Consider the following 53,258-nt stretch of genomic DNA (forward strand, 5'->3'; position numbering starts at 1 on the left):
CAGATCCGACTGCAACCGGTGCAGCAGCCTGTCGGGGCCATCGTCGGTCAGCGGATCGGCGTAGACGTCGATCTCGGCGCGCGGATGCACCACTTCGTAATCGCCGAGCAGCGCCATGAAGTCGCGGCCAGCGGCGCCCCAGGCCTGCAGCAGCGGGTTTTCCTGCACGTCGTCGGCGAACAGCTCGGCCTCGCCTTCGCGACGGCGCTCGCGCAGCGTCTGCAGGTCGCCCCAGTAACCGCGTGCCGGCGTGGGCAGGTAGAAGTGCAGCGTGCCGACGCGTGCCTGCGTGGCCAGCACGCGCAGCACGTCGGGCGAGATGTTGAGCGTGGCGAACACCAACAGCCGTTTCGGCAGGCCCTGCGGCAGCGGGCCGTCATCGCGGCCGAAGCGCGCGAGATAGGCATCGATGCGCCGTGCGCGGTAGTCGCGGCCGGCGGCGACGGCGCGCCACAACCGCGCCTGCGGGTCGTCGCGGTCGGCGCCCGCTTCCCAGCGCAGCAGCCAGTCGCGCCGCCACGCCTGGTACTTCTCGTACACGCCGGCCAGCTCGCCGGCCAGCTGCCAGGGCTTCAGCGGATCGCCATCGGCCAGCCAGCCGTCGAGCGCGGCCAGCGCGGGATCACGGCGCACGGCGGGTTCGTCGAGCGCGGCATACAGGCGCCACTGCAGCGAGGCGGCATCGAGATCGTCGCCGCCGGCCGGCCCGAGGTTGGCAGCCAGCGCGCGGGCGACGAATTCGCCGGGGGTGAGGAATTCCAGGTTCGCGGCGATGCCGTATTCGGCCGCCAGCGTGGCCTGCAACCAGCGGCGCATGGCGACCTGCGGGATCAGCACTACATCGGGCGCCAGCGGCGATTGTCCCGGCACGGGCCGCTTCAACTCGTCGGCCAGCAAGGCCGCCAACAGCCCCAGCGCGTTGGACGGATAGAGGCGGAAGTCGGGCGTGGCGGGCTTCGTCATTGTCCAGGGCATTGTGCCGGATGACGGTCGCAGCATCGGAGACGGCGCCGTTTGGGCCACAGCATCCCACACGAATCCAGCACGCGAATCCGACATAGGCGCGACATGGGTGCCACAATAATCAAACTGCGCGGTACGGTTTATGTTCAGCCGCTGGCCGCGAAGCTACGCCGTTGTTTTTGTGTTAACCCGCCGTTCCCCGTTCCGCAGACCGTTCGCCGACGACGCCCATGACGCTTGCCGACGCTCCCGCCGTGCACCTGTCCGGTCTCCGCCTTGATCGCGGCGGCCGAACGATCCTGCGCGGCATCGACCTGACCGTGCCGCGCGGCAGCATCGCCGCGGTGCTCGGTCCGTCCGGTAGCGGCAAGTCGACGATGCTGGCCGCGCTGACCGGCGAACTGCCGCCCGCTGCGGGCACGGTCGAGGTGTTCGGCCAGCCCGTGCCGCACCGCAGCCGCGCGCTGCTGGAGATGCGCAAGGGCGTGGGCGTGCTGCTGCAGGGCAACGGCCTGCTGACCGACCTGACGGTGGCGGAAAACGTGGCGCTGCCGCTGCGCACGCACACGACGCTGGCGGATGCGCTGATCCGCCGGCTGGTCGAATTCAAGTTGAACGCGGTCGGCCTGCGCGCCGCCGCCGATGCGTATCCGCGCGAACTGTCCGGCGGCATGGCGCGCCGCGTGGCCCTGGCCCGCGCGCTGGCGCTGGATCCGCCGCTGATGATCTACGACGAGCCGCTGACCGGGCTGGACCCGATCGCCTCGGGCGTGATCATGAGCCTGATCCAGCGCCTCAATGACACGCTGGGGCTGACCAGCATCATCGTCACCCACCACGTGCACGAGACGCTCCCGATCGCCGACCAGGCGGTCGTGATCGCCAACGGCGGACTGGTGTTCTCCGGTACGCCGACGGAACTGGAAGCCTCCTCGGATCCGCTGGTGCAGCAGTTCCTGCGCGGCGAGCCGGACGGCCCGATCGCGTTCGACACGGTCAAGCGCGGGGAGGCGGCCTGATGCCCTTCGTCGCCGCCACCCGTTCGCTGGGCCGTGCCGGCCTGTTTTCGCTGTCGGTACTGCGCGCCTCGGCGCCGACCCGCGACTTCTTCGCCGAACTGACCCGCGAGATCTACAAGATCGGTGGGCGCTCGCTGCCGATCATCGCCGTGGGCGGCGCGTTCGTGGGCCTGGTGCTGACGCTGCAGGGCTACCGCACGCTGACCACGTTCGGCGCGGCGGACGCGCTGTCGACGCTGCTGGGCCTGTCGCTGTACCGCGAACTCGGCCCGGTGCTGACCGCACTGCTGTTCATCGGCCGCGCCGGCAGCTCGATCGCCGCCGAGCTGGGCCTGATGCGCGCCACCGACCAGATCAAGGCGCTCGAGCTGATGGCCATCGATCCGGTCGCGAAGGCCGTGGCGCCGCGCTTCTGGGCGGCGGTGCTGACGGTGCCGCTGCTGACCGGCTTCTTCTGCTCGCTGGCGATCAGCGCCAGCTACTTCGAAGCCGTGCACGTGCTCGGCCTCGACAACGGCACGTTCTGGTCGGCGCTGCAAAACAGCGTCGACTTCTGGGACGACTTCGGCGTGGCATTGCTGAAGTCGGCCGTCTTCGGCGGCACCAGCGCACTGGTCGCGGCCTACGTGGGCTTCCACGCCGAGCCGACCATCGAAGGCACGTCGGTGGCCACCACCCGCGCGGTGGTGAACGCCTCGCTGCTGGTGCTGATGTTCAATTTCGTCATGTCTGCATTGCTGTTCAGGAGCTGACCCATGTCCGTCCGTGGACCCCGTCTCGAATTCGCCGTCGGCGCCTTCCTGCTGCTGGCCCTGGCCTCGCTGCTGGTGCTCGCGCTGGCGTCCACCAACAAGCGTTTCGGCGTGGGCGGCGGCAGCTACGAGCTGACCGCGCGCTTCTCCAACCTCGGCCAGCTGCGCAAGCAGGCGCCGGTGAAGATCGGCGGCGTGGTGATCGGTCAGGTGTCCGACATCCGGCTGGACCCGGTGAAGTTCGACTCGCTGGTCACGCTGTCCATCGACAGCCAGTACAAGGACCTGCCGGCCGACACCGCGGCCGGCATCTTCACCAGCGGCCTGCTGGGCGAGAACTACATCGGGCTGTCGCCGGGCGGCGATCCCGAGGTGCTGAAGCCGGGCGAGGAGATCGCCTTCACCCAGCCGGCGGTGGACCTGCTGCAGCTGGCCGGCAAGTACATGTTCAGCGGCGGCGCCAACAATGCCGACGCAGGCTCCGGGGAGACCCCGGCCAGCGGCGAGACCGCCGCTCCCCCCGTTAAGGAAGAACCGACGCCGTGAAGACCCTCATCAAGCCCTCCCTGCTCTCCGTCGTGCTGTCGGCCGCGCTGCTGGCGTCCGCGCCGGTCGCCGTGTTCGCCCAGGCCGCGGCACCGGCTGCCGCCGCCAAGCAGAACAGCGCCAGCCAGGTCGTGCTGGCCAGCAGCACGCGCATCCTGACCACGCTCGACCAGCGCCGCGCCGAGTTCAAGTCGAACCCCGCCGCACTGCGCCAGTTCGTCACCGGCGAGTTCAACACGTTGTTCGACGGGGACTACGCCGCCCGCCTGGTGCTGGGCGTGCACGGCCGCGGCGCCGCCGATGCCGACGTGAAGCTGTTCGGCCAGGCGCTGACCGAACGGCTGCTGTCGGCCTACGGCGCGCGCCTGGCGGACTTCAACGCGCGCCTGAAGGTGCGGGTGAAGTCCGAAACCCCGCTGCCCGGCGGCCGTGGCGTGAAGGTCGATACCGAGTTCGTGCAGGCCGACCAGACCGTCACCCCGATCACCTTCTACGCGCGCAACGTGGGCGGTCAGTGGAAGGTGTTCGACGTGCTGCCGGAAGGCGTGTCGTTCGTGCAGACGTTCAAGACCCAGTTCGACACGCCGTTGCGGCAGAAGTCCATCGCCCAGGTGGCGGCGGACCTGAAGTCCGGCAAGCTGCAGGTCAACGGCAGTGGCAGCGGCAACTGACGCCGGCCTTCGCCGCGACGGCGACGCGCTCGTGTTCACGGGCGCGCTGGACCGTGCGGCCGCCGCAGCGTTGTGGCCGCCGGCGTCGGCGCAACTGGCCGGCGCGCAACGCATCGTGCTGACCAACGTCACTACCGTCGACAGTGCCGGGCTGGCACTGTTGGCCGAGCTGGCTGCGCGCCTGCGCGCCGGCGGTACCGCGCCCCGCTTCGAAGGACAGCCCGCGGGTCTCGCCGACCTGCAGGCCGCCTACCGTCTGACACCGGAACTGGATTTCCCGGCGTAACCCCCATCCCCCGCAGTAGTCCCCAGGAATCAGGATGAATCTGTTCCGTTTCAGCACCGTGGTCCTGCTGGCCGCCCTGGCGAGCGCATGCGCATCGGCACCCACGCCGTCGGCGACTGCGCCGGCCGACGCGGTGGTGGTCGACAGCACCGCCGCCACGCTACCGCCCGAACCCCCGATCGATCCCGCCACCATCGACGCCCCGTCGCCTGCCGACGCTGGCACGGTGTCGGCCGCGGAGGACGACTTCGCCGAGATCTACGGCAGTGGCGCCTACGACCCGGTCGCCGACCCGACCCTGCCAGCACCCGCGCAGGCGCCGGCGTCCTACGACCCGTGGGAGAAGTTCAACCGCAAGGTGCACACCTTCAACAACGCCGTGGACCGTGCCGTCGCGCGCCCGCTGGCGCGTGTCTACGTCGCGGCGATACCGCGGCCCGTGCGATTGGGCGTCGGCAACTTCTTCGACAACCTGCGCCAGCCGCTGACGATGGTGAACCAGCTGCTGCAGGGGCGTCCGCGCGATGCCACGCAGACGTTCGGCCGCTTCGTGCTGAATTCCACGGTGGGCATCGGCGGCATCTTCGATCCCGCCAGCGACCTGAAGATGAAGCGTCGCAGCGAGGATTTCGGACAGACGCTGGGCACGTGGGGCTGGAAGCGCTCGCGTTATGTCGAGTTGCCGTTCTTCGGCCCGCGCACGGTGCGTGACGTACTTGGCTTGGCAGGTGACATGCCACTGAGCCCGGTGCGGCAGATCGAGGACGACAAGCTGCGCATCTTCCTGCAGGGCCTGAACCTGGTGGACACGCGTGCCCAACTGCTGTCGCTGGACAGCCTGCGTGAGGGCGCGGTGGACGACTACGCGCTGGTCCGCGATTCGTGGCTGCAGCGCCGCAACTACCAGATCGAAAGCCACCGCACCCAGAAGCAGACCGAAGAGGAACTGCCGGAGTACCTGCAGGACGAGAACACGCCGACCGTGCCGGCCGATGCCATGCCGATGCCGGAGATCAGCGGCGGCGGTTGAGCCTGCACCGAGTTCGACAAGAAGAAACGGCGCCGCGAGGCGCCGTTTCTTTTTATGTCGTGGGAGCGACGTCAGTCGCGATCGCTCTACCAGGCCATCGCGACTGACGTCGCTCCCACAGCGAATAGCTCACTCCGCCTCGTCGCCACCCAGCAGCTTCGCGGAATCGCCACTGCTGGGCAGCGATTCGACCTCGCGCAGGCTACGCTCGATGGCACGCGTGCGCACGCCCGTCTGGTCGATCTGCTTGCTGGCCTGGTCGAGCTTGGTCTTCACCGAATCCATCACGTCGCCGAACTTGCCGAACTCGCGCTTGGCGTTCGCCAGGATGTTCCAGACCTCCGCCGACCGCTTCTCGATCGCCACGGTGCGGAACCCGACCTGCAGGCTGGTCAGCAGCGCCAGCAGCGTGGTCGGTCCGGCGATGGTGATGCGCTGGTCGCGCTGGATGGCCTCGAACAATCCGGGACGCCGCAACACTTCGGCATACAGGCCCTCGGTGGGCAGGAACATGATGGCGAATTCGGTGGTGTGCGGCACCGCAATGTACTTGCGGATCTCCTGCGCCTGCTTGCGCACGGCGCGTTCCAGTGCATCGCCGGCTTGCTTGACCGCATCGGCGTCCGCACGCTCCTGCGCATCGAGCAGGCGTTCGTAATCCTCGCGCGGAAACTTGGCGTCGATCGGGAGCCACACCACGGCATCGCCGGTGGAACCGGGAAAGCGCACGGCGAATTCGACGCGTTCACCGCTTCCCGGCACGGTGGCCACGTTGCCGGCGTACTGGTCAGGCGCGAATACCTGCTCCAGCAATCCCGCCAACTGCACTTCGCCGAACACGCCGCGACTCTTCACGTTGGTCAGCACGCGCTGCAATCCGCCAACGTCTGCCGCCAGCTTGTTCATGTCGCCCAGGCCCTGATGGACCTGCGCCAGCATGCGGGTGACGTTGCCGAAGCTTTCGGTCAGGCGCGTTTCCAGCGTGGCGTGCAGTTTCTCGTCGACCGTCGCGCGCATCTGCTCCAGCTTCTGCGCATTGTCGGCCTGCAGTTCCTTCAACCGGCCTTCCAGCGTGGTGCGCATCTCGCCGATGCGCTGTTCGTTGCGCTGGGTCAGTTCGTTGAGCCGCTGGCTGAGTGTGTCGGCGAAGCGCTGCTGCGACTCTGCGCCTTCCAGCCGCCCCTTGCGCGCGTCCTCGGTCAACGTGTCGCGCAACACGTCCAGACGCTGGTCGGTGCGCGTGCCGAGGTCGGCGAGATTGCGGGCGAAGCCGTCGATGCGTACTTCCTGCGCCCGCGACAGGCCTTCCAGCTGCTCGCGCAACTCACCGCGGCCTTCGCGCTGCTCGTCGCGCAGCGCGCGCTCGAGCAGGTCGCCGATGCGTGCCTCCGGCCGGCGCATTACCAGCACCGCCAGCAGCACCACGGCGATTGCCACGAGGATCAGGAGGAGGACGAGCAAGGTCTGGGAATCCATGCCGACAGTGTAGCCGCTGGCGTCTCACCGCCTGAGGCAGCGGAGGCCCTGGCGGCGCCCATCCGATCCACCTATCTTCATGCGTGTGCGCACGAACGCAACCTGCGCCGGTGTCTGCGTGGTGCGCCGCCGATTGCCAGCCCGTGCCCCGGCCGCTTAGGCTGCGGGCTGTCGCGGAGGACAGCACGTCCACGCCACCCCCCACTTATCGCCTGCGCTGGCGCACCGCCCGCGCGCTGTCCCGTTGACGCACCCCGAGGAGTTTCCATGACCTGGCTACGGCGCAAATCCATCGACCGGATCACCGAGCACGAAGAAGGCCGGCGACTGGTCCCCACGCTGAGCTGGCCGCACCTGGTGGCGCTGGGCATCGGCGCCATCGTCGGTACCGGCATCTACACGCTGATCGGCGTGGGCGCCGAAAAGGCCGGTCCTGCCGTGCTGATCTCCTTCGTGGTCGCCGGCGTGGTCTGTGCCTGCGCGGCGCTGGCGTATGCCGAACTGTCGACGATGATGCCGGCCGCCGGCAGCGCCTACACCTACAGCTATGGCGTGCTCGGCGAATCGATCGCCTGGATCGTCGGCTGGAGCCTGATCCTCGAGTACTCGCTGGTCGTCAGCACGGTGGCGGTTGGCTGGTCCGGCTACTTCGTCGGCTTCCTCGAATGGGTGCAGCTGACCTTCGGCTGGAACGTAACGCTACCCGCGGCGTTGTCGGCCGGGCCGCACGCCGGTGGCGTGCTGAACCTGCCGGCCATCGTCATCACCTTCCTGGTCGCCGGCATGCTGATCGCCGGTACCCGCGAGAGCGCCACGCTCAACGCGATCCTGGTGGTGTTCAAGCTGATCGCGCTGGCGGTGTTCATCGCAGTGGCGCTGCCCGCGTTCAATGCGGACAACCTGCAGCCGTTCATGCCGTACGGCTTCCCCAAGTCGATCGGACCCGACGGCGTCGAACGCGGCGTGATGGCGGCAGCGGCGATCATCTTCTTCGCGTTCTACGGCTTCGATGCGATCTCCACCGCCGCCGAGGAAACCAAGAATCCCGGCCGCGACCTGTCGATCGGCATCATCGGTTCCATGGTCGGCTGCACGCTGATCTACCTGGTGGTCGCGGTGGCTGCGGTCGGCGCACTGAGCTACACCATGTTCGGCCAGAGCGCCGAGCCGCTGGCGCTGATCATGCGCGAACTGGGACATGGCACCGCCGCGCTGGTGATCGGCATCGTGGCGATCGTCGCGCTGCCGACCGTGCTGCTGGCGTTCTTCTACGGCCAGAGCCGCATCTTCTTCGTGATGTCGCGCGACGGCCTGCTGCCGCGCAGCCTGTCGAAGGTCAACGCACGTACCGGCACGCCGGTGGCGATCACCGTGTTCACCGCGGTGCTGGTCGCGGCGCTGGCCGGCGTCGCGCGGCTGGACGAAATCGCGGCGCTCGCCAATGCCGGCACGCTGGCCGCCTTCGTCGCCGTCGGCGTCTGTCTGCTGGTGTTGCGCACGCGCGAACCCAACCGTCCGCGCGTGTTCCGCACGCCGCTGGCGTGGGTGGTCGGCCCGGTCGCGATCCTCGGCTGCCTGTACCTGTTCTGGAGCCTGCCGCATCGCACACAGCTGTGGTTCCTCATCTGGAACGTGGTCGGCATCGTCGTCTACCTGGCCTACAGCCGCCGCAACAGCATGCTGGCGAAGGGCGGCGACGCCTGATCGCATTACCCAGCGTGGTGACGAAGAAGCGGGCTTCGGCCCGCTTTTTCTTTGTCCGCGCATCGGGGATCCGCGCGCGCCATACGCATGCGTGTGCAGGCGTGGCGCTTCATTCCCAGCGCCCGCGGCACTAAGATGCCGCGCAGGCACACCATCCCCCGGGTTACGACGTTGATCATCCATCCCAAAGTCCGCGGCTTCATCTGCACCACCACCCATCCGCTCGGCTGCGAGCTCAACGTGCGCGACCAGATCGCCGCGACGCGCGCGCAGGGCGTGCGCAACGACGGGCCGAAGAAGGTGCTGGTGATCGGTGCGTCCAGCGGCTACGGCCTGGCGGCGCGCATCAGCGCGGCGTTCGGCTTCGGCGCGGACACGCTGGGCGTGTTCTTCGAGAAGCCGGGCAGCGAGAAGAAGGCCGGCACCGCCGGCTGGTACAACTCCGCCGCGTTCGACAAGGCGGCGAAGGACGCCGGCCTGTACAGCCGCTCGATCAACGGCGATGCGTTCTCCGACGAGGCGCGCGCCCAGGTCATCGACCTGATCAAGAACGAGATGGGCGGCCAGGTCGACCTGGTCATCTATTCGCTGGCCTCGCCGGTGCGCAAGCTGCCGACGACCGGTGAAGTGAAGCGCTCCGCGCTGAAGCCGATCGGCGCGCCGTACACCTCGACCGCCGTGGACACCAACAAGGACGTCATCACCCACGCGACCATCGAACCGGCCACCGAGCAGGAAATCGAGGACACGGTCACCGTGATGGGCGGCCAGGACTGGGAACTGTGGATCGATGCACTGGCCACCGCCGGCGTGCTGGCTGAGGGCGCACGCACGGTGGCTTTCAGCTACATCGGTACCGACATCACCTGGCCGATCTACTGGCACGGTGCGCTGGGCCGCGCGAAGGTCGACCTGGACCAGACCGCGCAGCGCCTGGACAAACGCCTGAAGAAGACCGGCGGCACCGCCAATGTCGCGGTGCTGAAGTCGGTGGTGACGCAAGCCAGCTCCGCGATCCCGGTGATGCCGCTGTACATCAGCATCGTGTTCAAGGTGATGAAGGAGTTGGGCCTGCACGAAGGCACGATCGAGCAGCTCGACCGTCTGTTCCGCGACCGCATGTACCGTACCGACGGTGCGCAAGCCGAGACCGACGACGAGAACCGCCTGCGCCTGGACGACTGGGAACTGAAGCCGGAAGTGCAGGACCAGGCCAAGGCGCTGTGGCCGCAGGTCACCAGCGAGAACCTGTTCGAGCTGACCGACTACGCCAACTACAAGCATGAGTTCCTGAAGCTGTTCGGTTTCGAACGCGGCGACGTGGACTACGACGCCGATGTGAACCCGGACGTGCAGTTCGACTGCATCGAGTTGTCGCCGGAAGGCTAAATCCTCCTACGGCGAGAAGAAAGGCGGGCCGAGGCCCGCCTTTTTTATTGGCTACCCATATGCTGTGGGAGCGACGTAAGTCGCGATGGCAGATCGCAGCACAATTTCATCGCGACTTACGTCGCTCCCACAGCGGACCCTACGGGCAATCCGGTCCCAGCGCGCGGATGCGCATGCCCCGGATATGCACCGCGTTGCCGTGGTCCTGCAACGCGAGATGGCCGCGGCGCGCCTTCGCGAACTCCGCCTGTCCGGCGAACTTGCTGGACGCTACGCGGCGCTGCCAGTCGGCGCTGTCCGCGTCGTACACCGCGACGCGTTCGCCATTGAGCCAATGCTCCACCCGCGGACCGCAAGCCACGACGCGCGCCTGGTTGTACCGGTCGATGGGGCGCAGCACCTCGCGCGCGGGCACGACCAGATCATAGACGGCGCCGGCGCGATGGCTGGGCACGATGCGGTCTTCCGCGTCGCGGTCGTCGAGCAACTGGTACTCCACCGCGCGCGCCCATACCGGCGATGCATCGACAGCGCGGTAGAACAGCCCGCTGTTGCCGCCGGTCGGCAGCCGCCACTCCAGTTCCAACTCGAAATCGCCATACGTGCCGACGCTGAGGATGTCGCCGCCACCGGCTTCGGTCAGCATGAGTTCGCCGTCGCGGACCCGCCAGCGCGGATCCAGCGTGGCGCCGCCGACACTGCGCCATTGCGATGCATCGACGAGCGATTGCCAGGGCGTGGCCGGCGTGGACGCGCAGCCGGCCAGCAACGCGGCAAGCAGGACCGGAACGATCCGCAGGCCGCGCGCGTCCTGCATGCTCAGTCGACCACGCGGCAGAACACCGCCTTCAGGTAGCGCGATTCCTGCACGTGCGCCATGAAGGGATGATCGGGGCCGGCGCCGGCGACCTTCAGTATCTGGATGGTGCGGCCGGAGAAGTAGGCCGCGCGGCGCAGCATGTCGAGGAACTGCTCCTCGCTGACCAGGCCGGTGCACGAGAACGTGGCGAACAGGCCACCCGGCTTCACCACGCCCAGCGCCAGCTTGTTCATGTCGAGGTACTTCTTCAGCGCGGCGATCACCTGCTCGCGGTCGCGGGTCATCTTGGCCGGATCGAGGATCACCACGTCGTACTGCTCACCGCGGTTCGCCGCGTCGCGCAGGTACGGGAAGATGTCGGCCTGCACGAACTTCGGACGCGTGTTGTTGAGCTTGGCGTTGCCCTTGGCGATCTGGATGACGTCCTGGTCGATGTCCACGCCGATGACCTCGGACGCGCCGCGCGCCGCGGCGTACACGGCGAAACCGCCGGTGTTGCAGCACAGGTCGAGCACGCTCTTGCCTTCGACCTGCTGGCTCAGCCATTCGCGGTTCTCGCGCTGGTCGGCGAAGAACCCGGTCTTGTGCGCGCCCGCGGGATCGGCGCGGAACTTGACCCCGTATTCGGTGATGACAGCGGCTTCGGTCGTCGTGTTGCCGTGGAACTCGAAGCTCTCCTGCTTCTGCACGTGCTCGTCGGCGAAGCTGTGGAAGCGGCAGCCGGGGAACTGCTCGCGCAGCGCCTCGTAGATCCATTCGCGGTGGCGGAACATGCCGGCGGCGAAGAACTCCACCACGATCAGGTCGCCGTAGCGGTCCACCACCAGGCCGGACAGGCCGTCGCCTTCGGCATGCACGACGCGCCAGGCGTCGGTGGTGGCGTCCAGCTTCAGCACGTCGCGGCGCAGCGAGACGGCCGCCGCGATCTTGCGCGAGAACCAGCCGGCATCCACCGGGATGTCGGGATGGGTCTCCAGGATGCGCACGGCGATGCGCGAATGGCCGTTGTAGAAGCCGCGGCCGATCCACTCGCCGTCCACGCCGACCACCTCCACGACCGTGCCGGGCTTGGGCTTGGCGGTCGGCTTCTCGACCAGTTTCTGGAAAATCCACGGGTGGCTGGAACGCCAGGCGTTCTTCAGGCGTACGGTCGGGTTGGGCGTGTTCATGAACGCATTTTACCCGCGTGGTTGACCGCACCGGGCGCCATCCGGACAATCCGCGGCAGAAGGGGAGTAGCTCCCAACGTGCCGGCCGTCATTTCGAGCAGCGATGCTCCGGTCCCACGGCAGCCCACCGGGCTGTGAGCGAGACCTTCGCCGCGATGGCGAAGGCATACCCTGGATCCCCGTTTTCCGGTTCCCGAGATGTCCGCGCCCGCGGCCGTCCTCCACTTTTTTCTGGAATCTCGATGGAAACGATTGGCAACCCCTGGTTGTGGGCCGGCTTCGGCGGCCTGGTGGTGATCGCGCTGCTGGTCGACCTGGTGCTGATGCGCCACGGCGGGCCGCACAAGGTCACGTTCAAGGAAGCGATGTGGTGGAGCCTGGGCTGGGTCGCGCTGGCGATGGCCTTCAACGGCGGCCTGTGGTGGTACGTCAACGAGACCGCGGGGCTGGTGGAAGCCAATCGCGTGGGCCTGGAGTTCCTGACCGGTTATCTGGTCGAGAAGGCGCTGGCGGTCGACAACATCTTCGTCTTCCTGATGGTGATGACCTACTTCGCCGTGCCCGAGGAACAGCGCCAGCGCGTGCTGGTCATCGGCATCCTGGGTGCCATCGTCCTGCGCAGCATCCTGATCTTCGCCGGTGCGGCGCTGCTGGCGAAGTTCCACTGGCTGCTCTATCTCTTCGGTGCGTTCCTGCTGTTGACCGGCATCAAGATGTGGTTCGCCGCCGGCAAGGAGCCGGACCTGGAGAAGAACCCCGCGCTGCGCTGGATGCGCGGGCACCTCAAGCTGACCGACGGCTACCGCGGCGCGGCGCTGAGCGTGCGCGAGAACGGCGTGCGCTGGTTCACCCCGCTGTTCGTGGTGCTCGTGCTGATCGGCGTGACCGACGTGATCTTCGCGGTGGACAGCATCCCGGCGATCTTCGCCATCACCTCGGACCCGTTCATCGTGCTGACCTCGAACGTGTTCGCGGTGCTGGGCCTGCGCGCGATGTTCTTCCTGCTGGCCGGCATGGCCGACCGCTTCCACCTGCTGCCTTACGGCTTGGCGGTGGTGCTGGGCTTCATCGGCACCAAGATGCTGCTGATCGATATCTACAAGATCCCGGTGCCGTGGGCGCTGGGCACGGTGGCGGCGATCCTGGCCGTAACCGTCGCGCTGAGCCTGGCGCGGCCGCAGAAGGCCGATCCCGCCGCCTGACGCAGCACCGGCAGACCATCCCGCCCGCGGGATGGTCTGTCCATCGGCACCCGGCCTTGCATTCGCCCAGGCCGCCGCCAGAACTGGACCATGGACCTGCATCCCGACGACCCGGCGTTCGATCCGGAAAACCAGCAGCGCTACGACCGCAAGCGCCTCCTGCGCGCGCTGAACATGAGTCTGGCGTTCGTGCTGATGCTGGCCATCGTGTATTCGGCGCAGAACAGCTTCGACGTGCGCGCCTTCACCATCATGCCGCTGTCGGCGGAGGGCCTGCTCGGCATCCTCACCGCACCGCTGCTGCACGGCTCGCTGGAGCACATCGCGGCGAACGCGTCGGCGCTGCTGATCCTCGGCACGCTGGCCGGCGCGGTGTATCCACGCGCCACGCTGTGGGCGATCCCGCTGGTATGGCTCGGTTCGGGCCTGGGGCCGTGGCTGCTGGCCGAACCCGGCACGCATACGCTGGGCGCGAGCGGCCTGACCCACGGCCTGATGTTCATGGTGTTCATGCTCGGCCTGCTGCGTCGCGACCGCGCGGCGATCGCCGCCGGCATGATCGCGTTCCTGTTCTACGGCGGCATGGTGCTGACCATCCTGCCGCGCGAAGCCGGCGTCTCGTGGCAGGCGCATCTCGGTGGCGCCGTCGCGGGCCTGATCGCGGCGTTCCTGTTCCGCCGCCTGGACCCCGAACTGCCACGCAAGAAATACAGCTGGGAAATCGAGGAAGAAGAAGCCGCCGCCGGTAGCGACGACGAGCTCGAACTGCCTGCACCCCGCGAAGTCCCGCTGCTGTGGGTGCGCCCGGAGCATCCGGACGAAGAACAGCGTGGCGTGGTGCTGCATTTCCCTCCGCGCAAGCCGGAGTAGACGCGCGGCTATAGTGGCGTCCCGGCCCGCGTGGCGATCACCGTGGAGTGCCCGTGTCCCGCTTCGCTACCTGCCTGCTGGCGCTGATCGCGCTGTGGCCGTTTGCCGGTCACGCCGACACATCCGCACGTCGCCCCATCGTGATCGGCTACGTGATGGACGGCGCGACGCTGCCGTCCATCGATGCGCGCAAGCTGGACGCGATCAACTTCGCCTTCGCGCATGTCGATGAGGCCCACGGGATCGTCCTGCGCGGCGACACCGCGACGGCCGCACTCGCCGGCCTCAATGCGCTGAAGTCCGAGAATCCGGACCTGAAGCTGCTGCTGTCGATCGGTGGCTGGGGCTCCGGTAACTTCTCCGAAGCCGCCGCCAGCGATGCCGCACGTGCGACGTTCGCCGAGAGCGCGGCGCGCTTGGTGACGCAGCACTGGCTGGACGGCATCGACATCGACTGGGAGTACCCGACCCTGCCCGGCCCCGGCATCAGCCACAGCCCGGCGGACCGCGGCAACTTCACCCGCCTGCTGCAGGCGGTGCGCGACCGTCTCGATGCGCTGGGCAAAGCCGATGGACGCCACTACCTGTTGACCATCGCCGCCGCGGATGGCGAAGCGGCGCGCGGGCTCGATGTTCCGCGCATCGTGCCGCTGCTGGACTGGATCAACCTGATGACCTACGACTTCTTCGGCAGCCTTACGGTGACCACGGGCCATCACGCGGCACTCGGCACATCCGCGTCTGCACCCGCGGACGCGCGCACGACGGTGGCGGCCGTCGACGAATTCCTCGCGGGCGGCGTGCCGCCGGCCAAGCTCAACGTCGGCGCCGCGTTCTACGGACACAAGTTCGTGCGCGTGCAGCGCACGAACCACGGCCTGCACCAGGCCTACGGCGAACATGCGGCCTTCCTGTCGTGGCGCGAGCTGCGGGCGGACTACCTCGGCCGCAATGGCTACGTCCGTCATTGGGATGCGGACGCGCAGGCCGCGTGGCTGTGGAACGAGGACGAGGCGAGCTTCGTCACCTACGAGGACCCGCAAGCATTGCGGGCCAAGGCGGCGTTCGTGCGCGAACGCGGGCTGGGTGGCGTCATGTACTGGGAGCATCGCCAGGACGACGGCACCCTGCTCGACGCGCTGCGCGACGGCTTGTACCACCCATGACGAGAGAAGGCGCCACCCGCGAGGATGGCGCCTTCCTTCGATGCCAGGTTCCCGCGATCGGGAACCGGTGGATCAGAACTTCGCGCTGAACTCCACGCCCACCGTCCGCGGCTCGTTGATGAAGCCGGTCAGGTTGTTGAAGTCGATGCCACCGACGATGCGGCGCTGGTCGGTGATGTTGCGGCCGAACAGGGCAACCTCGTAGTCGCCATAGCCCCAGCCGTAACCCACGCGCAGGCCGCCTTCCAGCGACGACTTGCCGGTGAACTCGATGGAGTCGTACAGGAAGAAGTTCACTTCGCTGCGGTACGCCCAGTCGGTGTAGACATACAGCTCGCTGCCATCGCCCATGCCGATGCTGTAGCGCGCCGTCAGGTTATGCACCCACTTCGGCGCCTGCGGCAGCTGGTTGCCGCCAATGTAGTACCGACCCGTCGGATCGCCGTTCTGATCCAGCACCTCTTCGTCGGTGACGGTGCAGGCGGCGCAGACGGCCACGTTCAGGTCGTCGTCCTTGATCTCGGTGTCGTTGTAGCTGCTGCCCAGCGTGACCAGCAGGTTGTCCAGCACGTAGGCCTGGAAATCCAGTTCGAAGCCCTTGCCCACCGACTTCTCGGCATTGAGCAGGATGTTGGCGTTGGCGGCACCGCCGACGGCGGTCAGCTGCTGGTCCTTGATGCGGTAGTAGAAGACGCCCGCGCTGACGCGCGCGCGCTTGTCCCAGAAGTCCGCCTTCACGCCCGTCTCGATCGAGGTGACGGTTTCCGGACCGGCAACGGACTTGCCGTTGAACGCGCCTGCGGCCTGGATGCTGCTGCCACGGAAGCCGGTGGCGGCGCGCGCGTACAGGTTGACGTCATCGCTGACCGCGTACGTGGCCGACAGGTCCCAGTTGAACTTCTTGTCTTCCGGCGACGCCGACAGGTCGCCATCGGGCTCCAGCGCGGCCAACTGCGCCAGCGTGCACTTGCCCGCCAGCACGCAGGCGGCGAAGCCGGTGTTCCAGTAGTCCTCGACCGTCAGCTTCTTCTCGTCGACGGTGTAGCGCAGGCCGGCGCGCAGTTCCAGCTTGTCGGTCGCCTGCCACGTCGCTGCGCCGAACACGGCCCAGGCGTCGTTGGTCTGGCGGATGCGCTGGTAGCCATCCTGCGCACTGTTGTTCAACGAGTCGTAGCTGAAGCTTTCGACCCGGTAGTCTTCCTTGAAGTAGAACAGGCCGGCCTGCCAGTTCCACGGACCGGCATATTCGGATTCGATCCGGAACTCCTGCGTCCACTGCGAATGATCGGGAATGCCGTCGGCGGTTTCGGACGCGAACGGGATCACGCCAGGACCGGAATCGGGCAGGAATACCGCACCGTAGCCGCCATCGATGTCGCCGCGGTTGATCGTCTCGACGCTTTCATAGCCGGTGATCGAGTACAGCTTGTAGTCGCCGATGTCCCAGTTGAGGCGCGCGCTGGCGCCCTGCGACTCCAGCTCGGAATAGTTCAGGCCGTCCTGCGACACCTTGTCCTCATCAAAGCCGGGGACGAAGTTGTTGGTGCCCGGGTCGATGATGTTGGCGCGGAACAGGCGGGCGGTGCCGTTGAGCTTGCGCGCATGCGCATTGAACAGCGCCTCGAAGCCGTCGCCTTCGTACAGGAACTGCACGCGGCCGGCGGATTCGTCGTAGCCCTCGAAACCGTCGCTCGGACCCGGATAGGTGTTGGTCACCCAGTCGTCGCGGCGCTGGTAGAGCACCGACGCACGCGCGGACCAGTTCGGGCTCAGCGCGCCGCCGACGGCGCCTTCGACGTTCCACATGTTGTCGCTGCCCACGCCGACCTTGCCGTAGCCGCTGGTTTCCTGCGACGGCTTGGCCGATTCGAACTTCACCACGCCGGCCGGCGTGTTGCGGCCGAACAGCGAACCCTGCGGACCGCGCAGCACTTCGACCTGCTCCAGGTCGAACAGCGGGAAGCCCTTCAGGATCGGGTTTTCCTGCACCACGTCGTCGTACACCAGCGAGACCGGCTGCGAGGTGTTGAGGCGGAAGTCGGTGTTGCCGTAGCCGCGGATGTAGAAGCGCGGGAAGGCGCGGCCGAACGAGGACTCGACGTTGAGGCTGGGGACGCGGCCCGACAGGAAGCGGATGTCCGTGCCGCCGGAGGTCAGCACGCCCAGCTGTTCGCCGTTGATGGTGCTGATGGAGACCGGCACGTCCTGGATGTTCTCGACCTTGCGCTGCGCGGTGACCTGCACGGTGTCGAGCGTGGCGGCGCTCTGCGCGGCCGGCGCGGCCGGCGCGGTGGACGCGGGTGTTTCCTGGGCGAAAGCGGTGCCGAACGGCAGCAGGGCGGCGATGGCAAAGGCGAGGCGATGCAGCCGGACGGTGGCCGGGCGGACTGGGGACATGGCGGGGCTTTCCGAGTGGGTGGGGTTCGGGGCGCCTGGCGGCGCTAGCACGCGAATGTTGCATTACAGCAACAAGGGGGGCAATGGCCGGAAGTCCCATTCCCGCCGAAGGTAATCCCGGTTGCCCGCGGCGACCCGGATGTCCGTACGCGCAGGGCGCGACGGGTACGTTCAGCGGGCGGGCAACTCCTCTCGTCGGCGCTGGCAGGCCCGGCATCGAGGCGACCCGACCCGCCGCACCGCCACGGTTCGGCTCCGTTGCAGCCGTGCCCTGTATGCTCCGCCGCTGGTCGCCCCACCCCGCCTGACCCATGCGCCTGATCCGTCGTTCGCGTCCCTTCCTGTTCGCTTGCTGTGCCGTCCTGCTCGCCGCATGCGGCGGCGACAACGTCAGGCCAACCCCGCCGCCCGTACCCGTCGCGACGGTGCCGCCCGCACCGAAGCTCAAGGTCGGCATCGCGCTGGGTGGCGGTGCGGCCAAGGGCTTCGCGCACATCGGCGCCATCAAGATGCTGGAGGCCAACGGCATCGAACCGCAGATCGTCTCCGGCACCAGCGCCGGCAGCGTGGTCGGTGCGCTGTACGCCAGCGGCATGGACCCGTTCCAGATGCAGAAGCAGGCCTTCGCCCTGGACGAAGCGAAGATCCGCGACGTGCGCCTGTTCTCCGGCGGCCTGGTGCAGGGCCAGAAGCTGCAGGACTACGTCAACGACCTGGTCGGCAAGCGCACCATCCAGCAACTCAGGAAGCCGTTCGCCGCCGTGTCCACGCAACTGGAGAACGGCGAGCGCACGGTGTTCGTCCGTGGCAATACCGGGCAGGCCGTGCGCGCGTCGAGCAGCATCCCCGGCGTGTTCGAACCGGTGGTGATCGGCAAGGCCAGCTATGTCGACGGCGGCGTGGTCAGCCCGGTGCCGGTGGATGCGGCGCGCCAGCTGGGCGCGGACTTCGTCATCGCCGTGGACATCTCCACCAAGGCGCCCGGCACCAAGCCCGGCAGCATGCTGGGCATCGTCAACCAGTCCATCGGCATCATGGGCCAGCGCCTGGGCGAACAGGAACTGGCGCGCGCCGACATCGTCATCCGCCCGAAGGTCAACGACATCGGACCGGCCGACTTCGAGCAGAAGAACAACGCCATCCTCGAGGGCGAGCGTGCCGCGTTGGCGGCGATGCCGCAGATCAAGGCGAAGCTCGCCGAACTGCAGCGCACGCGCACTGCCGCGCACGCGGCCAAGCACGCACCGCCCAAGCCGGACCCACGCTGCCTGGAAGAACCTTCGCGACTGGGCAAGCTGTTCGGCCGCGACGTGAAGTGCGACGCGACCGGCCAGCCGGTGAAGCCGTAACCGCCTACGACGTCACGCGACGCAGGTTGTCGCGCGCCCTCGCCTCCAGCGCGGCGTGGAAGTCGGGCGTGCTGTAGATCGCCGGCCGGTCGAGGAAACCCTTCAGGATTTCGCGCCGCTTGCGCCGGAACAGGAAGCCCGGCACGTAGGCGTACTCCTTGCGGATCTGCTGCTCGTATTCGTCGAAGCGCGCGCGCTCGGCACCGAGGATCGACAGGTCGATGTCGACGAGCAGCTGTTGGTCACCGTCGGATGGCACTGCGGTATGTCGCGTCGCCATCACCAGGTCATGCACGTGCTGTGCGGAAGCCGGTGCGACACCTGCGTCGAGTAGTGCATCGCGCGCCCAGTCGGCGCTGCGCAGTTCGTTGTCGTGGCCCTTGATGTCGTAGACCGCGTCATGGAACCACAGCGCGAGTTCCACCTCGTGCGGATGCTCGGCATGCGGCTGCACGTCGTCGAACGTCGCCAGGCATTCGCCGAGGTGTTGCAGCGTGTGGTAGTGGCGCTGTGGTTCCGCGTAGGCCGCCTTCAATCGTGCGAACAACGCAGCGCCCTCGCCCGCTGCGCCGATGCCGGCCCAGGCGCGTTGCCAGGAGGTGAGGAAGCTATCCATAAGGTAGTCCAGGCCGGGGGCGGTGTTCCCATTGTAGGAGCGACGTAAGTCGCGACCGCACACCTGTCCTGTCGGGACGTGAGGGAGGGAAGTGATCCTGGAGCGACGACTGCATGGTCGTGCCTGTGCTTCATGGCGCTCACGTCATGCGGTCGCGACTTACGTCGCTCCTACAAGGGAGAAGGCAACCCATGCCCGCCAACCGGCACGGTCTCGACATGGCTGTCGAAGCCGGCGATCAGCGGGCGCGCCTTGGCGATCGCCTGCTGCACGGCCGGTAGCGACAGCGAGGCCTTGTGGCTGGCCGCATCGGTCCAGACCTCGGTGATCCAGATCGCGTCCGCGTCGGCGGGATCCTGTGCGATCACGTAGCTCAGGCAACCGGGCATGGCGTCGGTGCCGTCGAGCAGGATCGCGAGCAGCGCATCGCGCTGGCCCGGCGTGGCGCGCATCTTGCCGATCAGTCCGTACATGGCGGGTTCTCCGTGGAGGGCGAGCGCGTTGTAGCACGCGACGCGGACAGGCGATGTCCTCGTTCAGGCCTTCGGCAACGGCAGGCCCGCATCGGTCTTCACCGCGCGCAGCACGAAACTCGAATTCACATCGGCCACGCCGCTGGCATTGAGCAGCCCGTCCAGCAGGAAGCGCGAGAAATGCTCCAGGTCCTGGACCACCACGTGCAGCAGGTAGTCCATGTCGCCGGTCAGCGCATAGCAGGCCACTACTTCGTCCCAGGCCCGCACGCTATCGCCGAAATGCTGGACGCTGGCCGGGTCGTGCTTTTCCAGTTGCACGCGCACGAAGGCCTGCAGGCCCATGCCGATCGCCTTCGGATCGACGCGTGCCGCGTAGCCGGCGATCACCCCGGTCGCTTCCAGCCGCTGGATGCGGCGCAGGCAGGCCGACGGCGACAGGTTCACCTGCGCGGCGATGTCGGCGTTGGTGGCGCGGCCGTCCCGCTGCAGCAGGGCCAGCAGGCGCAGGTCGGTGCGGTCGAGTGTCGCCGATTCGGTCATATGCTGCACAGGATAGCCTGTTCATGCACGATCCTTGCGCCATTGGTCGGCACAGGCGCAACTTTGCAAGCCTGTTGCGCGGATCTGCGGCTAGCATCGTTCCTTCACCAGTCCGTCCGGGGAACACCATGAACGAGCCGCGCCGCGTCGAGCACCAGCAGACCGACAAGGGCTATGTGCCGGTCTACACGACCGCCCTGGTGGACCAACCCGCCGACTACCCGGCCGATGACCACGCCACCTGGGGCACGCTGTACGAACGCCAGCGCGCCCTGCTGGTGGGCCGCGCCTGCGACGAGTTCCTGCAGGCGCAGGACGCCATGGGCATGAGCCCGGACCGCATCCCCCGCTTTGATGAGCTCAACGGGGTGCTGCGCGCGACCACCGGCTGGACGCTGGTCGGCGTGGAAGGCCTGCTGCCGGAGCTGGAGTTCTTCGACCACCTGGCCAACCGCCGCTTCCCGGTGACCTGGTGGATCCGCCGTCCCGACCAGATCGACTACATCGCCGAACCCGACCTGTTCCACGACCTGTTCGGCCACGTGCCGCTGCTGATGAATCCGGTGTTCGCCGACTACATGGAGGCCTACGGCAAGGGCGGCGTGAAGGCGCACGGCATCGGTACCGACGCGCTGCAGCACCTGACCCGCCTGTACTGGTACACCGTCGAGTTCGGGCTGATCAACACGCCCGATGGCCTGCGCATCTACGGCGCCGGCATCGTGTCGTCGAAGGGCGAGTCGCTGTACTCGCTGGAATCGGATGCACCCAACCGCATCGGCTTCGACCTGGAGCGGATCATGCGCACGCGCTACCGCATCGACACATTCCAGAAGACCTACTTCGTCATCGACAGCTTCGAGCAGCTGATGAACGCCACCGCGCCCGACTTCACGCCGATCTATGCACAGCTCGAAAAGCAGGACGCCATTCCTGCCGGCAACGTGCTGGATGGCGACACGGTCTACACCCGTGGCACCGGCGAAGGCTGGGCGGAGGGCGGCGACGTCTGACGCACCGCTTACAATCGGGTATCCCTTTCCCCATGGATGCCCGATGCTTCGACGCCTGTTTCCGCTGATCGCGCTCTGCGCGCTGCTCTCCGTCTCCAACGCTGCCTTCGCACGCAACTGCGCGGTGACGATCGAGGCGACGGACATGATGTCCTTCAACCTGAAGACCATCCGCGTACCCGGTGACTGCGCGCAGCTGCGGGTGGTGTTGAAGCATGTCGGCCGCATGCCGGCGCAGGCGATGGGGCACAACTGGGTGCTGACCGAAACGCGGCACCATCGCGAGGTCGGGCTGGCGGGCGGCCGCATGAAGCTGGCCGATGCCTACGTGCCACGCAACGATGCGCGGGTGATCGCGCATACGCCGGTGATCGGAGGCGGGCAGACGACCGAGGTCGTGTTCCCGACGTCGCGCCTGCGGACGGGCGGCGACTACACCTTCTTCTGTTCGTTCCCCGGCCACTGGAACATGATGAAGGGCACGCTGGTCTTCGAATGACCGGTGCAGGTTGATGGTCTCCGTCAACGCATCGGCGATTTCTTTCCGACGGCGGGCGCCATCTCCCTGCGGTAACGCGTGCCTCCGGTAGCATGTCCGGACGCGCCAGGACTGCACTGCGCGCGCCCCGTTCACAGCAGACGGCACGCCATGAATACCGACTACCGCACCTCACTCCCGGGCACCGCGCTCGACTATTACGACGCGCACGCCGCGGTCGATGCCCTGCAAGCGGGCGCCTGGGCCACGCTGTCGTACACCGCGCGCGTGCATGCCGAGAACATCGTGCGGCGTGCCGATCCCGCCCGCCGCGACGACTACCTGCGCCAGCTCATCGAGCGACGCCGCGACGTGGATTTCCCCTGGTTCCCGGTGCGCGTGGTTTGCCACGACATCCTCGGCCAGACAGCCTTGGTCGACCTGGCCGGCCTGCGCGACGCCATCGCCGACATGGGCGGCGATCCGGCGCAGGTGAACCCGGTGGTGCCGGTGCAGCTGATCGTCGACCACTCGCTGGCGGTGGAATGCGGCGGCTACGACCCGGACGCGTTCAACAAGAACCGCGCCATCGAGGACCGCCGCAACGAGGACCGGTTCCACTTCATCGACTGGACCAAGCTGGCGTTCAAGAACGTCGACGTGATCCCGCCGGGCAACGGGATCATGCACCAGATCAATCTGGAGAAGATGTCGCCTGTCGTGTACGTGCAGGACGGCGTTGCATTCCCCGACACCTGCGTCGGCACCGACAGCCACACGCCGCATGTGGACGCGCTGGGCGTCATCGCCGTCGGCGTCGGCGGCCTGGAAGCGGAGAACGTCATGCTCGGCCGCGCCTCGTGGATGCGCACGCCGGACATCGTCGGCGTCGAACTCAGCGGAAAGCCGCAGCCGGGTATCACCGCCACCGACGTGGTGTTGGCATTGACCGAATTCCTGCGCAAGGAAAAGGTGGTCGGCGCCTACCTGGAATTCCGCGGCGAAGGCGCGGCGGCGTTGACCATCGGCGACCGCGCGACGATTTCCAACATGGCGCCCGAGTACGGTGCGACCGCGGCGATGTTCTTCATCGACGACAACACGCTGGACTACCTGCGCCTGACCGGCCGCAGCGACGAGCAGGTCGCGCTGGTCGAGACCTATGCGAAGACCGCCGGCCTGTGGGCCGACGACCTGGCGACCGCGCAGTACGAGCGCACGCTGCACTTCGACCTGTCCACCGTCGTGCGCAACATGGCCGGCCCGTCGAACCCGCACAAGCGGTTGCCGACCAGCGCGCTGGCCGAACGCGGCATCGCCGATGAAGCCAAGCTGGAAGCCGGCAAGGTCGAGGAAGCGCAGGGCCTGATGCCGGACGGCGCGGTGATCATCGCCGCCATCACGTCGTGCACCAACACCAGCAACCCGCGCAACGTCATTGCGGCTGCGCTGCTGGCACGCAACGCCAATGCGAAAGGCCTGTTCCGCAAGCCGTGGGTGAAGTCGTCGCTCGCGCCGGGCTCGAAGGCCGTGCAGCTGTACCTGGAAGAATCCGGCCTGCTGCCCGACCTGGAGAAGCTCGGCTTCGGTATCGTCGCGTTCGCCTGCACGACGTGCAACGGCATGAGCGGCGCGCTGGATCCTGCGATCCAGCAGGAAATCATCGCTCGCGACCTGTACGCGACCGCCGTGCTGTCGGGCAACCGCAACTTCGACGGCCGCATCCATCCGTACGCGAAGCAGGCCTTCCTCGCTTCGCCACCGCTGGTGATTGCCTACGCCATCGCCGGCACCGTGCGCTTCGACATCGAGAAGGATGCACTGGGCTTCGATGCAGACGGCAACGCGATCACGCTGAAGGACCTCTGGCCCAGCGACGAAGAAATCGACGCCATCGTCAAGGCGAGCGTCAAGCCGGCGCAGTTCCGCAAGGTCTACGAGCCGATGTTCAACGTGCGTGTGGAGCACGGCGGCAAGGTCGACCCGTTGTACGCGTGGCGGCCGCAGAGCACGTACATCCGCCGCCCGCCGTACTGGGAAGGCGCGCTGGCCGGCGAACGCACGCTACGCGGCATGCGTCCGCTGGCCGTGCTCGGCGACAACATCACCACCGACCACCTGTCGCCGTCGAACGCGATTCTCGCGTCGAGCGCAGCCGGCGAGTACCTGGCGAAGATGGGCCTGCCGGAAGAGGACTTCAATTCATACGCCACGCACCGCGGCGACCACCTGACCGCGCAGCGCGCGACGTTCGCCAATCCGCAGCTGCTCAACGAGATGGCGGTGGTCGATGGCGACGTGAAGAAGGGTTCGCTGGCGCGCATCGAGCCGGACGGGCAGGTCGTGCGCATGTGGGAAGCCATCGAAACCTACATGGACCGCAAGCAGCCGCTCGTCATCATCGCCGGCGCCGACTACGGACAGGGCAGTTCGCGCGACTGGGCGGCGAAGGGCGTGCGGCTGGCCGGCGTGGAAGCGATCGTGGCGGAAGGCTTCGAGCGCATCCATCGCACCAACCTCATCGGCATGGGCGTGCTGCCGCTGGAGTTCAAGGCGGGCGAAACGCGCAAGACCTACGGCATCGACGGCACCGAGATCTTCGACGTGGTCGGCGAGCGCCGGCCGCGTACGGAATTGACGCTGGTGATCCACCGCGCCAGCGGCGAGACGGTGCAGGTACCCGTGATCTGCCGCCTGGACTCGGACGAGGAAGTGTCGATCTACGAGGCGGGCGGGGTGCTGCAGCGGTTCGCGCAGGATTTCCTCGACGCGTCGAAAGCGGCCTGACCCGTTCGTCGTTTCGGTACACCCACCGCACAGGAGTCCGATCATGTCCGACAACGCCACACCCGGTACCGTCCGCCTGCACCGCGTGCTGCGCGCACCGCCGTCGCGCGTCTACCGTGCCTTCCTCGATCCGGATGCGATGGTGAAGTGGCTGCCGCCGCACGGCTTCACCGGCAAGGTCCATTCGATGGATGCCCGCGTGGGCGGTGGCTACACGATGTCGTTCACCAATTTCGGCACGGGCTCCAGCCATTCCTTCGGCGGCACGTACGTGGAACTGGTGGAGAACGAACTGCTGCGCTACACCGACCAGTTCGACAACCCCGGCCTGCCGGGCCAGATGCAGGTCACGGTGACGCTGAAGCAGAGCATCGCCGGCACCGAACTGAACGTCGTGCAGGAAGGCATTCCCGCCGCGATCCCGGTCGACTTCTGCTACCAGGGCTGGCAGGAGTCGCTGGAGCTGCTGGCGAAACTGGTCGAACCCGAGATTCCCGACGGCGCGTGAGCCGTCACCACAACGGAAATCCATTCCATGTCCCACGTCCCCCAGATCCGCATCCCCGCCACCTACATGCGTGGTGGCACGTCGAAAGGCGTGTTCTTCCGCCTGCAGGATCTTCCGGAGCGTGCGCAGGCACCGGGTCCGGTGCGCGATGCGCTGCTGGGCCGGGTGATCGGTTCGCCCGATCCCTACGGCAAGCACACCGACGGCATGGGCGGGGCGACGTCGAGCACCAGCAAGGTGGTGATCATTGCGCCGGCCACGCAGCCGGGGCATGACGTGGACTATCTGTACGGACAAGTGCCGATCAATGAGTCCTTCATCGACTGGAGCGGCAACTGCGGCAACCTGTCGTCGGCGGTCGGTCCGTTCGCCATCGCCAACGGTTTCATCGATGCAGCGCGCATTCCCGAGAACGGCACGGTGACGGTCCGCATCTGGCAGGCCAATATCCACAAGACCATCGTCGCCCACGTGCAGGTGACCAACGGCGAGGTGCAGGAAACCGGCGACTTCGAACTCGATGGCGTGACGTTCCCGGCGGCGGAAGTGCAGCTCGAATTCATCGATCCGGCAGATGAGGGCGACGGCGACGGGGGTGGCGCGATGTTCCCGACCGGCCACCTGGTCGACGACCTCGACGTGCCAGGCGTGGGCGTGTTCAAAGCGACGATGATCAACGCCGGCGTGCCGGTGGTGTTCGTGGAAGCGGCAGCGTTGGGTTATGACGGCACCGAGCTGCAGGGCGCGATCAACGAAGACGAGGTCGCACTGGAGAAGCTGGAAGCCATCCGTGCGCATGGCGCCGTGCGCATGGGCCTCGTCGCCGATGTCGCCGCTGCGGCGAAGCGTCCGCTGACCCCGAAGGTGGCGTTCGTCGCGCCGCCGAAAGACTACGTGTCGTCGAGCGGCAAGCCGGTAAAGGCCGGCGAGATCGACCTGCTGGCGCGTGCCATGTCGATGGGCAAGCTGCACCACGCGATGATGGGCACGGCATCGGTCGCCATCGCCACCGCGGCCGCGGTACCGGGCACGCTGGTGAATGCAGCGGCGGGCGGCGGCACGCGCGAGGTGCTGGTGTTCGGGCATCCATCCGGCACGCTGCGCGTCGGTGCGGACGTCAAACAGGTAGACGGCACGTGGGTGGTGACCAGGGCGGTGATGAGCCGCAGCGCGCGCGTGCTGATGGAAGGCGCGGTACGCGTGCCGGGCGACGCGTTCTGACGACGACAGGCTGACCTGCCGGAAGTCACCACTTTCGCCGAGGCCATTGCCTCGGCGCCGCGCGCACGACAGCATGGGCGCATGTGGCTGACCCTGAATCGACTTCGCGAACCCATGACGCTGGCGGGCGTGTTCACGCTCGCTGCCGTCGCGTTGGGTCTGCGCTTCCTGCCGCCCGACGTGCTGCCTGCCGCCGCTGCGGCGTTGGCGGGTTACGCCGCCTGCTTCCTGTTCTTTGCCGTCGGACCCAAGGACTGGCTGCGCCGACGATGGCTGGCGTTGGCGGCGATGGCGGGCCTGTGCCTGCTGCTGGCCTGGCTGACCACGCGGCTGGGCACGGCGCAGGTCCTGCTGGTGGTCTGGGTGGCCTGCGCCACGAACGTGCTGTCGCCGCGGTGGCTGATCGGCGCGGCGGCGCTGTTGAACTTCGGTTTCTACCTGATGCTGGTGCACCACGAATTCGGCGCGCCCTTCACGATGACGCTGATCAACATGGGCTTCCAGGCACTCGCCGGCCTGTGCGTGCACTATGCGCGCCGGGCCGAGGAGTCCCGCGACGCGCTCGCGCGTGTCAACGCGGACCTGCTGGCCACGCGTGCCCTGCTGGCCGACAGTGCGCGCGATGCCGAACGCCTGCGTGTCGCGCGCGAACTGCATGACGTGGCCGGGCACAAACTCACGGCGATGAAGCTCAATCTGCGTGCACTGGCCAGCGATCCCGCGCTGGCGGGACGCGACGAGGTCCGCATCGCGCAGCAACTGTCCAGCGAGTTGCTGGACGATATCCGCAGCGTCGTGCAGGCCATGCGCGACTCGCGCGGACTGGACCTGCAGACCGCGATCCGTGCCCTCGCTGCGCCGCTGCCCAGACCCATGCTGGCCCTGCATATCGGGGACGACGTGAAGGTCGACGACCCCGCCGTTGCCGAATCGCTGCTGCGCATCGTGCAGGAGTGCCTGACCAACGCGGCCCGCCATGCCAGTGCGGAGACGCTGACCGTGTCATTGAAGAACGAGGAGGCAGGCATGCACCTGCAGATCGAAGACGACGGCCGCATGAACGGCCGCATGCGCGAGGGCAACGGCGTATCGGGCATCCGCGAGCGCGTCGCGGCGCTGGGTGGCGAGCTGCAGTTCGGCACCAGTGCGACCGGTGGCCTGCGCCTGGACGTGAGGTTGCCGGCATGAGCGTGCGCGTCGCCCTCGCCGACGACCAGGCCCTGGTGCGCGCCGGCCTGCGCGCCCTGCTGAAAGCGCAGCAGGTGGAGGTGGTGTTCGAAGCCGACGACGGCGCCGACCTGTTGGCCAGACTGGAGTCGCAGCCGGTGGATGTGGTGCTCAGCGACATCCGCATGCCGGGCGTGGATGGCATCGACGCGTTGATCAAGCTGCGCGAACGCGGCGACCGCACGCCGTTCCTGCTGCTCACCACGTTCGACGACAGCGACCTGCTGCTGCGCGCGACCGATGCCGGCGCGCAGGGCTTCCTGCTGAAGGACGCTGCGCCGGAAGACCTGCATGATGCCATCCAGCGCGTGGCTGCCGGCGAGACGCTGTTGCAGCCGGTCAGCACGGATCCGGTGCGTGCGCGCTTCCGCTTCCGCGATGAGGCACCGCCCACCGACACCTTCAGCGAGCGCGAGGTCGCGATCCTGCGCCTGCTCGCCGGCGGCTACTCGAACAAGGAAATCGCGCGCACGCTCTTTCTCGCCGAAGGCACGGTGAAGAACTATGTCTCCACCATCCTCGACAAACTGGGCACGCGCGACCGCACCCGCGCCGTGCTGAAGGCGATCACGTTGCGGATCATCTGAGGGCCAGCGATCGCGCGGTTGTGGGAGCGACGCAAGTCGCGATGGGGTGCCAGTGAAAAGGCATCGCGACTTACGTCGCTCCCACAACAGCACACCCTTCGTCAGAACACCCACACCATCGCCGCACCGGCGACCAGCGCCAGCATCAGGCCGGCGGACACGCGCAGCCCGTAGGCCGCGCCACCACTGACCCACGCGATCACCGATTTCGCGGTCAGGCTGGCGGCGAGCAGGGCGAGCATCCACCACCGCGCCTCGGCCGCTTCCAACCCGCCACGCGAAAACTGGTTGGCCAGCGTGGCCACCGCCGCCTGCAGTTCGGCCATCGCCGACAGTGCGGCCGCGGCCATCGCGCCACGGGGGCCGATCCATGCTGCCAGCGCCGCCGCGACGAAGGTCAACACCGCGACCAGCAGCGCAAAGCCCAGCGCCTGGCCGAAACGGAACATGCGGCTTTCCGACGTCGGCGGCTTCACCGTTTCCTCGCGACCCGCGCGCAGGCCGATGAGGCCGCCGGCCAGCAACACGGCACCGATCGCGCACAGCTCCGGCAGCAGGTCGCGCAACAGCGGCGGCGACACCGCCCACAGGATCGGCACGCACAACGTCAGCGACGCCAGGTTGGACAGCAGCGCAGCCGCCACCGCCGAACGCATCAGCGCCGGTGTTTGCTTCGCCCGCTGGCCAAAGCCGATCGTCGCCGCGGTCGACGACACGTAACCGGCGAAGAAGCCCGCCGCCGCCAGTCCCCAACGGTTGCCGACCACCCGCAGCACGATGTGACCCAGCGCGCTGACCGCCATCACCAGCACCACCAGCTTCCAGATCGTCGCCAGGTTGATCGCCTCGAATGGGCCAATGGGGCGGTCCGGCAGGATCGGCAGGATCACCAGCGCCGAGGCCAGCAACAGCAGACCGTCGAAGACTTCCCGCTCGCTGAAGGTCTCGCGGGTCAGCTCATGCAATGTCTCCTTGGCGTACACCAGTGCCGCGACCACGACCGCCAGGCCGGTCGCCAGCGCCGGAAACCGCAGGGCCAGGGCGCCCAGCAGAAAGGTCAGCACCAGCGTCACTTCGCTGGTCAGTCCCGGATCGTCCTGCTGCGTGGCGCGGTAGGCCATGGCGGCCAGCACGCCGACCACGCCCAGCCCGACCAGCACGGCCATCGATCCCAGCATCGCTGCGACCGCTGCCATCAACGCGACCAGCGCATGCGTGCGCAGGCCGGCGATCCGGTACCCGCGGCCACCGCTGCGTTCCCGTACCAGCCCGATCAGCAGGCCCAGGCCCAACGCGGAGGACAGGGCCAGCCAGGTCTGCGGGGTCGCTTCGTCCATCCATCCTTCCTCGTTCAGGGCCGCGAGCATAACGAATGGTCTTGCATTGGTCTCGTCAACCCGGACAATGCGCGCCACCTTCGCCGTGGACCCCATCATGCCCGCTCCCGCTCCGTCCGCCGTCTCGCTGAGCCGCTACCTGATCGAAGAACAGCGCGCCGGCCGCATCAGCGCCGACCTGCGCCAGCTGATCGCGGTGGTCGCCCGCGCCTGCACCAGCATCTCCATCGCGGTCAGCAAGGGCGCGCTGGGCGGCGTGCTGGGCGACGCCGGCACCGGCAACGTGCAGGGCGAGGCGCAGAAGAAACTGGACGTGCTGAGCAACGACATCCTGCTGGAAGCCAATGCCTGGGGTGGTCATCTGGCAGCGTGCGCATCGGAGGAAATGGACCACAGCCAGCCGATCCCGGACGCCTATCCGCGCGGCGGCTTCCTGCTGCTGTTCGACCCGCTGGACGGCAGCTCCAACATCGACGTCAACGTCTCGGTCGGCACCATCTTCTCCGTGCTGCGCAGCCCGGACGGCGTGACGACACCGGGCGACGAGCACTTCCTGCAACCCGGCCGCGACCAGGTTGCCGCCGGCTACTGCATCTACGGCCCGAGCACGATGCTGGTGCTCACCACGGGCAACGGCACCCATGCGTTCACCCTGGACCGCGAGCAGGGCGCGTTCGTGCTGACCCAGCGCGACATGCGGATTCCGGAGGAGACAAGGGAATTCGCCATCAACATGTCCAACCAGCGCCACTGGGAAGCGCCGATGCAGGGCTATGTCACCGACCTGCTCGCCGGCAAGGAAGGCCCGCGCGGCAAGGACTTCAACATGCGCTGGATCGCCAGCATGGTCGCCGACGTGCACCGCATCCTGACCCGCGGCGGCATCTTCATCTACCCGTGGGACCGCAAGGACCCGGGCAAGGCCGGCAAGCTGCGCCTGATGTACGAAGCCAACCCGATGGGCATGCTGGTGGAACAGGCGGGCGGTGCCGCCAGCACCGGCCGCGAGGACATCCTGTCGCTGCGCCCCACCCAGCTGCACCAGCGCGTGCCGGTGTTCCTGGGCTCGAAGAAGGAAGTGGAAGCGGCGGTCGGTTATCACCTGGCTCATGACACCGCAGCAGCGTGATCCGACAGGGTAAAGTCGTGATCAGGATTCAATGCTGGGTGCATGCAGGATGCAGCGACACTTCTTTGCGACGCCAAATGATTTGTTGCCCGTTTTGGAGCAGGCAGAGAAAAAGCTCAGTCTCGCCTATTCGCTCACGGGACTCTTCGAGTTCCCCCACGTCACCATCATCGAAGCGGGCGCTCAGCTTCCCAGCTTGAACTTGCCCGCTGAAGGCTCATCTGCAAACAATCCCACGTACCTGATCACCTTGTCTGGCCATATCATCGATGTCCGCCAGGTTCCGCAAAGCGCTGGCGGCATCCGGTATGCGGTGGATCAATTGACCAATCCCGACAGCGTCACCTTTGCGCATGGTGGCCTGTTCTCACCCGATACACTCATATCAGGGCGAGTCGCCACCGTGTCGGATACACCCGTTGCAAAGTCGATTCAATCCGCTTTTTCCAATGCCATCGGCAAACTGTTCACTCGCATCAATGCGTTCTACGTAGGACCTGGCGCTTCAGAGATGCTTGGTCGAGGCTGCAGACTGACTCACGCGGTACAGTCTCCACCCGAGTACGATCTTCGGCTTACCCGTGGCAAGCCACGCAACAAGTGACATAGCGATCCTCCATGTCGACAACCATTCATTGCGCGTCTGGAATCCTCGGATGAAAGCCGCTACTGCCGACTTCATCGAGGTCTACCCCGACGCGCTCGACGCGGACACGTGTCGCTCCATCGTCGCGCGCTTCGACGGCAGCGGACAGGACGAACCGGGGCGTGTCGGTGGTGGCCACTATCCCGAGCTCAAGCACAGCCGCGACATCAGCATCACGGGCCAGGCCGCGTGGCGCGACGTGGAACAGCACCTCAACCTGGCGGTGCTCACCGGCCTGCAGAAGTACCTGCGTACCTATCCCTTCAGCCTGATCGCCCCGCTGATGCTGCAGCAGCCGGATGTGGAAGGCACGCTGCGGCGGCTGCGCTACGACGACATCGCGGGCATGGACGATGCTGCACTGATGAAGCTGGTGATGAAGGTCTTCGTGCCTGGCCGGATCAACCTGCAACGCTACGCCGCCGGTGAGGGTGGATATCCGTACTGGCATTGCGAGCTGTTTCCGAAAGCGGCTGATGCGGAAACGCTCCATCGCCACGTGTTGTGGACGCTCTACCTGAACGACGATTTCAGCGCGGGCGAAACCGAATTCTTCCACCAGCAACGCAAGATCGTGCCGCGCACCGGCAGCCTGCTGATCGCACCGACGGCATTCACGCATACGCATCGCGGCAACCGCCCGCTCGACGGCAACAAGTACATCGCCACGAGCTGGGTGATGTTCCAGCGGGCGGAACGGCTGTACGCCAGCCGCTGAGCGGTGGTCACGCCATCAGGCGGGGCGCGTCCATGTCCGCACGCAGGCGTCGCAACGCCGCCTCCGCATCGCCCACCACGATCACGCTCGGCACGCAGTATCCCTGCGAGATTTGCAAAGGCCAGACGAACTTGAGCTTCAAAGTCCGGCTCGGGCGAGCCATCGCTACGACTACCCACCTGGCCCGATACGACTACAAGGTCATCCGAGCGGATAGCCGGCGAATATCCATGCCGTTTGTGTAGTTCATGCTGATTCGCGGGAAAGATGACATCTCGAACGGTCATGGAAGCACTCCTTCGACGATGTTCGGTTGGAATGCTTTCGTGCAGGCCATGGACACCACCACTACATCGGAGAATCCGAAGCACGTTGGAGTACCATGCCGCCCTGGTGTAGTTCACCATTGATGAACTCGCCGTAGCCGAAGAAATCGCCGTCGTACTGATAGTCGATCCTCTGGCCATGCAGCACATAGCAGCCGCTGAACACACACGAGCGGCTGCCCTGCGACTCCTCGCAACGGCCGTCAGCAAACAGGGTGTGGCGAACGAATCCATCGCAGGTCGCCCACGTCCCGATCACGTCGCCAATCTCGCGTATCGCGAAGCGCTCCGTTTCACCAACGGCGCGCTCGCGCTCGTGGAACGCTGGTCGAGTGGCGATTCCTGCCATCGGCTTGACTGACAACGCATGTGTCTTTCCGCTCATGGGCGTGGCGTCCGAGAAGAAGTGCCTGGGACGTTGACGGATTCGCCCTGGCTTCGCGTTGCATTTCTTGCTCGCGCGGCGCTGCTGTTGCGGCTTTCGGATACCGGTGCTCGCTGTATGCGCTGGGCGGAGACCCGCGAGTCCGAGGCCACCGTTGAGCGGCGACGCGCCTGCATCGAACCGCAAGATCGGCATCGCGCCAGCAGAAACAGCGACGCGACGCTCTGGAGCACGCCACAGAATTCCGGTCCATGCGCAGCACGGCCCGTATGGAGAAACCCACGATGGCGAACCAGGATGCCCCTCCCTCACGCTTGACCACCAGTGCAGGAGCTCCTGTCGCTGACAACCAGAACAGTCTTACTGCAGGGGAGCGCGGCCCGATCCTCCTCCAGGATTTGCAACTGATCGAGAAGCTGGCTCACCAGAACCGCGAGCGGATCCCGGAGCGCGTCGTCCATGCCAAGGGTTGGGGGGCGCACGGGGTACTCAGGGTAACCGGCGACATCTCGCACCTGACGTGTGCAAGCGTGCTCCAGGCCGGCACCGAGACGCCGGTGATCGCCCGCTTCTCGACCGTGGCTGGCGAGCGCGGGGCCGCGGACCATGAGCGTGACGTACGCGGCTTCGCGCTCAAGTTCTACACGCAGGAAGGCAACTGGGACCTGGTCGGCAACAACACGCCGGTGTTCTTCGTCCGGGATCCGCTCAAGTTCCCGGATTTCATTCGGACGCAGAAGCGTCATCCACGCACTCACCTGAGGTCTGCGACCGCCATGTGGGATTTCTGGTCCCTGTCACCGGAGAGCCTTCACCAGGTAACGACGCTCTTCTCGGATCGTGGCTTGCCGGCCAGCCCCATGCACATGAATGGCTACGGCAGTCATACCTACAGCCTGTGGAACGACAAGGGCGAGCGCGTCTGGGTGAAGTTCCATTTCAAGACCCGCCAGGGACATCGTCACTACACCAACGCCGAGGCGGAAGCGATCGTGGGGCGTACCCGCGAGGGGTATCAGGAGACCTTGTTCGGAGCGATTGAAGCGGGCGATTTCCCGCAGTGGACCGTCAAGCTGCAGGTGATGACCCAGGGGCAGGCGGAAGCCTTCCCTTTCAATCCGTTCGACGTTACCAAGGTCTGGCCGCAGTCGGACTTTCCACCGATCGATATCGGCGTGCTGGAGCTCAATCGGAATCCCGGGAACTACTTCACCGAGATCGAGCAGCTCGCATTCAGTCCGTCCAACCTCGTGCGCGGCATTGGTCACTCGCCGGACAGGATGCTGCAAGCCAGGGTCTTCTCCTATGCGGATGCGCACCGGTACCGCCTCGGCACGCATTACGAAGCGCTGCCGGTCAACAGGCCGCGCTGCCCCGTCCATCACTATCACCAGGACGGAGCCATGCGTTTCTTCGACAACATGCCGAATCCGGACGCCTACTACGAGCCGAACAGCTTCGGGGGGCCGCGGGAGGACGCGTCGTTCGCCGAGCCGCCGCTGGACCTGCGCGGTCCCGGCGCGAGGTTCGATCATCGAGATGGAAACGACGATTTCAGCCAGCCGCGTGCGCTGTTCCTCCTGTTCGACGGCGCACAGAGAGAACGCCTGTTCGCCAACATCGCGGCGGCGATGAAAGGTGTACCCGCGTGCATCACGGAACGACAGATCGAACTGTTCCGGCAAGTACATCCCGCGTTCGGAGCCGGGGTCTCCACGGCCCTGGACATGCTGGACCCACCCTTCTGACCTGCGGTCTCTCACGGGCGTATGGCGATCAGTCCGTACGCCCGCGTGGAGACCATTCAAACCACACCATGAGGAACGCCATGAACGCTCTGATGTCTTCGTTTGCCTTTGGACTGCTGACCCTGTCGTCCCAGCTGGCTACGGAAGCCCATGCTACGCAACCCACGGGGCACACAACGTCCCTCTCCAGAGGCGGCATCATCACGACCAACGATGCCGTGCAGCTCTACTACAAGGACTGGGGACCGAAGGACGGCCAGGTCGTTACGTTCAGCCATGGCTGGCCACTGAATGCCGACAGCTGGGAATCGCAGATGCTGTTCCTGGCGGAACGCGGTTATCGGGTGATCGCACATGACCGCCGGGGCCATGGCCGCTCCAGCCAGCCGTGGGATGGCAACGACATGGACCACTACGCCGACGATCTTGCTGCGGTGATCCAGACGCTCGACCTGCGTGACGTGACGCTGGTCGGCTTCTCGACCGGGGGCGGTGAAGTCGCTCGCTATATCGGGCGACATGGCACCGCGCGCGTGCGCAAAGCGGTGCTTGTCAGTGCGGTGCCGCCGCTGATGTTGCGTACCGACAGCAATCCAGATGGTTTGCCACTCGACGTCTTCGATGGCCTGCGCGTCAATTCGCTCATCAATCGCTCCAAGCTTTACCTGGACATTGCCTCGGGTCCGTTCTTCGGATTCAACCGGCCCGGCGCCAAGCCCGACCAGGGACTGATCCAGTCGTTCTGGGCACAAGGCATGCAGGCCGGCCACAAGAACACCTACGATTCCATTGCGGCGTTCTCGGCGACGGACTTCCGCGGAGACCTTGCCAGGTTCGACGTACCGACCCTGGTCATCCATGGCGACGACGACCAGATCGTACCGATCGACATCTCTGCCCGCGCATCCGCCGCATTGATCAAGGACGCGCGCCTGATCGTCTACTCCGGCGCACCGCATGGCATCGCCGATACCCACAAGGATCTCCTCAACCAGGACCTTCTGGATTTCCTCAGAGAGTGAAGGAGCATGCACGCAACGGCCTGCGCGCGATATGCGCGGCAGCTTCATGGCGGACATGGGTACGCGATGATGGATGTATCCGGAAACCACCCCCGGTCGACGATGCGCGCACTTGGGGTTCACACGGCGTGGATTGGCCTCTCCCTGGCGCTCGCGACAGAGACCGCGATGGCCCAGTTCCGGCCGCTGCGGTTCGACGACGACTTCAAGGCACAGCATGAGGCGTGCGCGGAGGACCGTCGCGCCGGGTGCTGGAAGAACCTTCCCGTCGGGGCGCACGCCCGCCTGAGTGTTGGCGGCGATCTCCGTTGGCGCTACGAGTACGCCGAAAATCCCCGCTACGGTCTGGTGCCTCAGGACGCCTGGGGCGTGCTGATGCAGCGTCATTCAGCATTTGCCAACCTCAGTCTGGGCGAACACTGGCGCGGATTCGCGCAGTTGGCCAGCTCCCGCGCCAACGGCCGCGCTGGAGGCCCGTCACCGGTGGATGAGAACCGGCTCGACCCCACCAATCTGTTCGTCGAATGGCGATCGGCGATGGAAGGCCAGGATGGCGTCGGCGTGCGCGCCGGCATCCAGGAGCTGCAGTTCGGATCCGGGCGCGGCATCGACGCGCGCGAAGGTCCCAACGTAAGACGCAGCTTTGACGCCGTACGCCTCCATGTGAGCAGCGGCGCCTGGCGCGTTGATGCCTTCGCCGCGGCACCACGATTGAGCCGACCGGGCAGCTTCGACGACGCCCGCTCGCAGACGCAGGCACTGCGTGGCGTCTATGCGACCCGCAACGGAGGTGCGACGTCCTGGGACGTGTACGTGCTGCACTTCGAAGACACGGTTTCCCGCTACGTCCAGGGGGTATCGCATGAGCGCCGCTGGTCGCTCGGTGCCCGTGCTTTCGGCGGCCGCCATGGCTGGGACTGGAACTGGGAGTCCCTGGTACAGGGTGGGCGGTTCGGCGATGACGACATTCGCGCCTGGTCGCTGGCTACCGATACGGGCTACACCTTCGATGATGTCGTCGGACGGCCGCGGCTCGCGCTGCTTGTCGCGGTCGCAAGCGGCGACAGCGATCCCGACGACGACCGCCTCGGCACCCTCAATCCCCTCTATCCGCGCGGCAACTATTTCGGCGATGAAGCGACGCTCGGGCCACGCAACTTCTTCAACATTCACCCGGCATTGGCCCTGCAGGTCGGGCCCCGGGTCCGAATGAGCGCCAGCCTGGACTTCTTCTGGCGTTACAGCACCCGCGACGGCGTGTACTCGCCCAACGGCATGCTGATCAGTCCCGTAGGCGACAGCCGCGCCCGCTACGTGGCGACCATCGCCTCTGTCGGAGCCACGTGGGCGCCGGCGCCGGGCTGGTCGTCGAGCGCCGTCGTCGCCTATGCGCGGCCTGGCGCGTTCCTGCGCGAAACAGGAGCCGACGATGCGCTCAGCCTCATCAGCCTCACTGTGCAGTACCGATTCTGATGTCAACGAGTGCCGGCGGTGGCGAGTGGTGTTGCGCTCAATGTCTGTCCGGCACCGGAGCGATGCGCGTATGCGGATCCCCCAGCGCTTTCGATAGCGTCGAAGCTACCCACGCCAGGCAGGTGCACACGGCGATGGCCGCCGTCATGGTCAGGGCACTGCTGTCCACGAAAGGACTGCTCAGCGCGATCATCACGGCGCCGGTCACCATCTGTGCGCTGCCGCCAATCGATGCTGCGAGTCCCGCGATGTCGGGGTGCGGGTCCAGCGACATCACCATCGCCGTCGGCACCACCAGCCCCAGGCAGGTGAACACCAGACCCAGTCCCGCCATCAGTACGGGCAAGGTGTCCAGACCCATCCAGATCACGCCGGCAAGGACCAGCGAACACATGGCCAGGCCGGTCACCGCCCACGAAATCACCCGGCCCATCCCGAATCGTTCCGACAGGCGGCCGGCGAACTGGGAGGCGATGAAGAAGCCCACGGCGTTGGCCGCGAAGGCGAATGAGAATTCGGTAGGGCTGAGGCCGTACTGCTGGCTGTAGACGAAGCTGGCCGCTGAGATGAATACGAACAGGCTGGCGATTCCGAACGCGGCCATCATCGTCAGTCCCATGAAGCGACGGTCCGACAGCAGGCGCTTGATGCCTGCCCAGATCGGCGCAACGCGCACCGGCCGTTGGTGAATGGACGACAGCGTCTCGGGCAGAGCGAACTGGATCAATGGCAGGCTGAGCAATGACGCCATCGCCAGTATCAGGAAGATCCCGCGCCAGCTGCTCCATGCGAGCACCATCGAGCCTGCCAGTGGCGCGAGCAGCGGAGAAATGGACAGCACCATCATGATCGCGGCCATGGCGCGTGCCGCCGCCGGTCCACTGGCCACATCGCGGATTACCGCACGTGGAACCACCATCAGCGCTGCCGCCCCGAAACCTTGCACCGCGCGAGCCGCGATGAGCCAGTCGATTGAAGGAGCACATCCGGCGGCGATCGAGGCCACGGTGAAAATCAAGGCGCCGATGATCATCGGGCGCTTGCGCCCCATGGCATCGGACAACGGGCCATAGATCATCTGCGCCAGCCCGAACGACAGAAAGTAGATCGCCAGCGTCAGGGTCGCAACGGACTCGGTGGTCGCCAGGTCGCCAGCCATCGCGGGCAGGGCCGGAAGGTACATGTCGATCGCGAAAGGGCCGACGGCCGTCAGCAGGCCCAACACGAATGCCATCCGGAACAGGGAGTCGCGCATGAGATAGTCCTGGCATTGAATATGGGTGATGCATGCCGCCAAGCGGCACCCGCAAGCGCGCGCTGCCGTATGAATGTCGAACGGGCGGGCAGGTCCTGGTCAGGACCAGGCGGCGTTCACTGCGTCAGGTGCCTGTCTTCAGGCCTTTGCAAGGAAGGCGATCAGGGCGTCGTTTACCTGGTCCGCCGCCTCGTGCTGTACCCAGTGCCCGACGTTCTCCAGTCGGATCTGGTCCACGAGGTTGGGCTGGGCCTCACGTAGCGCTGCCAGGGTGGGCGTCTCGGGGTGGAACATCTGGCATAGCCCGTCCGCTGCTCCCCAGATATAGAGCGATGGCTGTCGAATGACTGCATCCTTGTAAGCTGCCATCAACTCGAAGGTTCTCGCGTAGGCGGTGTAGTAGCTCAATCCGCCGCGGAACCCGGTGCGTTCAAAGGCCTCGATGGTGTGGCGGACGTAGGCAGGATCGGCCCAGTCAGGGACGCCGACCGGCGCCGGCCTCAGCATATGGAGCTGCGGATCCAGTGGATTCCATCGCAGTGCCGGCTCGGGACTCGCGGAAAGCCAGTAGAGAATGCTCGGAATCGCTTGTTCGGCGTTGGCGAACAGCGCATCCGCACCTGGTGCTGCGAGTTCGAAGGCGTAGTAGCGATCGCCCAGCCCGCTGTCGCGCAACGACTGCCAAGGATTGATCTTCCCTCGTGGCGCGAACGGGATACTGATGCTTACGAGCCCGCGGAAGCGGTCCGGCCGCATGAGCGCGGCAAGCTGCGAATGGAAGGCGCCCCAGTCGTGACCGACAATGACCGCGTTATCGATGGAGAGGGCGTCGAGCACGCCGACCAGATCGCCGGTGATATGGAGAGCGGTGTAAAGGTTGGGATCTTCCGGCGCGAAGCTCTGGCCGTATCCCCTCATGTCGAGCGCCACGGCCCTGTAACCCGCCTCGGCCACGGCCTGCATCTGACTCCGCCAGGTCTCTGCGGTATCGGGGAAACCGTGGCAGAACAGGACTGCCGGCCCCTCGCCCTGCTCCATGACGTGGAACTTTCCATCGATGGCATCCACCATCCGTCGACGGACGGGCCACGCCGTTGCGCGCTCGGTCGCCCATCCCAACGCAGGGGCCAGCCCGAGAGAAAGACCGAGGAGGGCAGCGCTTCGAAGGAAATCGCGCCGGGACGAGAGGCGGCCGGTGTCCTGGAGCGGTGTTGCGCGAAGGCTGGGGGGCATATCGATAGTCATGGCTGACGTCCTGTGGAATGAATTACGGATCACCCACCCGCGGTTCATCGCAGCGCACTACTCGGCGCTGGGGGTGGTACGGCTCTGGTGCAGATGCATCGTGATCAGCACGCCCTGCGCCACACCGCGCAAAGCCTGATAGGGCTGCATGCTTGTTGATCGAACCAGCCGGATCGGCAGGCGGCGCGCGTGGCCAACCGTCGAACCGATCCAGTGGAACGCTACTGCGTGGTGCGGGAAAGCGTCTGTTCGCGAACACTCCGGCGATAGTCGGATGGACTCACACGCCGATGCTTGAAGAAAATCCTCGCAAGTACCTGATTGGACGAGTAGCCCACCTCGTGGGCAATCGCCGTCACCGACAGCTCTGTCAGCTCCAGAAGCTCACAGGCCTTCTCCATTCTCAGTTGCGTCAGATAGACCCTGGGCGGAACGCCCAGGCTTTGCTTGAACATGCGCGCGAAGTGGAAAGGCGAAAGCTGCGCCTCGGCCGCCAGTTCGTCGAGGCTGATGTCTTCCGAGAGCCGCGCGTGCATCAACTCGAGACAGCGTCGCTGCGAACCCGAGGCGAGCCCACCTTTGATCTCGACGAACGGAGCGCCACTCAGTCGACACAGTTCGGCGAGAATCTCGCAGCCGGCGGCCCTGGCCAGCAGGCGTGACGGTGCGCCTTCTTCTTCGCTCAAGGCCCAAAGGTTGCGCAGTGCCGATCGGATGGATGGCGCGTGGAATGAGCCCCGGTAGAGTTGCAGGCATTCCACCGTGAACTCACCGTCGACGGCATCCTCGAGCACCTTCTGCCATTGCAGTACGGGAAAGGACAAGCTCCGGAGCTGATGGCTGCTGTCAACCGAAGCCGTATTCGCGAAGTTGGGGGCGGCGAGAAAGAACGCACCCTTCTCGCTCTTGACGTTGTAGTGCCCGCCTCCCGAGTTGCCTATGACACGGCTGCCGCCGATCTGATCCTGGTACAGGACCAGATCGGCCAATGGCGGATGGGACATGTCACCTGCCGGGCGCGCCACGTCGTAAAGATCGAGAATGCCCCCGGGGGATTTCCTCGTCCGCACATAAGAGGCTTGTTGCCCTTGGCCGTACCACTGAGTGAACGAGGCGTTGGTAGGCATGGTTCCTTCTCCAGCTCGGGTGAACAGATACCGCGGCACGCACACTGATACAGATTGTCACTCGGCTCGGGATTTGACGTACGACTACCTGGCGCTGTCGTACCCACCCAGATGCTTGATGGGTGACCAGGCAGGCAGGATATCGGGCAGCGACGGGCCGAACCCTTCGAACTCCTGCGTACCGAATACCACCCTGCCGTCCATGACGGTCAACACCGACGAGACGGATCCGATCTGGTTTTCGGGGATCGTGAAGTAGTCCCTGTCCAACAGAGCAAAATCCGCCAGGTTGCCCGGGGCGATCCGGCCCATTTCTGATTCCGTATTCATGAACCAGGCCGCGCCGCTCGTGAAAAGTTTCAGCGCCTCGGCACGGGAGAGACGATTGTCTTCAGCCAATACTTCTGAGCCCGAGACCGATTTTCCGGAGACCATCCAGCTGATACCGATCCAAGGATTGTACGTTGCTGCACGATAGGCATCCGTGCTCATTGCCAAGGGAATTCCGCTAGCGACGAGTTCGCGCAGGCGTGGTGTTTGCAGCGCCATCTTGCGACCGTGGGTTTTGATGAAACCGTCTCCGTGCAGCGCCATTTTGGGATCCAGGGCCACGCCGCCGCCCAGCGCTTTCACCCTGCGGATGTTGTGTGGACTGATCGTTTCGGCATGTTCCAGGCTCCACCGCAGGCCGTCGAGCGGAATCGTTTCGTTCATCTTCTCGAGCGCATCAAGGAACGGCGTGATGTTCTCGTCATAACTGATATGCATACGGAAGGGAATGCGTCGCTGTACCAGCTTGGAAACATTCTCTTGGACATGCCGCCGCATCTGCTCAGGATCGATGATCACCGCCGGTCGGTCAAAGTTTTCGTGATCGTGGACTTCAAGTTGCAGCACTTCACCGGCACCGCGGTATACATGACCATATGCCAACGTGGGATGTAGGTTGTAGCCTGGACTGATCGGCCCTTTCTTGGTTATTGCCTCGATCTGCGCATCGACCATGTTGATGGGTGAGCCGTCACCAAACTGCATGTCGACAAACGGCATGCGCACGTTGAGACGATTGTCGCGTGCAAGTTGGTCGACGATTCCCTGCGCGAGGGGGTAGCCCCTGTTTCCCGCATCTATGACGGACGTGATGCCAAAGCGGTTCAAATCATGGATGGCATGAACAAGAGCGCTCACCTTCTCTTCGGAGGAAGGCTGTGGAACCATGGTCTCCAAAGCAATGAAGGTGAACGTAAAGCCATGAACCACGCCCGTGTATTTGCCCTGGGCGTCTTTCTCGAATTCGGTGCCAGGCAGCTGCGGAAAGCGGTCCGTGCCCACACCCAGCGCCTTCATCGCCGGCTCGTTCATGATGGCGCGGTTATAGGCGTATTGAACTATTGCAGGGTGACGGGGCACTGCCTTGCGCAGTTCCGCCACGGTGGGAAGTCGGTTTTCCTCGAACTGATACGGCGACCAGCCCCCAATCACTTTCACCCAATGACCGGTCGGCGTGCGTGCAGCCTGTTCACTGAGCATCTCCAGTGCCCGCTTCAACGTTGGCACGCCGTCCCATCGGACGTTGTACGTATAGCTGCTTTCATTGAGTACATGTGTGTGGGCGTCGCTGATGCCCGGGATCAACCTGCGACCACCCGCATCGATGAGGCGTGTACGTTCGTTCTTCAGGCCGATAGCATCCGCATCTGAGCCTACGGCATAGATTCGACCGTCTTTCACAGCCAAGGCCGTTGCGTCAGGCTGAGCCAGATTTCCCGTGAAGATCCTGGCATTGAGTACGATCAGGTCCGCGCCCGGCTTTTCGTGCTCGGGCTGCGCCTTGACTTCCGAAGCCAAGTGGATAGCTAGCAACGCACCCATCAATCGTCCAATCATTTCAGCTCCTCCGCCGCGAGAGGGTGCAAGTCCGCACCCGTGCTACTACCAAATTTTTGGTCACACGTGCCGCTGAGTCGCGGGTCGTGCGAAGGCGGAACCGCTATTGGTAGCTGGAAGTAGTACAGCGATTTCGCCTAGCGTGACTATGGCTGGTCACGTCACACGGTTCGTCGCTGATATTGCGGAGAGAATGCGGATCTTGCGGTTTGATTCCTTGCTGGCGACTCCTGACCGTAGATCCGCGAGCAGTCTGGGGCCACCTAGCCAGAGTTGCTGATGCCCGGCAAAGTCCCGGGTTCCCGCGATTCAATATGATCTCCATGCCGGCGCTACTACCGGATGAAGCCTATTCATCAAACAGAGCGTGCTGAAGGACCCAACGCTCAACTTCTTCATCGTCGCGAATATCACCGTCAAATCGTACAGTTGGGATCTGCGGCACGTTGTCGCCTCGGATACGCCCGTCCCGCGTCATTGCAGCGACCATTACAGTGGCTTGCCCGCTTGGGAGCTTGACTTCGATGGGAGTGCCCGAGCGGCTATCCACAAAGGTCGATAGCCCAATGTGCCGCACACCAGGGAAAAGTTTCAGTTCGTCAACAAATGCGATGCAGGCACTGCCGCAGCCGTAGTCAGTGAGCACGTAGACGTTCGCGGTCACCGGATTTGCCGGTGCAGGGCCTCTTTCGGGGAGTGTTAGCGGCGTTGAACGATGTAGAGGCTTTCCAGCCAGGATAGCTTCACCTTCAATCTCGGCATCGGCGAGCTCATTGATTTCGTAAGGCGGATCAGCCGGCTCTTCATATGCCATCGACACTTTTTTCATGGCCCGAGCAACTTCGATGTAGGCCGGTGACAATCGGTAGACACCGCGAACATGAAGTCGTGCTGTTGCATGATGGTCGGCATAGTCTTCTCCATACAGACCGCGCAGGTAGGCCATGAACCAGTTATAGGGGCCGCCGCCATTGCCGCGTACATCCAGAATGATGAAGCGCTTGTCCCTTAATGTTGGCGCTGCTTCTATCGCTGCGTAAAAATCCTTTGCCTGTTGAGCGCTGGCGGGATAGAAGTAGCCCAGCCTTACCCAAGCGCCATTGCTGCCGACCAGGCGCGTGCTTGCTTCCGGCTTGCTCGATCCCTCCCAAGAACGCACGAGTGGGCCGAGCTCCTTCAGGGGAGCAGCCGTCCAATCCAGCCTTACCGAGCGGTTGTCGATCACGCAATGCACCGGTCTTGGCCGCAGCGGGCTACCACGATCAACGAAGAGTCTTAATGCAACGGCGTTTCGTGACACTTCCAAGGTGTCCGGAAGCCCAACTTCGAGTCGTGCAATTTTTGACACCCACCACGACATGGCCCTCCCATCGCACGACGATATTTCAGCGCCCTCGCTGATGCCTGAGCGCCGAGAAGAAGCTACGCGATAGGAAGTACCATCAAACCTCGCCAGAAAGCCTGGCCAGTTCGAGAGCTGGGCCGGTGTTTGCGCGAAGCGAATGCCCACGTGTGAATCTTGTAGCGTTGCGGCCAGATGTTGCAGGACGGCTTGATACCCGGCCTCGTCCTGGACGAGCGGTAGCCCAGCCTCCACCGTGGCAAGTGTCTGGCCGAACTGCCTATTCCATTCCTCAGGGTCTGGATAAGCCGCGTAGATGTAGTTGTCCCTCAGCGCAGCCGCAAACGCGGCTAGATCTGTATCGGTCTTCTTGCGCCAGTACTCGACAGACGGGGCAGCGCCGGCGGCTTCTTTCGTCGACGCTGCTGCATTGCCGATGACAAGCCCGGCTAGGGCTACGAACACCGAGACCACACACCGGCGACGGATCGGGCCGAGGAAAGGCCGGCACACTTGAATCAGCCTACGCGCGCTCTTGCCGTAAGAGCCACGGGGTTGCCGCCCTCCGTGGCAGCCTTTCGAACCTTGATCCATGACGCCAATGTTCTTCACAGTCGATGCACCCGACAGTAGCGGCGATTACTTTAAGTAACGGGCGTTATGCTACTGAACGTTATTTTAGGGGGCTGTGGGTGTCAAGCGTTTAATATCGCTCGTTACGAATCAGGAGCTGAACTGATGGGTCGCCATCGCCAGTACGACGTCGACGAAGTGCTTGACGCGGCGCTGCACGTGTTCTGGCGCAAGGGTTACGAAGGAACGTCCTATACCGATCTCACGCAGGCCACCGGGGTAGAGCGTCCGGCACTGTACTCGGCGTTTGGAAACAAGGAGGCCCTGTTCAAGCGTGCGTTGGAGCGGTACTACGATCTTTATCTGGCATTCTTCCCCGCCGCGGTGGAGCTAGCCACCTCGCGAGAAGTTGCACAGCGCGTTCTGCTGGGGGCGATCGAGCTCAACACGCGCTATTCCGACCGAAAGGGATGCTTGGTGGTCCATGGCGCAATCGCCGGAACGGATGACTCCGAGGTCATTCGAAATACGCTGATTGAAGCGCGCGCTACCGGAGAAGCCATCCTTCGTGAACGCTTCGAGCGAGCCAGGAGCGAGGGTGATCTACCCAAGTCAGCAAACTCAGCCGTGCTCGCTACCTTCATTTGCGCAGTGCTTCATGGCTTGGCCATTCAAGCCAAGGCAGGGTTTACCCGTGATGTGCTCGAGGCTGTTGCGAACCATGCGCTTTCGACTTGGCCAACCGTTGAACCCAAGCAGTAGCTACGATCACCACAGGATCTAGGTGGGTGATGGCATGTTCTTCCGCTCTCTGTAAAGAGTTGCCTTATGCCGGTTGCCGCACTGGGCCATGCTGCACCAGCGCCGCTTGTGGGATTTGGTGCGGTCGTAGAACCACAGGATGCAGTCCGGGTGCTCGCACTGCCTGACCAGGGCGAAGTCGCCTTCCACGAGTAGCTCGGCCGCGGCTTCAGCCACCGGACCGAGCAACGACGCCGTGGCGTCGCCCCGCGGCACGCGGACCAGCACCATCGCGCCCGTGTCGTCGCGCTGCAGCAGCGGCGATGTCTCGTAGGCCTGCAGGTAGTCGTTGAGGATATCGACAGCCACGGGACCACCGGCCTTGCGGGCGGCGATCGCCTCGCGCACCGCCACCCTCAGTGCACGGCCACGGACCAGCAGGTCCGCCAGGATCTCCACGCGCGCGTCCGAGGTTGCGACGCCCTGGCGCACCAGCCATCGGTGCACCGCCTCGCCCGTGGTCCAGAAATCCATCACATGGCCCTGGTAGCGGGCCTCGGTGTTGAGCAGGTCCAGCGCCAAGTGGTCGCCCACCTGGGGGGCATCGATGCCGCCGGCACCGTCTGGGGACGCCACGACGCTCATGGGAGTAACCTCTAAAATGACTATTGACAGGTTATCACAAAGGGAGCAGGCTGCATCAAAGTAACCCCTTAAATGAAGTTATAAAGGTTACTTCTACCCCCCCACCCCTCCTTACGAGAACCCGTCATGATCCTCAAAAGCCTTCTGTTTGCCGCTGCCACGCTGGGCAGCGCGCTACCCGCCGCCGCCGCCGAGCCCGCCGCGCAAGTCCACTACCGCACCGCCGACATCCAGGGCGTCAGCATCTTCTACCGCGAAGCCGGACCGGCGGACGCCCCAGCCGTGCTCCTGCTTCACGGCTTCGGCGCCTCGTCGCACATGTTCCGCGATCTGATCCCGGTGCTGGCGAAGCGCTACCGCGTGATCGCGCCCGACCTTCCCGGCTTCGGGCAGACCACCGTGAAGCCCGGCATCGCGTTCGACTACACGTTCGACAACGTGGCCTCGGTCATCGACGCCTTCACCGTCGAGCAGGGCCTGGATCGGTATGCGCTCTACGTGTTCGATTATGGCGCGCCGGTCGGCTGGCGCCTGGCCGTGGCGAACCCGACCAAGATCACCGCCATCGTCAGCCAGAACGGCAATGCCTACGAAGAAGGGCTGAGCGCCGGCTGGGCCGACATGCGCAAGGCGTGGGCTGCGCCGACCGCCGAGAACCGCGAAGCGCTGCGCCGCTTCAACACGCCGGACATGATCAAGTGGCAGTACACCGAAGGTGTCCGCGATACATCCCTGGTCGCGCCGGAGAGCTACGAACTGGCGTCCGCCGCGATCGCACGCATCGGCGAGGAGCCGCAGATCGACCTGCTGCTGGACTACGGTAGCAACGTGAAGCAGTACCCGCAGCTGCACGCGTTCTTCCGCCAGTACCAGCCGCCGACGCTGGCGATCTGGGGCAGGAACGATCCGTTCTTCATCCCCGCCGGTGCCGAGGCCTACAGGCGAGACAACCCTACGGCCGAGGTGCGTTTCCTCGACACGGGCCATTTCGCCATCGAGACGCATGGCGGCGAGATCGCGACGCGCATGCTCGAGTTCCTGGATCGCAACATCAGGCGATAAACCGGGCAGCAGAGAGGCGGGCTCTGGACGTAACCACCCCTTGCTTGGCAAGGATGCCATCGCCGTATCGGACCGATGTCCGCTTCTGGCCTATTCCAAAACAAAGCGCGGTTGAATCGGTCATCCGAAGCTGGTCCACTGACGTCCCATTGTTCGAGCGGAAGTAGACGCGATGATGGGACGCCAGGAAGCCGGGCAGGTCCCACTGTTCTACGCGTTCAATCTCGAAAATCACGACCCAGCGAACCACCTGCGTCGCGGTATCGACCAGTTCCTCTATTTGAGCGAGTTGCACCAACATCTCGCGCCGCACTACAGCCACACCGTCCCTCCCTTGATCCTGCTCTACTGATCCGGATGCTGATCGTGGGCCATTGCTTTGGCGTCCGCTCCGAGCGTCGGCCGTGCGAGGACATCCTTCTGAACTTGGCGTACCGCTGGTTCTGTCGACCGGTCCTGGAGGATCCGGTGCCGGATCATTCGACCTTCTCGAAGAGCCGGCGCGGTCGGTTCCGCGATAACGACACCCTGCGCTTCGTGTTTGAGAGTGTGCTGGAACGCTGCTTGCCCGAAAGGCTGGTTGGTGGCGAAGGCTTCGCGATCCGATCCGTCGACACCGCCATCTCGGTGGCGTCAGTCCCATCGAGTTCGAGGCGGCGCATCGACACCGACGCTCAGGTGTCTACTGGATCCCGATAACTCCAGTCTTGTGTGCTGGTGAACGCTCTTATTGTTCGTGTTCCGTGCTCACAACTCCGGTAGGGATTCAGCGACTGATCGAACGGGATGTCCGGCGACCGGTTGCGGGTGATGACGCTGCGCGCGACCTCTTCGATGACCTTGGTCTGCGGAGACGAAACGATGTCGCCCTCGGTGTCGGCCTCGTGTCAGCCATCATCGGCCGTTTCCGGCGTGGTCACGGCGAACCGGCCCGGCAGTTGGCCAGTGGAACCCCAGCCCTTGATGGCCGGTCGGCTCCTTGTCATGGCGGCGGGGTACGCTACAACCGCCGCAGGTGGCGCGACACCGAATAGAATTCACCGATGCAGGACATTCTTGGCGCCTTGGGCGATTTTTTTTCTTCGCTTCCCCATCTGGAATGGTGGGTGACGCTGGCTTGGCTGCTCTACCTGGTGCCGCTATCCGCGTGGATCGTGCTGCAGAAGCGCGAACCGGTGGCCACCCTGAGCTGGCTGCTGTCGCTTGCGCTGCTGCCCTACGTGGGTTACCTGATCTACTTCCTGCTCGGTCCCCAGCGGATCAAGCGGCAACAGCTGCGGCGCACCCGCTCACGCGAGGGCGTAGAGAGCTATGAGGTCTTCGCACCATGCGATGGCAACAGCGCGGAACTGCCGATGCTGGCGCAGAAGACGACCGGGTTGCCGCCGTCCAGCGCGACGTCCGTGCAACAGCTGGTGGACGGTAGCGCAACCTACCAGGCCATTCTCGACGCCATTGCGCTCGCGGAGAACCACATCCACCTGGAGTACTACACCTTCAACGGCGACCGCACCGGACTGCGAATCCTCGACGCGTTGGCGGTCAAGGCACGCGAAGGCGTGCAGGTGCGGCTGCTGCTGGATGCCGTGGGTTCCAACCGATTGAAGAAGCGCGCGTTGAATGCGCTGGTCGCGGCGGGCGGCGAGTACACCTGGTTCCACCCGACACGGTTCCGCCCCTTCACGCGGCCCTGGCTGAACCTGCGCACGCATCGAAAGATCGTCGTGGTCGACGGGCGTATCGCCTTCACCGGTGGCATCAACGTCACCGACGAGGAGGACGAGTCGCTGCGCGACGATGCCTACCGCGACCTGCACTTGCGCCTGGAAGGCGAGATCGTGCGCAGTATCCAGCAGGTGTTCGTCGAGGACTGGGTATATGCAACCGGACAGCAGCGCAAGGATTTCCAGGGTACCCGCCTGTGGAGTGCGAGCGATGCGAACGTGCGTGGCGGCATCGCCGTGCAGGCGCTGGTGTCGGGGCCGGACTCCGCGTGGGAACCGATCCACCGCGCGAAGGTCGCGGCGATCCACGATGCCAGGCAACGCGTGTGGCTGGTGACGCCCTACTTCGTGCCCGGTGAAGCAGCCCGGATGGCGCTCACGTCGGCCGCCCTCGGTGGGTTGGATGTGCGGCTGGTGGTGCCGAAGGTCAGCGATTCGCGTCTGGTGACGCTGGCGGCGCGCTCGTACTTCGAAGAACTGCTGGCGGCGGGCGTGAAGGTCTATGAATACGGACCACGGATGATGCACAGCAAGGCACTGTTGTGCGACGACGCGCTGGCGATCATCGGCAGCGCCAACTTCGACCATCGCAGCTTCCGCCTGAACTTCGAGATCTCGATGATGTTCCGCGACCGCGGCGTCGCCGGCACGCTGGCGCAATGGCTGGAGGGCGAGATTGCCGCGAGCGAGCAGGTGCGGCTCCAGCCGTCGCGCTCGCTCTGGCGCCACCGCTTGCCCGAGGCACTCGCGCGACTGATGTCACCACTGCTGTGAGGCGCGACCGTTTTTGAGCCCGGGTGGAAGCGGTAAGATGCGGCCATCAAGCCCCGGGGGTGGACGATGCACTGGCTTTTCCTGTTGATGGCGATCGGCTGCATGTTCATGGCCGTGCGCACCACATCGATGCCGCTGATGGTCGTCCTGATGCTGGCGTCGCTGGGCTTGCTGGTCGCCTGGATCATGGGCCGCCATGCGCGCCGCCTGGGCGAGACGAGTCGCGACCCCTCGATGATGATCGACCCCGTGGAACTGCGTCGGCTACGCGAGTTGGCCGAAGCACGCCGGATCGCAGCGACACCGCCGACGGAGCCGCCGGCCCCGTGACCCTGCTCAGCGTCAACGTCAACAAGATCGCGGTACTCAGGAATTCGCGTGGCGGTGCCGAGCCCGACGTCGTCCGCGCGGCACGGACCTGCCTGGCGGCCGGTGCACATGGCATCACCGTGCACCCCCGGCCCGATCAGCGGCACATCCGCACCCACGATGTTTACGCACTATCGACGCTGACGCGCACGCACGGCGTCGAACTTAACCTGGAAGGCAATCCGTTCGCCCCACCGCGCGAGGGCTATCCCGGGTTCCTCGCCCTGTGCGACGCCGTCAGGCCGGCACAGGCGACCCTGGTGCCGGACGGTGACGGACAGATCACTTCGGATCACGGCTTCGACTTCACACGCGATGCAGAGCGCTTGCATCCGTTGGTCGTGGCGCTCAAGACGATGGGCTGCCGGGTCAGCCTGTTCGTCGACGCCGGTTGCGAAGGGCTGGAGAAAGCAGCGTTGCTCGGCGCGGACCGTATCGAACTCTATACCGGGCCATTTGCCGAGTCCCTTGCGCGAGGCGATGCAGCAGGCGAGCTCGCCCGCTGCACACGGACCGCCCGCGAAGCGCAGATGTTGGGGCTTGGCGTGAATGCCGGGCACGATCTCAGCCAGGACAACCTGCGCGAGTTCCTGGCCACAGTTCCCGCTGTGCTGGAAGTCTCGATCGGCCACGCGTTGATCGGCGAGGCACTGTACGCCGGCCTGGAGACCACTGTTCGCCGCTACCTCGACATCCTGGACGACGCCTCCAACGGCCAGGGCTGAATCACGCCAGCCCTGGTGTTGGCAAGATCGTCAGTTCCTCATCACGATGTTGCCCATGCCGCTGGCCTGCGCTTGGGCGAGCGCGCTGACCAGGTGCTGGTAGTCGGCGCCGTCGGACGTCTCGACCTGAAGCACGGTCCGAGGATCGTCGATACGCGCTTCGTCCAGCCGCGCACGCAGCTCGGCCAGCGTCACCACCCGGTCGTCAAGCGTGTAGTTGCCTGCCAGCCCGACCTTCAACACCAGATCATTGGACGGCTCGACCGACTTCGTCGGTGGCACCGGTTGCGGGAGCATCACGTTGATCGGACGAGACAGCAGCGGTGCGGTGACCATGAAGATGACCAGCAGCACCAGCATCACGTCCACCAACGGGGTGATGTTGATATCGGCCAGTTCGGAACGGCTTGCGGGAGCGGAGAACGCCATGGCACACCTCCTTCTGTCAGGACCGTGTGCCTGACGCTACGCCCGTCCCCGGAACCGCGCAAGTCGCCGCCTCTCCGCCAAAGAAAAAACGCCGCCCTGGAGGGCGGCGTTCAAAGGTGTGTTTGCGCGTCAGGGTTACTGCACGAAACCGATCTTCAGCATCTGCGCGTTCTTGGCGGCGGCCAGTACCTTGGCCATCACCTCGTAATGCGCTTCCGACTTGGCTTCAATGCGCAGTTCCGGCTGGTTGGTCGGATCGCGCTGCACTTCGTTTTCCATCCGTTGCTGCAGGTCCGCCACGCTTACCGGGCTGTTGTTCCAGTAGATCGTGTTGTCCGTCTCGATCCGAAGCTCGATCGGCGGCGGCGGTTCCTTGACCTGCGGCGGCGGGTTGATCACGCGCTGCGGCAGGGCCACTTCGATCGGATACGTCATGATCGGCGCGGTCACGATGAAGATGATCAGGAGCACCAGCATCACGTCCACGAGAGGCGTGACGTTGATGTCGGCCATGGGGCCCTTGCTACCACCACTGCTGAATGCCATGGCTTACTGCCCCTTCTCTTTCGTGGCCACGTAGCCGATATCCAGCATGCCCTGGCCCTGCGCGATCTTGGTGACGTCCGCGATGACACCCATCTTGGTCGTCTTGTCGCCGCGCAGGTTGAGCTTCGGCTGCGGCTGCAGCTGGGCCACGCTGGACAGTCGCGACTCGAGGATTTCCTTGCTGACCGGCTCGTCGCCCCAGTACAGGTCACCATTCTCCTTGACGGAGATGGTGATCGGCGGGGTCTTCGGACCATCCGGATCTTCCTTTGCGATCTGGGGGGTCTCGGGCAGGTCAATCTTCACCTTGTGCGACATCAGCGGCGCCGTGATGATGAAGATGATCAGCAGCACCAACATCACGTCCACGAGGGGAGTGACGTTGATCTCGGCCATCGGGCCACCGCTATTACCACTACTGAAAGCCATGACGGGCTCCGTCTAGAACGTTGCGTTGACTGCTTGTACCGCCGGCTCAGCGAACGCGCGAGCCGGTGGCGAAGAAGTCGTGCAGGTCATGCGCGAACGTGTCGAACTTGGCGATGACGGCCGCATTCGTCTTGCTGAAGAAGTTGTAGGCGAACACCGCCGGGATGGCGACGAACAGACCGATGGCGGTCATGATCAGCGCTTCACCCACCGGGCCGGCGACGGCGTCGATCGAGGCCTGGCCGGTTGCGCCGATGCGGATCAGGGCGCCGTAGATGCCCCACACCGTACCCAGCAGACCCACGAACGGCGCGGTCGCACCGACGGTGGCGAGCAGCGTCATGCCGCCCTGCAGGTTGGTGCTTTCGCGGGTCACGGCCTGACGCAGGGCGCGGTCGACGAATTCCGAACGGCTCAGCGTCTCACCCGAACCTTCCGAACGCTGGTGGTGCGCGGCGGCCTGGGCGGCGTCGAGGGCGATCTTGGAGAACGGTTCGTTCTTTGGCTGTTCTTCCATCAGGCGGATGGCGTCTTGCGCGTTCGGGGTTTCCCAGAAGGCGCTGGTGACGCGATCGGCCTGGCCCTTCAGGCGGCTGCTGCGCAGCACGTTGATGACGGTCCAGTACCAGGACATGGCGGACATGATGACCAGGGTGAGCAGCACGACCCAGGAGACGATGAACTCGCCCGGCTTGCTGACCATTTCGCTGATCATGTGCTCGAAGCCCATCTGCGACAGGGCATTCGCGGCGTTGTTGCCCCCGGCGGCGGCGGCGAAAAGGATTTCCTGCAGCATGACGCTTACCTTTATATAAGTGTTGGTTGAGAGTGTTGCGGGTTACGTTGGAATCTGTGGATGCCCTGATGGGGCATCAGCCACCCATGTTGAAGTCCACTGGCACGCGGACGCGGCCTGCAGCCTTCTGGCCATTGACGACGGAAGCGTTGAAGCGCCACTTGCGTGCTGCCTCCATCGCGGCGCGGTCGAGATCGCGATTGCGGCTGGACTTCTCGACCGACACGTTGGTGACATTGCCGTTAGCATCCACGTCGATGATCAGAATGACCGTGCCTTCGATACCGGAGCGCGCAGCAGCGGGCGGATAGCGAGGCGGGTTCATGTTCTTCGACGAGATGTCGACGCTGGCGCCGATGTCCGGCGACGGCGACGGCGGAGCGGGCGGCGACGGTGGCGTCACGATGTCGGTCGGACGCGGCTCGGCGACGTCAACCGGCGGTGCTTCCGGCGGTGGCGGCAGCGGCGTGGTCCGCGGTGGCGCAAGGTTCTTGACCGGCGGCGGCGGCGTATCCTGCGGCGGCGGTGGCGGCGGTGGTGGCG

Annotated in this window: 52 protein-coding genes and 3 pseudogenes (1 of these 55 only partly in view); 31 read left to right on the plus strand and 24 right to left on the minus strand. The window is 65.5% G+C overall.

What is annotated here, in order from left to right; genetic code table 11:
• Nucleotides 1-963: pseudogene (gene recC, locus AX730_RS16210) on the minus strand (exodeoxyribonuclease V subunit gamma) (its annotated part extends 2,406 nt beyond the left edge of the window); the annotation flags it as partial.
• Between the two features lie 230 nt (nt 964-1,193).
• On the opposite strand from recC, the gene AX730_RS16215 reads away from it, so the two are divergent.
• The 6 genes from AX730_RS16215 to AX730_RS16240 are packed head-to-tail and all read left to right on the plus strand — an operon-like array spanning nt 1,194 to nt 5,267.
• Nucleotides 1,194-1,982 carry an ABC transporter ATP-binding protein gene (locus AX730_RS16215; RefSeq protein ID WP_062358238.1) on the plus strand — a complete coding sequence of 263 codons (789 nt, stop codon included), beginning with the start codon at nt 1,194-1,196 and terminating at the stop codon, nt 1,980-1,982.
• A complete protein-coding gene (locus tag AX730_RS16220) occupies nt 1,982-2,734 on the plus strand; it encodes an MlaE family lipid ABC transporter permease subunit (RefSeq protein ID WP_062358239.1) in 753 nt (250 codons plus the stop codon). Before AX730_RS16215 ends, AX730_RS16220 begins: the two co-directional genes overlap by 1 nt.
• Before the next feature lie 3 nt (nt 2,735-2,737).
• Nucleotides 2,738-3,280 (plus strand): outer membrane lipid asymmetry maintenance protein MlaD, encoded by a 543-nt coding sequence (gene mlaD, locus AX730_RS16225; RefSeq protein ID WP_062358240.1) that lies wholly within the window; start codon nt 2,738-2,740, stop codon nt 3,278-3,280.
• Between the two features lie 8 nt (nt 3,281-3,288).
• Nucleotides 3,289-3,951: an MlaC/ttg2D family ABC transporter substrate-binding protein gene (locus AX730_RS16230; protein WP_062358292.1), complete on the plus strand. Its 663-nt coding sequence runs from the start codon at nt 3,289-3,291 to the stop codon at nt 3,949-3,951.
• Nucleotides 3,935-4,237: an STAS domain-containing protein gene (locus AX730_RS16235; RefSeq protein ID WP_062358241.1), complete on the plus strand. Its 303-nt coding sequence runs from the start codon at nt 3,935-3,937 to the stop codon at nt 4,235-4,237. The genes AX730_RS16230 and AX730_RS16235 overlap by 17 nt, the downstream gene beginning before the upstream one ends.
• Nucleotides 4,238-4,271: 34 nt before the next feature.
• Complete coding sequence (locus AX730_RS16240; protein ID WP_062358242.1) at nt 4,272-5,267, plus strand: MlaA family lipoprotein; 996 nt, start codon at nt 4,272-4,274, stop codon at nt 5,265-5,267.
• A gap of 129 nt (nt 5,268-5,396) precedes the next feature.
• Here AX730_RS16240 and AX730_RS16245 read toward each other — a convergent pair whose 3' ends face one another.
• On the minus strand, nt 5,397-6,743 hold the full coding sequence (locus AX730_RS16245) for a DNA recombination protein RmuC (RefSeq protein ID WP_062358243.1): 1,347 nt from the start codon (nt 6,741-6,743) through the stop codon (nt 5,397-5,399).
• Between the two features lie 267 nt (nt 6,744-7,010).
• On the opposite strand from AX730_RS16245, the gene AX730_RS16250 reads away from it, so the two are divergent.
• Nucleotides 7,011-8,447: an amino acid permease gene (locus AX730_RS16250; protein WP_062358244.1), complete on the plus strand. Its 1,437-nt coding sequence runs from the start codon at nt 7,011-7,013 to the stop codon at nt 8,445-8,447.
• 171 nt (nt 8,448-8,618) lie between these two features.
• Nucleotides 8,619-9,836, plus strand: coding sequence for an enoyl-ACP reductase FabV (gene fabV / locus AX730_RS16255; RefSeq protein WP_062358245.1), 1,218 nt, complete (start codon nt 8,619-8,621; stop codon nt 9,834-9,836).
• Nucleotides 9,837-9,975: 139 nt separating this feature from the next.
• Here fabV and AX730_RS16260 read toward each other — a convergent pair whose 3' ends face one another.
• Both AX730_RS16260 and AX730_RS16265 read right to left on the minus strand, forming a co-directional pair.
• On the minus strand, nt 9,976-10,653 hold the full coding sequence (locus AX730_RS16260) for a 3-keto-disaccharide hydrolase (protein ID WP_062358246.1): 678 nt from the start codon (nt 10,651-10,653) through the stop codon (nt 9,976-9,978).
• 2 nt (nt 10,654-10,655) lie between these two features.
• Nucleotides 10,656-11,825 carry a class I SAM-dependent rRNA methyltransferase gene (locus tag AX730_RS16265; protein WP_062358247.1) on the minus strand — a complete coding sequence of 390 codons (1,170 nt, stop codon included), beginning with the start codon at nt 11,823-11,825 and terminating at the stop codon, nt 10,656-10,658.
• A 242-nt stretch (nt 11,826-12,067) separates the two neighbouring features.
• On the opposite strand from AX730_RS16265, the gene AX730_RS16270 reads away from it, so the two are divergent.
• The 3 genes from AX730_RS16270 to AX730_RS16280 all read left to right on the plus strand — a co-directional run bounded on the left by AX730_RS16270 (nt 12,068) and on the right by AX730_RS16280 (nt 15,063).
• Nucleotides 12,068-13,027 (plus strand): TerC family protein, encoded by a 960-nt coding sequence (locus AX730_RS16270; protein WP_062358248.1) that lies wholly within the window; start codon nt 12,068-12,070, stop codon nt 13,025-13,027.
• Nucleotides 13,028-13,117: 90 nt separating this feature from the next.
• The gene (locus AX730_RS16275; RefSeq protein WP_062358249.1) at nt 13,118-13,897 is read left to right on the plus strand and encodes a rhomboid family intramembrane serine protease; all 780 of its coding nucleotides are present in this window, start codon (nt 13,118-13,120) and stop codon (nt 13,895-13,897) included.
• A gap of 53 nt (nt 13,898-13,950) precedes the next feature.
• Entirely contained in the window at nt 13,951-15,063 is a 1,113-nt protein-coding gene (locus AX730_RS16280) for a glycoside hydrolase family 18 protein (RefSeq protein ID WP_062358250.1), read from the plus strand.
• A 72-nt stretch (nt 15,064-15,135) separates the two neighbouring features.
• Here the strand turns inward: AX730_RS16280 and AX730_RS16285 are convergent, their stop codons facing one another.
• Complete coding sequence (locus AX730_RS16285) at nt 15,136-17,460, minus strand: TonB-dependent receptor (protein ID WP_062358251.1); 2,325 nt, start codon at nt 17,458-17,460, stop codon at nt 15,136-15,138.
• Between the two features lie 311 nt (nt 17,461-17,771).
• Here AX730_RS16285 and AX730_RS16290 point away from each other — a divergent pair, with 311 nt between their 5' ends.
• On the plus strand, nt 17,772-18,809 hold the full coding sequence (locus tag AX730_RS16290) for a patatin-like phospholipase family protein (RefSeq protein ID WP_062358252.1): 1,038 nt from the start codon (nt 17,772-17,774) through the stop codon (nt 18,807-18,809).
• A 4-nt stretch (nt 18,810-18,813) separates the two neighbouring features.
• Here AX730_RS16290 and AX730_RS16295 read toward each other — a convergent pair whose 3' ends face one another.
• From AX730_RS16295 to AX730_RS16305, 3 genes are all read right to left on the minus strand, one after another.
• Nucleotides 18,814-19,425: an HD domain-containing protein gene (locus AX730_RS16295; RefSeq protein ID WP_062358253.1), complete on the minus strand. Its 612-nt coding sequence runs from the start codon at nt 19,423-19,425 to the stop codon at nt 18,814-18,816.
• A 170-nt stretch (nt 19,426-19,595) separates the two neighbouring features.
• On the minus strand, nt 19,596-19,898 hold the full coding sequence (locus AX730_RS16300) for a putative quinol monooxygenase (protein WP_062358254.1): 303 nt from the start codon (nt 19,896-19,898) through the stop codon (nt 19,596-19,598).
• A gap of 63 nt (nt 19,899-19,961) precedes the next feature.
• Nucleotides 19,962-20,441: an Lrp/AsnC family transcriptional regulator gene (locus AX730_RS16305; RefSeq protein ID WP_062358255.1), complete on the minus strand. Its 480-nt coding sequence runs from the start codon at nt 20,439-20,441 to the stop codon at nt 19,962-19,964.
• A gap of 128 nt (nt 20,442-20,569) precedes the next feature.
• On the opposite strand from AX730_RS16305, the gene phhA reads away from it, so the two are divergent.
• The 7 genes from phhA to AX730_RS16340 all read left to right on the plus strand — a co-directional run bounded on the left by phhA (nt 20,570) and on the right by AX730_RS16340 (nt 28,262).
• A complete protein-coding gene (gene phhA / locus AX730_RS16310; RefSeq protein WP_062358256.1) occupies nt 20,570-21,454 on the plus strand; it encodes a phenylalanine 4-monooxygenase in 885 nt (294 codons plus the stop codon).
• 43 nt (nt 21,455-21,497) lie between these two features.
• The gene (gene azu / locus AX730_RS16315; protein ID WP_062358257.1) at nt 21,498-21,953 is read left to right on the plus strand and encodes an azurin; all 456 of its coding nucleotides are present in this window, start codon (nt 21,498-21,500) and stop codon (nt 21,951-21,953) included.
• 150 nt (nt 21,954-22,103) lie between these two features.
• Complete coding sequence (gene acnD, locus AX730_RS16320; RefSeq protein WP_062358258.1) at nt 22,104-24,719, plus strand: Fe/S-dependent 2-methylisocitrate dehydratase AcnD; 2,616 nt, start codon at nt 22,104-22,106, stop codon at nt 24,717-24,719.
• Between the two features lie 43 nt (nt 24,720-24,762).
• Nucleotides 24,763-25,227 (plus strand): SRPBCC family protein, encoded by a 465-nt coding sequence (locus tag AX730_RS16325; RefSeq protein ID WP_062358259.1) that lies wholly within the window; start codon nt 24,763-24,765, stop codon nt 25,225-25,227.
• A gap of 27 nt (nt 25,228-25,254) precedes the next feature.
• The gene (gene prpF / locus AX730_RS16330; protein WP_062358260.1) at nt 25,255-26,448 is read left to right on the plus strand and encodes a 2-methylaconitate cis-trans isomerase PrpF; all 1,194 of its coding nucleotides are present in this window, start codon (nt 25,255-25,257) and stop codon (nt 26,446-26,448) included.
• A gap of 81 nt (nt 26,449-26,529) precedes the next feature.
• Nucleotides 26,530-27,636, plus strand: a complete 1,107-nt coding sequence (locus AX730_RS16335) for a sensor histidine kinase (protein ID WP_062358261.1) — start codon at nt 26,530-26,532, stop codon at nt 27,634-27,636.
• Nucleotides 27,633-28,262 carry a response regulator transcription factor gene (locus AX730_RS16340; RefSeq protein ID WP_062358262.1) on the plus strand — a complete coding sequence of 210 codons (630 nt, stop codon included), beginning with the start codon at nt 27,633-27,635 and terminating at the stop codon, nt 28,260-28,262. Before AX730_RS16335 ends, AX730_RS16340 begins: the two co-directional genes overlap by 4 nt.
• A gap of 101 nt (nt 28,263-28,363) precedes the next feature.
• On the opposite strand, the gene AX730_RS16345 is transcribed toward AX730_RS16340, so the two are convergent.
• On the minus strand, nt 28,364-29,599 hold the full coding sequence (locus AX730_RS16345; RefSeq protein ID WP_198147226.1) for an MgtC/SapB family protein: 1,236 nt from the start codon (nt 29,597-29,599) through the stop codon (nt 28,364-28,366).
• A 97-nt stretch (nt 29,600-29,696) separates the two neighbouring features.
• Between AX730_RS16345 and AX730_RS16350 the strand changes: the two genes are divergently transcribed.
• The 3 genes from AX730_RS16350 to AX730_RS16355 are packed head-to-tail and all read left to right on the plus strand — an operon-like array spanning nt 29,697 to nt 32,092.
• Complete coding sequence (locus AX730_RS16350; protein WP_062358293.1) at nt 29,697-30,728, plus strand: class 1 fructose-bisphosphatase; 1,032 nt, start codon at nt 29,697-29,699, stop codon at nt 30,726-30,728.
• 49 nt (nt 30,729-30,777) lie between these two features.
• On the plus strand, nt 30,778-31,332 hold the full coding sequence (locus tag AX730_RS19000; protein WP_157074309.1) for a hypothetical protein: 555 nt from the start codon (nt 30,778-30,780) through the stop codon (nt 31,330-31,332).
• Nucleotides 31,333-31,384: 52 nt separating this feature from the next.
• Complete coding sequence (locus AX730_RS16355; RefSeq protein WP_062358264.1) at nt 31,385-32,092, plus strand: 2OG-Fe(II) oxygenase; 708 nt, start codon at nt 31,385-31,387, stop codon at nt 32,090-32,092.
• Nucleotides 32,093-32,099: 7 nt separating this feature from the next.
• On the opposite strand, the gene AX730_RS19505 is transcribed toward AX730_RS16355, so the two are convergent.
• The 3 genes and pseudogenes from AX730_RS19505 to AX730_RS18600 form a co-directional block, all read right to left on the minus strand.
• Nucleotides 32,100-32,234, minus strand: coding sequence for a hypothetical protein (locus AX730_RS19505; protein ID WP_269747004.1), 135 nt, complete (start codon nt 32,232-32,234; stop codon nt 32,100-32,102).
• A gap of 7 nt (nt 32,235-32,241) precedes the next feature.
• Nucleotides 32,242-32,559 (minus strand): annotated as a pseudogene (locus tag AX730_RS19625) (hypothetical protein); the annotation flags it as partial.
• On the minus strand, nt 32,441-32,803 hold the full coding sequence (locus tag AX730_RS18600; RefSeq protein WP_198147227.1) for an Atu4866 domain-containing protein: 363 nt from the start codon (nt 32,801-32,803) through the stop codon (nt 32,441-32,443). The gene AX730_RS18600 and the pseudogene AX730_RS19625, both read right to left, overlap by 119 nt.
• Nucleotides 32,804-33,087: 284 nt before the next feature.
• Between AX730_RS18600 and AX730_RS16365 the strand changes: the two genes are divergently transcribed.
• The 3 genes from AX730_RS16365 (at nt 33,088) to AX730_RS16375 (ending at nt 37,046) form a co-directional block, all read left to right on the plus strand.
• Nucleotides 33,088-34,551 (plus strand): catalase, encoded by a 1,464-nt coding sequence (locus AX730_RS16365; protein WP_062358294.1) that lies wholly within the window; start codon nt 33,088-33,090, stop codon nt 34,549-34,551.
• 80 nt (nt 34,552-34,631) lie between these two features.
• A complete protein-coding gene (locus tag AX730_RS16370) occupies nt 34,632-35,573 on the plus strand; it encodes an alpha/beta fold hydrolase (protein ID WP_062358266.1) in 942 nt (313 codons plus the stop codon).
• 66 nt (nt 35,574-35,639) lie between these two features.
• Nucleotides 35,640-37,046: an alginate export family protein gene (locus AX730_RS16375; protein ID WP_198147228.1), complete on the plus strand. Its 1,407-nt coding sequence runs from the start codon at nt 35,640-35,642 to the stop codon at nt 37,044-37,046.
• Nucleotides 37,047-37,083: 37 nt separating this feature from the next.
• On the opposite strand, the gene AX730_RS16380 is transcribed toward AX730_RS16375, so the two are convergent.
• The 5 genes from AX730_RS16380 to AX730_RS19005 form a co-directional block, all read right to left on the minus strand.
• The gene (locus AX730_RS16380; protein ID WP_062358268.1) at nt 37,084-38,301 is read right to left on the minus strand and encodes a multidrug effflux MFS transporter; all 1,218 of its coding nucleotides are present in this window, start codon (nt 38,299-38,301) and stop codon (nt 37,084-37,086) included.
• Nucleotides 38,302-38,439: 138 nt separating this feature from the next.
• Nucleotides 38,440-39,546: an alpha/beta fold hydrolase gene (locus AX730_RS16385; protein WP_198147229.1), complete on the minus strand. Its 1,107-nt coding sequence runs from the start codon at nt 39,544-39,546 to the stop codon at nt 38,440-38,442.
• 221 nt (nt 39,547-39,767) lie between these two features.
• Nucleotides 39,768-40,673, minus strand: coding sequence for a helix-turn-helix domain-containing protein (locus tag AX730_RS16390; protein ID WP_062358269.1), 906 nt, complete (start codon nt 40,671-40,673; stop codon nt 39,768-39,770).
• An 84-nt stretch (nt 40,674-40,757) separates the two neighbouring features.
• Nucleotides 40,758-42,560, minus strand: coding sequence for an amidohydrolase (locus tag AX730_RS16395; RefSeq protein ID WP_062358270.1), 1,803 nt, complete (start codon nt 42,558-42,560; stop codon nt 40,758-40,760).
• A 349-nt stretch (nt 42,561-42,909) separates the two neighbouring features.
• A complete protein-coding gene (locus AX730_RS19005; protein WP_157074310.1) occupies nt 42,910-44,514 on the minus strand; it encodes a hypothetical protein in 1,605 nt (534 codons plus the stop codon).
• Nucleotides 44,515-44,640: 126 nt separating this feature from the next.
• Between AX730_RS19005 and AX730_RS16400 the strand changes: the two genes are divergently transcribed.
• The gene (locus tag AX730_RS16400) at nt 44,641-45,237 is read left to right on the plus strand and encodes a TetR/AcrR family transcriptional regulator (RefSeq protein WP_062358271.1); all 597 of its coding nucleotides are present in this window, start codon (nt 44,641-44,643) and stop codon (nt 45,235-45,237) included.
• Nucleotides 45,238-45,255: 18 nt separating this feature from the next.
• On the opposite strand, the gene AX730_RS16405 is transcribed toward AX730_RS16400, so the two are convergent.
• Nucleotides 45,256-45,852, minus strand: coding sequence for a CGNR zinc finger domain-containing protein (locus tag AX730_RS16405; protein WP_198147230.1), 597 nt, complete (start codon nt 45,850-45,852; stop codon nt 45,256-45,258).
• Between the two features lie 135 nt (nt 45,853-45,987).
• Here AX730_RS16405 and AX730_RS16410 point away from each other — a divergent pair, with 135 nt between their 5' ends.
• On the plus strand, nt 45,988-46,923 hold the full coding sequence (locus AX730_RS16410; RefSeq protein WP_083538006.1) for an alpha/beta fold hydrolase: 936 nt from the start codon (nt 45,988-45,990) through the stop codon (nt 46,921-46,923).
• On the opposite strand, the gene AX730_RS19595 is transcribed toward AX730_RS16410, so the two are convergent.
• The gene (locus AX730_RS19595; protein ID WP_198147231.1) at nt 46,913-47,224 is read right to left on the minus strand and encodes a hypothetical protein; all 312 of its coding nucleotides are present in this window, start codon (nt 47,222-47,224) and stop codon (nt 46,913-46,915) included. The genes AX730_RS16410 and AX730_RS19595 overlap by 11 nt on opposite strands.
• 32 nt (nt 47,225-47,256) lie before the next feature.
• On the opposite strand from AX730_RS19595, the pseudogene AX730_RS19600 reads away from it, so the two are divergent.
• The 4 genes and pseudogenes from AX730_RS19600 to AX730_RS16435 all read left to right on the plus strand — a co-directional run.
• A pseudogene (locus tag AX730_RS19600) lies at nt 47,257-47,622 on the plus strand (transposase); the annotation flags it as partial.
• A 344-nt stretch (nt 47,623-47,966) separates the two neighbouring features.
• Complete coding sequence (cls, locus tag AX730_RS16425) at nt 47,967-49,421, plus strand: cardiolipin synthase (RefSeq protein WP_062358275.1); 1,455 nt, start codon at nt 47,967-47,969, stop codon at nt 49,419-49,421.
• Nucleotides 49,422-49,487: 66 nt separating this feature from the next.
• A complete protein-coding gene (locus AX730_RS16430; protein ID WP_062358276.1) occupies nt 49,488-49,751 on the plus strand; it encodes a hypothetical protein in 264 nt (87 codons plus the stop codon).
• A complete protein-coding gene (locus AX730_RS16435; protein WP_062358277.1) occupies nt 49,748-50,515 on the plus strand; it encodes a pyridoxine 5'-phosphate synthase in 768 nt (255 codons plus the stop codon). The genes AX730_RS16430 and AX730_RS16435 overlap by 4 nt, the downstream gene beginning before the upstream one ends.
• Before the next feature lie 30 nt (nt 50,516-50,545).
• Here the strand turns inward: AX730_RS16435 and AX730_RS16440 are convergent, their stop codons facing one another.
• The 5 genes from AX730_RS16440 to AX730_RS16460 form a co-directional block, all read right to left on the minus strand.
• Nucleotides 50,546-50,944, minus strand: a complete 399-nt coding sequence (locus tag AX730_RS16440; RefSeq protein ID WP_062358278.1) for an ExbD/TolR family protein — start codon at nt 50,942-50,944, stop codon at nt 50,546-50,548.
• Nucleotides 50,945-51,079: 135 nt separating this feature from the next.
• Nucleotides 51,080-51,490 (minus strand): ExbD/TolR family protein, encoded by a 411-nt coding sequence (locus tag AX730_RS16445; RefSeq protein ID WP_062358279.1) that lies wholly within the window; start codon nt 51,488-51,490, stop codon nt 51,080-51,082.
• A gap of 3 nt (nt 51,491-51,493) precedes the next feature.
• The gene (locus tag AX730_RS16450; RefSeq protein ID WP_062358280.1) at nt 51,494-51,919 is read right to left on the minus strand and encodes an ExbD/TolR family protein; all 426 of its coding nucleotides are present in this window, start codon (nt 51,917-51,919) and stop codon (nt 51,494-51,496) included.
• A 46-nt stretch (nt 51,920-51,965) separates the two neighbouring features.
• Nucleotides 51,966-52,715, minus strand: a complete 750-nt coding sequence (exbB, locus tag AX730_RS16455; RefSeq protein ID WP_062358281.1) for a TonB-system energizer ExbB — start codon at nt 52,713-52,715, stop codon at nt 51,966-51,968.
• Nucleotides 52,716-52,791: 76 nt separating this feature from the next.
• Nucleotides 52,792-53,258: energy transducer TonB (locus AX730_RS16460; RefSeq protein ID WP_062358282.1), on the minus strand; the 467-nt coding region annotated here is incomplete at its 5' end.

Source organism: Pseudoxanthomonas mexicana (genome assembly GCF_001556105.1).
Lineage (GTDB): Bacteria > Pseudomonadota > Gammaproteobacteria > Xanthomonadales > Xanthomonadaceae > Pseudoxanthomonas_A > Pseudoxanthomonas_A mexicana_A.

What these genes read in the sequence shown, in the direction of transcription:
- azu (WP_062358257.1), top strand. Translation starts at nt 21,498, where the DNA reads ATGCTTCGACGCCTGTTTCCGCTGATCGCGCTCTGCGCGCTGCTCTCC.
- AX730_RS16340 (WP_062358262.1), top strand. Translation starts at nt 27,633, where the DNA reads ATGAGCGTGCGCGTCGCCCTCGCCGACGACCAGGCCCTGGTGCGCGCC.
- AX730_RS16450 (WP_062358280.1), bottom strand. Translation starts at nt 51,919, where the DNA reads ATGGCTTTCAGTAGTGGTAATAGCGGTGGCCCGATGGCCGAGATCAAC.
- AX730_RS16290 (WP_062358252.1), top strand. Translation starts at nt 17,772, where the DNA reads ATGCGCCTGATCCGTCGTTCGCGTCCCTTCCTGTTCGCTTGCTGTGCC.
- AX730_RS16375 (WP_198147228.1), top strand. Translation starts at nt 35,640, where the DNA reads ATGATGGATGTATCCGGAAACCACCCCCGGTCGACGATGCGCGCACTT.
- AX730_RS16215 (WP_062358238.1), top strand. Translation starts at nt 1,194, where the DNA reads ATGACGCTTGCCGACGCTCCCGCCGTGCACCTGTCCGGTCTCCGCCTT.
- AX730_RS16365 (WP_062358294.1), top strand. Translation starts at nt 33,088, where the DNA reads ATGGCGAACCAGGATGCCCCTCCCTCACGCTTGACCACCAGTGCAGGA.
- AX730_RS16410 (WP_083538006.1), top strand. Translation starts at nt 45,988, where the DNA reads ATGATCCTCAAAAGCCTTCTGTTTGCCGCTGCCACGCTGGGCAGCGCG.
- AX730_RS16250 (WP_062358244.1), top strand. Translation starts at nt 7,011, where the DNA reads ATGACCTGGCTACGGCGCAAATCCATCGACCGGATCACCGAGCACGAA.
- AX730_RS16385 (WP_198147229.1), bottom strand. Translation starts at nt 39,546, where the DNA reads ATGACTATCGATATGCCCCCCAGCCTTCGCGCAACACCGCTCCAGGAC.
- AX730_RS19000 (WP_157074309.1), top strand. Translation starts at nt 30,778, where the DNA reads ATGCAGCGACACTTCTTTGCGACGCCAAATGATTTGTTGCCCGTTTTG.
- AX730_RS16295 (WP_062358253.1), bottom strand. Translation starts at nt 19,425, where the DNA reads ATGGATAGCTTCCTCACCTCCTGGCAACGCGCCTGGGCCGGCATCGGC.
- phhA (WP_062358256.1), top strand. Translation starts at nt 20,570, where the DNA reads ATGAACGAGCCGCGCCGCGTCGAGCACCAGCAGACCGACAAGGGCTAT.
- AX730_RS16370 (WP_062358266.1), top strand. Translation starts at nt 34,632, where the DNA reads ATGAACGCTCTGATGTCTTCGTTTGCCTTTGGACTGCTGACCCTGTCG.
- AX730_RS16220 (WP_062358239.1), top strand. Translation starts at nt 1,982, where the DNA reads ATGCCCTTCGTCGCCGCCACCCGTTCGCTGGGCCGTGCCGGCCTGTTT.
- AX730_RS16345 (WP_198147226.1), bottom strand. Translation starts at nt 29,599, where the DNA reads ATGGACGAAGCGACCCCGCAGACCTGGCTGGCCCTGTCCTCCGCGTTG.
- prpF (WP_062358260.1), top strand. Translation starts at nt 25,255, where the DNA reads ATGTCCCACGTCCCCCAGATCCGCATCCCCGCCACCTACATGCGTGGT.
- exbB (WP_062358281.1), bottom strand. Translation starts at nt 52,715, where the DNA reads ATGCTGCAGGAAATCCTTTTCGCCGCCGCCGCCGGGGGCAACAACGCC.
- AX730_RS16265 (WP_062358247.1), bottom strand. Translation starts at nt 11,825, where the DNA reads ATGAACACGCCCAACCCGACCGTACGCCTGAAGAACGCCTGGCGTTCC.
- AX730_RS16275 (WP_062358249.1), top strand. Translation starts at nt 13,118, where the DNA reads ATGGACCTGCATCCCGACGACCCGGCGTTCGATCCGGAAAACCAGCAG.
- AX730_RS16380 (WP_062358268.1), bottom strand. Translation starts at nt 38,301, where the DNA reads ATGCGCGACTCCCTGTTCCGGATGGCATTCGTGTTGGGCCTGCTGACG.
- AX730_RS16350 (WP_062358293.1), top strand. Translation starts at nt 29,697, where the DNA reads ATGCCCGCTCCCGCTCCGTCCGCCGTCTCGCTGAGCCGCTACCTGATC.
- AX730_RS16355 (WP_062358264.1), top strand. Translation starts at nt 31,385, where the DNA reads ATGAAAGCCGCTACTGCCGACTTCATCGAGGTCTACCCCGACGCGCTC.
- AX730_RS16445 (WP_062358279.1), bottom strand. Translation starts at nt 51,490, where the DNA reads ATGGCATTCAGCAGTGGTGGTAGCAAGGGCCCCATGGCCGACATCAAC.
- cls (WP_062358275.1), top strand. Translation starts at nt 47,967, where the DNA reads ATGCAGGACATTCTTGGCGCCTTGGGCGATTTTTTTTCTTCGCTTCCC.
- acnD (WP_062358258.1), top strand. Translation starts at nt 22,104, where the DNA reads ATGAATACCGACTACCGCACCTCACTCCCGGGCACCGCGCTCGACTAT.
- AX730_RS16300 (WP_062358254.1), bottom strand. Translation starts at nt 19,898, where the DNA reads ATGTACGGACTGATCGGCAAGATGCGCGCCACGCCGGGCCAGCGCGAT.
- AX730_RS16395 (WP_062358270.1), bottom strand. Translation starts at nt 42,560, where the DNA reads ATGATTGGACGATTGATGGGTGCGTTGCTAGCTATCCACTTGGCTTCG.
- AX730_RS16270 (WP_062358248.1), top strand. Translation starts at nt 12,068, where the DNA reads ATGGAAACGATTGGCAACCCCTGGTTGTGGGCCGGCTTCGGCGGCCTG.
- AX730_RS16285 (WP_062358251.1), bottom strand. Translation starts at nt 17,460, where the DNA reads ATGTCCCCAGTCCGCCCGGCCACCGTCCGGCTGCATCGCCTCGCCTTT.
- AX730_RS16240 (WP_062358242.1), top strand. Translation starts at nt 4,272, where the DNA reads ATGAATCTGTTCCGTTTCAGCACCGTGGTCCTGCTGGCCGCCCTGGCG.
- AX730_RS16430 (WP_062358276.1), top strand. Translation starts at nt 49,488, where the DNA reads ATGCACTGGCTTTTCCTGTTGATGGCGATCGGCTGCATGTTCATGGCC.
- AX730_RS16325 (WP_062358259.1), top strand. Translation starts at nt 24,763, where the DNA reads ATGTCCGACAACGCCACACCCGGTACCGTCCGCCTGCACCGCGTGCTG.
- AX730_RS18600 (WP_198147227.1), bottom strand. Translation starts at nt 32,803, where the DNA reads ATGAGCGGAAAGACACATGCGTTGTCAGTCAAGCCGATGGCAGGAATC.
- AX730_RS16245 (WP_062358243.1), bottom strand. Translation starts at nt 6,743, where the DNA reads ATGGATTCCCAGACCTTGCTCGTCCTCCTCCTGATCCTCGTGGCAATC.
- AX730_RS16335 (WP_062358261.1), top strand. Translation starts at nt 26,530, where the DNA reads ATGTGGCTGACCCTGAATCGACTTCGCGAACCCATGACGCTGGCGGGC.
- AX730_RS16260 (WP_062358246.1), bottom strand. Translation starts at nt 10,653, where the DNA reads ATGCAGGACGCGCGCGGCCTGCGGATCGTTCCGGTCCTGCTTGCCGCG.
- AX730_RS16390 (WP_062358269.1), bottom strand. Translation starts at nt 40,673, where the DNA reads ATGCCTACCAACGCCTCGTTCACTCAGTGGTACGGCCAAGGGCAACAA.
- AX730_RS16305 (WP_062358255.1), bottom strand. Translation starts at nt 20,441, where the DNA reads ATGACCGAATCGGCGACACTCGACCGCACCGACCTGCGCCTGCTGGCC.
- AX730_RS16400 (WP_062358271.1), top strand. Translation starts at nt 44,641, where the DNA reads ATGGGTCGCCATCGCCAGTACGACGTCGACGAAGTGCTTGACGCGGCG.
- AX730_RS19595 (WP_198147231.1), bottom strand. Translation starts at nt 47,224, where the DNA reads ATGTTGGTGCAACTCGCTCAAATAGAGGAACTGGTCGATACCGCGACG.
- AX730_RS16440 (WP_062358278.1), bottom strand. Translation starts at nt 50,944, where the DNA reads ATGGCGTTCTCCGCTCCCGCAAGCCGTTCCGAACTGGCCGATATCAAC.
- mlaD (WP_062358240.1), top strand. Translation starts at nt 2,738, where the DNA reads ATGTCCGTCCGTGGACCCCGTCTCGAATTCGCCGTCGGCGCCTTCCTG.